General features: G+C 69.7%; 56 protein-coding genes and 1 pseudogene (2 of these 57 cut by a window edge). 27 read left to right on the top strand and 30 right to left on the bottom strand.

Annotation, left to right across the window (positions count from 1 at the left end):
• The 4 genes from ACWENQ_RS15825 to lxmK all read right to left on the bottom strand — a co-directional run.
• Positions 1-915, bottom strand: the 5' portion of a protein-coding gene (locus ACWENQ_RS15825; protein WP_449919249.1) for an LLM class flavin-dependent oxidoreductase. 51 nt of this gene lie to the left of the window's left edge; 915 of the gene's 966 nt are visible here — the first part of the coding sequence; it begins with the start codon at positions 913-915; its stop codon lies beyond the left edge, outside the window.
• Between the two features lie 87 nt (positions 916-1002).
• A complete protein-coding gene (locus tag ACWENQ_RS15830; RefSeq protein ID WP_449919246.1) occupies positions 1003-1143 on the bottom strand; it encodes a hypothetical protein in 141 nt (46 codons plus the stop codon).
• Between the two features lie 4 nt (positions 1144-1147).
• A complete protein-coding gene (locus ACWENQ_RS15835) occupies positions 1148-2113 on the bottom strand; it encodes a T3SS effector HopA1 family protein (protein ID WP_452414714.1) in 966 nt (321 codons plus the stop codon).
• Complete coding sequence (gene lxmK, locus ACWENQ_RS15840; RefSeq protein WP_449919240.1) at positions 2110-3180, bottom strand: class V lanthionine synthetase subunit LxmK; 1071 nt, start codon at positions 3178-3180, stop codon at positions 2110-2112. The genes ACWENQ_RS15835 and lxmK overlap by 4 nt, the downstream gene beginning before the upstream one ends.
• Positions 3181-3866: 686 nt before the next feature.
• On the opposite strand from lxmK, the gene ACWENQ_RS15845 reads away from it, so the two are divergent.
• Together ACWENQ_RS15845 and ACWENQ_RS15850 are read left to right on the top strand one after the other, a co-directional pair.
• Complete coding sequence (locus ACWENQ_RS15845; RefSeq protein WP_449919237.1) at positions 3867-5000, top strand: radical SAM protein; 1134 nt, start codon at positions 3867-3869, stop codon at positions 4998-5000.
• A gap of 82 nt (positions 5001-5082) precedes the next feature.
• Entirely contained in the window at positions 5083-6951 is a 1869-nt protein-coding gene (locus ACWENQ_RS15850; RefSeq protein ID WP_452414716.1) for an ABC transporter ATP-binding protein, read from the top strand.
• 82 nt (positions 6952-7033) lie between these two features.
• Here the strand turns inward: ACWENQ_RS15850 and ACWENQ_RS15855 are convergent.
• Positions 7034-7230 (bottom strand): annotated as a pseudogene (locus ACWENQ_RS15855) (transposase); the annotation flags it as partial.
• A 643-nt stretch (positions 7231-7873) separates the two neighbouring features.
• On the opposite strand from ACWENQ_RS15855, the gene ACWENQ_RS15860 reads away from it, so the two are divergent.
• From ACWENQ_RS15860 to ACWENQ_RS15890, 7 genes are all read left to right on the top strand, one after another.
• Positions 7874-8281: a hypothetical protein gene (locus ACWENQ_RS15860; RefSeq protein ID WP_449919231.1), complete on the top strand. Its 408-nt coding sequence runs from the start codon at positions 7874-7876 to the stop codon at positions 8279-8281.
• A gap of 56 nt (positions 8282-8337) precedes the next feature.
• Positions 8338-9438, top strand: coding sequence for a serine hydrolase domain-containing protein (locus ACWENQ_RS15865; RefSeq protein ID WP_452414717.1), 1101 nt, complete (start codon positions 8338-8340; stop codon positions 9436-9438).
• 299 nt (positions 9439-9737) lie between these two features.
• Positions 9738-10715, top strand: a complete 978-nt coding sequence (locus ACWENQ_RS15870; RefSeq protein WP_452414719.1) for a LysR substrate-binding domain-containing protein — start codon at positions 9738-9740, stop codon at positions 10713-10715.
• Positions 10716-10841: 126 nt separating this feature from the next.
• Positions 10842-12134: a D-arabinono-1,4-lactone oxidase gene (locus ACWENQ_RS15875; RefSeq protein WP_452414721.1), complete on the top strand. Its 1293-nt coding sequence runs from the start codon at positions 10842-10844 to the stop codon at positions 12132-12134.
• Entirely contained in the window at positions 12131-13102 is a 972-nt protein-coding gene (locus tag ACWENQ_RS15880; RefSeq protein ID WP_452414723.1) for a 1-aminocyclopropane-1-carboxylate deaminase/D-cysteine desulfhydrase, read from the top strand. Before ACWENQ_RS15875 ends, ACWENQ_RS15880 begins: the two co-directional genes overlap by 4 nt.
• Positions 13103-13578: 476 nt before the next feature.
• Positions 13579-14346 (top strand): serine hydrolase domain-containing protein, encoded by a 768-nt coding sequence (locus ACWENQ_RS15885; RefSeq protein ID WP_452414724.1) that lies wholly within the window; start codon positions 13579-13581, stop codon positions 14344-14346.
• Positions 14347-14368: 22 nt separating this feature from the next.
• Positions 14369-14746 carry a serine hydrolase domain-containing protein gene (locus ACWENQ_RS15890; protein ID WP_452415021.1) on the top strand — a complete coding sequence of 126 codons (378 nt, stop codon included), beginning with the start codon at positions 14369-14371 and terminating at the stop codon, positions 14744-14746.
• A gap of 15 nt (positions 14747-14761) precedes the next feature.
• Here ACWENQ_RS15890 and ACWENQ_RS15895 read toward each other — a convergent pair whose 3' ends face one another.
• Positions 14762-15406, bottom strand: a complete 645-nt coding sequence (locus ACWENQ_RS15895) for a response regulator (protein ID WP_452414726.1) — start codon at positions 15404-15406, stop codon at positions 14762-14764.
• Positions 15394-16605 (bottom strand): sensor histidine kinase, encoded by a 1212-nt coding sequence (locus ACWENQ_RS15900; protein WP_452414727.1) that lies wholly within the window; start codon positions 16603-16605, stop codon positions 15394-15396. Before ACWENQ_RS15900 ends, ACWENQ_RS15895 begins: the two co-directional genes overlap by 13 nt.
• On the opposite strand from ACWENQ_RS15900, the gene ACWENQ_RS15905 reads away from it, so the two are divergent.
• On the top strand, positions 16604-16900 hold the full coding sequence (locus tag ACWENQ_RS15905) for an ATP-binding cassette domain-containing protein (protein ID WP_452414728.1): 297 nt from the start codon (positions 16604-16606) through the stop codon (positions 16898-16900). The genes ACWENQ_RS15900 and ACWENQ_RS15905 overlap by 2 nt on opposite strands.
• 240 nt (positions 16901-17140) lie before the next feature.
• On the opposite strand, the gene rph is transcribed toward ACWENQ_RS15905, so the two are convergent.
• Positions 17141-19747, bottom strand: coding sequence for a rifamycin-inactivating phosphotransferase (gene rph, locus ACWENQ_RS15910; RefSeq protein ID WP_452414730.1), 2607 nt, complete (start codon positions 19745-19747; stop codon positions 17141-17143).
• Positions 19748-20147: 400 nt separating this feature from the next.
• Positions 20148-20684 carry a TetR family transcriptional regulator C-terminal domain-containing protein gene (locus ACWENQ_RS15915; protein ID WP_452414732.1) on the bottom strand — a complete coding sequence of 179 codons (537 nt, stop codon included), beginning with the start codon at positions 20682-20684 and terminating at the stop codon, positions 20148-20150.
• A gap of 91 nt (positions 20685-20775) precedes the next feature.
• Between ACWENQ_RS15915 and ACWENQ_RS15920 the strand changes: the two genes are divergently transcribed.
• Positions 20776-21762, top strand: coding sequence for a GNAT family N-acetyltransferase (locus tag ACWENQ_RS15920; protein WP_452414733.1), 987 nt, complete (start codon positions 20776-20778; stop codon positions 21760-21762).
• Between the two features lie 12 nt (positions 21763-21774).
• Positions 21775-22389, top strand: coding sequence for an ATP-binding cassette domain-containing protein (locus tag ACWENQ_RS15925; RefSeq protein WP_452414734.1), 615 nt, complete (start codon positions 21775-21777; stop codon positions 22387-22389).
• A gap of 56 nt (positions 22390-22445) precedes the next feature.
• Here ACWENQ_RS15925 and ACWENQ_RS15930 read toward each other — a convergent pair whose 3' ends face one another.
• The 5 genes from ACWENQ_RS15930 to ACWENQ_RS15950 all read right to left on the bottom strand — a co-directional run bounded on the left by ACWENQ_RS15930 (position 22446) and on the right by ACWENQ_RS15950 (position 27818).
• Complete coding sequence (locus ACWENQ_RS15930; RefSeq protein WP_452414736.1) at positions 22446-23975, bottom strand: carboxylesterase/lipase family protein; 1530 nt, start codon at positions 23973-23975, stop codon at positions 22446-22448.
• 288 nt (positions 23976-24263) lie between these two features.
• Complete coding sequence (locus tag ACWENQ_RS15935; RefSeq protein WP_449919205.1) at positions 24264-24560, bottom strand: hypothetical protein; 297 nt, start codon at positions 24558-24560, stop codon at positions 24264-24266.
• A 372-nt stretch (positions 24561-24932) separates the two neighbouring features.
• Positions 24933-26924: a hypothetical protein gene (locus ACWENQ_RS15940; protein WP_452414738.1), complete on the bottom strand. Its 1992-nt coding sequence runs from the start codon at positions 26922-26924 to the stop codon at positions 24933-24935.
• A 100-nt stretch (positions 26925-27024) separates the two neighbouring features.
• Positions 27025-27420: a hypothetical protein gene (locus tag ACWENQ_RS15945; RefSeq protein WP_452414740.1), complete on the bottom strand. Its 396-nt coding sequence runs from the start codon at positions 27418-27420 to the stop codon at positions 27025-27027.
• A complete protein-coding gene (locus ACWENQ_RS15950) occupies positions 27417-27818 on the bottom strand; it encodes a rhodanese-like domain-containing protein (RefSeq protein ID WP_452414741.1) in 402 nt (133 codons plus the stop codon). The genes ACWENQ_RS15945 and ACWENQ_RS15950 overlap by 4 nt, the downstream gene beginning before the upstream one ends.
• A 97-nt stretch (positions 27819-27915) precedes the next feature.
• Between ACWENQ_RS15950 and ACWENQ_RS15955 the strand changes: the two genes are divergently transcribed.
• On the top strand, positions 27916-30393 hold the full coding sequence (locus ACWENQ_RS15955) for an ATP-binding protein (protein ID WP_452414743.1): 2478 nt from the start codon (positions 27916-27918) through the stop codon (positions 30391-30393).
• A 17-nt stretch (positions 30394-30410) separates the two neighbouring features.
• On the opposite strand, the gene ACWENQ_RS15960 is transcribed toward ACWENQ_RS15955, so the two are convergent.
• The 4 genes from ACWENQ_RS15960 to ACWENQ_RS15975 all read right to left on the bottom strand — a co-directional run bounded on the left by ACWENQ_RS15960 (position 30411) and on the right by ACWENQ_RS15975 (position 32240).
• On the bottom strand, positions 30411-30920 hold the full coding sequence (locus ACWENQ_RS15960; protein WP_449919196.1) for a hypothetical protein: 510 nt from the start codon (positions 30918-30920) through the stop codon (positions 30411-30413).
• 5 nt (positions 30921-30925) lie between these two features.
• Positions 30926-31105 carry a hypothetical protein gene (locus ACWENQ_RS15965; RefSeq protein WP_452414745.1) on the bottom strand — a complete coding sequence of 60 codons (180 nt, stop codon included), beginning with the start codon at positions 31103-31105 and terminating at the stop codon, positions 30926-30928.
• A 158-nt stretch (positions 31106-31263) separates the two neighbouring features.
• The gene (locus ACWENQ_RS15970) at positions 31264-31527 is read right to left on the bottom strand and encodes a hypothetical protein (protein ID WP_452414746.1); all 264 of its coding nucleotides are present in this window, start codon (positions 31525-31527) and stop codon (positions 31264-31266) included.
• Positions 31524-32240 carry a hypothetical protein gene (locus ACWENQ_RS15975; RefSeq protein WP_452414748.1) on the bottom strand — a complete coding sequence of 239 codons (717 nt, stop codon included), beginning with the start codon at positions 32238-32240 and terminating at the stop codon, positions 31524-31526. Before ACWENQ_RS15975 ends, ACWENQ_RS15970 begins: the two co-directional genes overlap by 4 nt.
• Before the next feature lie 198 nt (positions 32241-32438).
• On the opposite strand from ACWENQ_RS15975, the gene ACWENQ_RS15980 reads away from it, so the two are divergent.
• From ACWENQ_RS15980 to ACWENQ_RS16000, 5 genes are all read left to right on the top strand, one after another.
• Positions 32439-33362, top strand: a complete 924-nt coding sequence (locus tag ACWENQ_RS15980; RefSeq protein WP_452414750.1) for a CHRD domain-containing protein — start codon at positions 32439-32441, stop codon at positions 33360-33362.
• Between the two features lie 110 nt (positions 33363-33472).
• Positions 33473-34507: a serine/threonine-protein kinase gene (locus ACWENQ_RS15985; RefSeq protein WP_452414751.1), complete on the top strand. Its 1035-nt coding sequence runs from the start codon at positions 33473-33475 to the stop codon at positions 34505-34507.
• The gene (locus ACWENQ_RS15990; RefSeq protein WP_452414753.1) at positions 34483-37173 is read left to right on the top strand and encodes a WD40 repeat domain-containing protein; all 2691 of its coding nucleotides are present in this window, start codon (positions 34483-34485) and stop codon (positions 37171-37173) included. The genes ACWENQ_RS15985 and ACWENQ_RS15990 overlap by 25 nt, the downstream gene beginning before the upstream one ends.
• 213 nt (positions 37174-37386) lie before the next feature.
• Positions 37387-38001: a hypothetical protein gene (locus ACWENQ_RS15995; protein ID WP_452414754.1), complete on the top strand. Its 615-nt coding sequence runs from the start codon at positions 37387-37389 to the stop codon at positions 37999-38001.
• Between the two features lie 38 nt (positions 38002-38039).
• The gene (locus ACWENQ_RS16000; protein ID WP_449919179.1) at positions 38040-38321 is read left to right on the top strand and encodes a histidine kinase; all 282 of its coding nucleotides are present in this window, start codon (positions 38040-38042) and stop codon (positions 38319-38321) included.
• Between the two features lie 38 nt (positions 38322-38359).
• Here ACWENQ_RS16000 and ACWENQ_RS16005 read toward each other — a convergent pair whose 3' ends face one another.
• On the bottom strand, positions 38360-39520 hold the full coding sequence (locus ACWENQ_RS16005; RefSeq protein ID WP_452414755.1) for an FAD-dependent monooxygenase: 1161 nt from the start codon (positions 39518-39520) through the stop codon (positions 38360-38362).
• A gap of 94 nt (positions 39521-39614) precedes the next feature.
• On the opposite strand from ACWENQ_RS16005, the gene ACWENQ_RS16010 reads away from it, so the two are divergent.
• From ACWENQ_RS16010 to ACWENQ_RS16025, 4 genes are all read left to right on the top strand, one after another.
• Positions 39615-40205 carry a TetR family transcriptional regulator gene (locus ACWENQ_RS16010; protein WP_449919174.1) on the top strand — a complete coding sequence of 197 codons (591 nt, stop codon included), beginning with the start codon at positions 39615-39617 and terminating at the stop codon, positions 40203-40205.
• Positions 40206-40337: 132 nt separating this feature from the next.
• Entirely contained in the window at positions 40338-41336 is a 999-nt protein-coding gene (locus ACWENQ_RS16015) for an alpha/beta hydrolase (RefSeq protein WP_452414756.1), read from the top strand.
• A 386-nt stretch (positions 41337-41722) separates the two neighbouring features.
• Positions 41723-41893: a hypothetical protein gene (locus ACWENQ_RS16020; protein WP_449919168.1), complete on the top strand. Its 171-nt coding sequence runs from the start codon at positions 41723-41725 to the stop codon at positions 41891-41893.
• A 501-nt stretch (positions 41894-42394) separates the two neighbouring features.
• Positions 42395-43597: a serine hydrolase domain-containing protein gene (locus ACWENQ_RS16025; RefSeq protein ID WP_452415023.1), complete on the top strand. Its 1203-nt coding sequence runs from the start codon at positions 42395-42397 to the stop codon at positions 43595-43597.
• A 770-nt stretch (positions 43598-44367) separates the two neighbouring features.
• On the opposite strand, the gene ACWENQ_RS16030 is transcribed toward ACWENQ_RS16025, so the two are convergent.
• Positions 44368-44748 carry a winged helix-turn-helix transcriptional regulator gene (locus ACWENQ_RS16030; RefSeq protein ID WP_452414757.1) on the bottom strand — a complete coding sequence of 127 codons (381 nt, stop codon included), beginning with the start codon at positions 44746-44748 and terminating at the stop codon, positions 44368-44370.
• Between the two features lie 96 nt (positions 44749-44844).
• Here ACWENQ_RS16030 and ACWENQ_RS16035 point away from each other — a divergent pair, with 96 nt between their 5' ends.
• Positions 44845-45234, top strand: coding sequence for a RidA family protein (locus ACWENQ_RS16035; protein ID WP_452414758.1), 390 nt, complete (start codon positions 44845-44847; stop codon positions 45232-45234).
• Positions 45235-45384: 150 nt separating this feature from the next.
• Here ACWENQ_RS16035 and ACWENQ_RS16040 read toward each other — a convergent pair whose 3' ends face one another.
• From ACWENQ_RS16040 to ACWENQ_RS16050, 3 genes are read right to left on the bottom strand one after another with little or no spacing between them, the layout of a single operon-like run.
• On the bottom strand, positions 45385-45990 hold the full coding sequence (locus ACWENQ_RS16040; RefSeq protein ID WP_452414760.1) for a VOC family protein: 606 nt from the start codon (positions 45988-45990) through the stop codon (positions 45385-45387).
• A gap of 23 nt (positions 45991-46013) precedes the next feature.
• A complete protein-coding gene (locus tag ACWENQ_RS16045; protein ID WP_452414761.1) occupies positions 46014-46235 on the bottom strand; it encodes a hypothetical protein in 222 nt (73 codons plus the stop codon).
• Between the two features lie 4 nt (positions 46236-46239).
• Complete coding sequence (locus ACWENQ_RS16050; RefSeq protein ID WP_449919157.1) at positions 46240-46428, bottom strand: hypothetical protein; 189 nt, start codon at positions 46426-46428, stop codon at positions 46240-46242.
• 475 nt (positions 46429-46903) lie between these two features.
• On the opposite strand from ACWENQ_RS16050, the gene ACWENQ_RS16055 reads away from it, so the two are divergent.
• On the top strand, positions 46904-47338 hold the full coding sequence (locus ACWENQ_RS16055; RefSeq protein ID WP_449919154.1) for a CBS domain-containing protein: 435 nt from the start codon (positions 46904-46906) through the stop codon (positions 47336-47338).
• A 449-nt stretch (positions 47339-47787) separates the two neighbouring features.
• On the opposite strand, the gene ACWENQ_RS16060 is transcribed toward ACWENQ_RS16055, so the two are convergent.
• Together ACWENQ_RS16060 and ACWENQ_RS16065 are read right to left on the bottom strand one after the other, a co-directional pair.
• Positions 47788-48123 carry a hypothetical protein gene (locus ACWENQ_RS16060; RefSeq protein WP_449919147.1) on the bottom strand — a complete coding sequence of 112 codons (336 nt, stop codon included), beginning with the start codon at positions 48121-48123 and terminating at the stop codon, positions 47788-47790.
• Positions 48124-48613: 490 nt separating this feature from the next.
• Positions 48614-49447, bottom strand: a complete 834-nt coding sequence (locus ACWENQ_RS16065; RefSeq protein WP_452414763.1) for a CPBP family intramembrane glutamic endopeptidase — start codon at positions 49445-49447, stop codon at positions 48614-48616.
• Between the two features lie 140 nt (positions 49448-49587).
• Here ACWENQ_RS16065 and ACWENQ_RS16070 point away from each other — a divergent pair, with 140 nt between their 5' ends.
• Positions 49588-51543: a sensor histidine kinase gene (locus ACWENQ_RS16070; protein WP_452414765.1), complete on the top strand. Its 1956-nt coding sequence runs from the start codon at positions 49588-49590 to the stop codon at positions 51541-51543.
• The gene (locus tag ACWENQ_RS16075; protein ID WP_452414767.1) at positions 51540-52223 is read left to right on the top strand and encodes a response regulator; all 684 of its coding nucleotides are present in this window, start codon (positions 51540-51542) and stop codon (positions 52221-52223) included. Before ACWENQ_RS16070 ends, ACWENQ_RS16075 begins: the two co-directional genes overlap by 4 nt.
• A gap of 108 nt (positions 52224-52331) precedes the next feature.
• Here ACWENQ_RS16075 and ACWENQ_RS16080 read toward each other — a convergent pair whose 3' ends face one another.
• Positions 52332-53192: a CPBP family intramembrane glutamic endopeptidase gene (locus ACWENQ_RS16080; protein WP_354908296.1), complete on the bottom strand. Its 861-nt coding sequence runs from the start codon at positions 53190-53192 to the stop codon at positions 52332-52334.
• Between the two features lie 88 nt (positions 53193-53280).
• The gene (locus ACWENQ_RS16085; RefSeq protein ID WP_452414769.1) at positions 53281-53643 is read right to left on the bottom strand and encodes a hypothetical protein; all 363 of its coding nucleotides are present in this window, start codon (positions 53641-53643) and stop codon (positions 53281-53283) included.
• A 29-nt stretch (positions 53644-53672) separates the two neighbouring features.
• On the opposite strand from ACWENQ_RS16085, the gene ACWENQ_RS16090 reads away from it, so the two are divergent.
• Complete coding sequence (locus tag ACWENQ_RS16090; RefSeq protein ID WP_452414771.1) at positions 53673-53948, top strand: hypothetical protein; 276 nt, start codon at positions 53673-53675, stop codon at positions 53946-53948.
• Here ACWENQ_RS16090 and ACWENQ_RS16095 read toward each other — a convergent pair.
• The 3 genes from ACWENQ_RS16095 to ACWENQ_RS16105 all read right to left on the bottom strand — a co-directional run.
• Positions 53936-54070: a hypothetical protein gene (locus tag ACWENQ_RS16095; RefSeq protein ID WP_452414773.1), complete on the bottom strand. Its 135-nt coding sequence runs from the start codon at positions 54068-54070 to the stop codon at positions 53936-53938. The two genes, ACWENQ_RS16090 and ACWENQ_RS16095, sit on opposite strands and share 13 nt — an antisense overlap.
• Before the next feature lie 131 nt (positions 54071-54201).
• A complete protein-coding gene (locus ACWENQ_RS16100) occupies positions 54202-55422 on the bottom strand; it encodes an alpha/beta fold hydrolase (RefSeq protein ID WP_452414774.1) in 1221 nt (406 codons plus the stop codon).
• 180 nt (positions 55423-55602) lie between these two features.
• On the bottom strand, positions 55603-55663 hold the end of the coding sequence (locus tag ACWENQ_RS16105) for a hypothetical protein (protein WP_354908293.1). 122 nt of this gene lie beyond the right edge of the window; 61 of the gene's 183 nt are visible here — the last part of the coding sequence; the start codon falls outside the window, past its right edge; the stop codon is at positions 55603-55605.

The raw sequence follows: 55663 nt of genomic DNA on the forward strand, positions 1-55663 counted from the left end.
CGCGGCTGTGAAACCCTCGGTCTGCGCCACCCCCGCCGGGTTGAGGATGATCTCGTCCACCCCCGCCTCACGGTACTCGCGCAACCGTCCGGCGACCTCGTCCGCCGTGCCGTACACGTAGACCCCCGCCTCGACCAGCGCCGCGGCGCCCGCCCGCGGGTCGGCCGGGTCCGCGGGCACTCCGGCCCGCCTGAGCATGTCGGTGTAGTGCGGTGCCGTCAGGTGGAGCGCGGCCGCGGCGTGCGCGAGCTTGCGCGGATCGCGGCCGGAGCCGGCCAACCCCACGTGTACGACGGTCGCGACGCGAGGTGGCGAGCAGCGGTCCGCGGCGCCTTCGGCCAGGGCGGGGATCAACACGTCCCGGACGTAATCGGGCGGCGTCATCCAGGTGATGGCCACGTCCGCGACCGCGCCCGCCGCGCGCGCCATACCGGGGCGCAGGACGCCCAGTCCCACCTCGACCGGCGCGTGCTTCATCGGGGGCAGCCCGGTCGTGGCGACGCACGCCTCACAGTCGTGACCGGAGATCCCGCCGTCGAGGATGCCGCGCATCGCGCGGGCGTAACCGGCCGCGGCCGTCGCCGGCTTTTCGTACGACGCGCCGCGCAGCGCCCTGACCACCTCGGGTGTGGCGGCACCGTACCCGGCGACCACCGGCTTGCCGGTGAGCACCGCCAGACTGCGCGCCTGCGCCGCGGCGTCCAGTGGGTGCCGCAGCGGCATCAACGTCACGCTCAGCCCGGACGGCACCCTGATCCCCCGGCCCGACAGGTAGGCGAACGTCTGGTGGGTCTCGGCCATCACGGACTGCCCCATCCAGAGCCGACCGGCCAGCCCCTTCATCACCAGTTCCCCGAAGGGCACGACCGCGTCGGGATGCGCAGGCTGGAATGGGAACAGCAGCGCGGTAGCCATCAAACCTCCAAAACCGTCATCTGTGAATGCCGCGTCCCGAGCGGTGGCGGTGCCACGGGTCCCCGCGACACCGCCACACGGGCTCCGTTAGAAGCACTCCATCGTCAGCGTGCAGATGCTGTAGATGGTCGTCGGCGGGGGGAGCTCACGGGTCTCCCGGAGGGACGCGGCGACCTCGGCGAGCGAGGTGTAGGCGTCGGCGCCTTCCATCAGGAACTCGGCGGACATGTGTTCACCTCCTTTCTCGGCTCTCGTAGGATCCGGGCCCGGGTTCGGGGCCGGAGGTCTCGAAGGGGAGCGGCGGCGAGTCGAGATTGCGGTGCACCGCGTCGGGGACCACCCCGGCGGCCCGCAGCGCCTCGGCGACCGCCTGGTCCTGGTCACCGCCGTGCTCGGCATGGGACAGCAGCCCGGCGGCGATCGCCTGGGAGCGGTGCTCGCCGAAGCTCAGGCCGCGCATCCCGGGCCTGGGGTCCTGCGGCTCCCAGGCCCAGCCGATGCCGCGATCGAGCTGGGCGACGTAGAGGGACACGTCCTGTCGGAGCCCGCCACCGGCGGCGGCCGCTCGGGCGATCTCCGGTACGACATGCCACGACCGCTGTCCCAGGTAGACGACGATGGTGTCGCGGCGCGGATAGTGGTCGCGGGCGGAGAGCACCTTGGCCCGGTAGGCGATCCGGAGCTCTTCCAGCCGTCCGAGTGTCGCGCCCCAGAGCCCGGGGGCCGCGTCGGCCGTGTCGGTTCCGAGGTACACCCGTACGCACGCGTCCCCGAGACCGTGACCCGTGGAGCTGTTGACGAGCAGGAATCCGGGCGACAGCGCCGGCATGACGGCCGGCAGGCTGACCCATCGCGACAGCCCGCCGGGCGTCTCGACCGCGGCGCCGAGTTCCGACTCGGGGATCCGCACGCGCACGCCGTTCAGGCGGACCACATCGGGCGATCCGGGTTCCACCGGGACCAGGGAACGGGAATGGCGGTGCGGGACCACCTCCTGCAGGGCCTGCTCGAACTCGGGGTCGCGCCGTAGTCTTCGCGGCTCCTCCCCGAGGTCCTGGCCGGTGTGGAAGGCCTTGTACAGCGCGTCCCCCAGCGCCTTGCGGAGCGCCTTGGGGTTGTCCGCGGTGATCTCGTGACCGTCCACCGTGGCGCACGTCAGGTCCGCGCCGATCCGCACACGGTCGAGTGACTGTTTCACCTTTCGCCTCCGAGGCCCAACGTGACCGTGAAGTCGGCGGGATTGAGGAGGATCTTGCGCCCGACGCCCGCGGCGGCGCGTTCCAGGGGGCTCAACCGCCCGCGCTGGAATCCCGCGACGATGAGCCGGTCCATCATGTGCCAGCCGGCGAAGGCCGCCGCCCTGGCCGCCAGCTCGCGGTCGGCGCGGGCCGCTGGTCTGGCGTCGAGATAGCCCGACCAGAACGCCTCGATGTACGGCCGGAGGGCTTCGAACCGCCGGGCGCCGCCGGCGATGACCTCGCGATCGCTCATCGAGTCCTCGCCGCCGACCATGCCGAGCACGCCGCGGTAGAGCCACTCGCCGGCGAAGGCGCCCACGTCCCGCGCGGCGTCCGCGAGTCTGGTCTCCTCCCAGTCGGTCAGGTACAACCTTCCGTCGTGGTGCAGGAACTGGTCGAGCCGGAGATCCCCGTGCACCAGGACGTGGGGACTGCGCTTCTCCCACCGGGACAGGTCCCTGACCGCCTCGGTGACCACGGGATCGTTGTGCAGGATCGCCCACGCTTCCAGCTCAGCCCCGCTCGCGGCCGCGTAGGCCCGCAACGGGAGAGCCGACAGGCGGTCGAGCGGCGGAAGCGGCGGCTCCGAGGTGTCGTCGGCCACCGGCCGCGGAGCCGAGAGGGTGTGGAGGGTTCCCGTCTGGATTCCGGCCGAACGGGCGAGATCCCAGGTGAAGCCGTCCCCGGAGGCGAGGTCCGCTCCGCTATGCGCGTCCTCCAGCAGAGTGAAGGCGACCAGGCCGGACTCTTCCTCACCGCCCAGGAAACGGGGAGCGTTGATCACCGTATGGGCGTTGAGCAACATGCCCATCGCCCGGGTCCGCTCCACCCTTTGGCGGACCATGTCCGGCTCCCCGAGGGTTCGCTTGACGAAGACCGGGATCCCGGCGTCCGTCACGCCCGCCCAACTGTCGTTTCGGCCGAAGAACGCGGTGACCTCGTCCTGCCGCAGGACTCCCAGACCGAGTTCTGTGAGGAGCTTCGCGACCTCGGGGACCTGATCAAGCGGCAGAGGGATCAACTTCATCCGCTCAGGCACCACTACCGTCAGCCCCCGAGCCCTGAGAGGCGCCGCACTCCGGTACGGATGACCAGGCCGGCGGATGTGAGCTCGCACCCTGGAGCCGTCGACGCCGGACCGGGCACGTGGCAGGAATGCTCCTTGGGCGCCACCCCCCGCGACACCGCGGGCCCGCGGTTCCTACGCATGGTTCCATCTCCCCGTGATCGGAACGGATATATGAACGCGGCCGCATTCGCCTGATGAGTGGCGGTGATTCGTAGCGGACCCATCCGGGTTCCGTGGTGGCCCGGAATGAGCGGGCCATCGTCATGATCGCCCCCGAGATCGTGATCTTTAGAGTGTGTCCCGGCACTTGTGGCGGACTTGAAAGTGGCTGCAAGGGACGTTCGCCGGCCGGGAGTGGCGGGTTCGCCCGCGGGATCGATGTGATGATTCACGAGGTCACAGCCGCTTCCCGTGGATTCGGCGACGATCGGCGAACGATCCGGCGTATGCGCGCGACGGCTATTGACAGGGGGCCGTGGGGTCGGCGGCGAGGCCCCGAACCGGGCCCAAGCGTGTCGCGGCCGCCCTGGGCGCCCGCCTCGTGGGAAGCCCGCGATACCGGCCGGCGACTGGATCGGGTCTGGTGCCTGGCGGGGGCCTCCCCCTCATTCGAGATGGAGCGGGTGCGGCCGAACTCGCCGCGTATGACCGCCGCAGTCACTTACAAGTACGCCACAAGTTCCGCGAAACAGGGTGAAGATCACGATCACCGGGGTTTCGAAGGGAATGTCATGAGCAGCGGCCTCAAAGGGCCCAGTAACGTCATCTGGGACGTCACCTACGCCTGCCCCCTGCGGTGTACGCACTGCTACTCGGAGTCGGGCAGGCGGCCCGCACGGCAGTTAAGCCATGATGAGATGCTCCGTGTCGCCGACGCGATCATCGCCCTGCGCCCCCAGTCGGTGGACCTCACCGGGGGTGAACCGCTGCTGATCAAGGGGATCTTCGGCGTGGCCGAGCGCATCAGGCGGGCCGGCATCGAGGTCTCCGTCTATACCGGCGGGTGGACGCTCACCGCCGAGATGGCTCAGGACGTGGCCCGGGTTTTCTCCCGGATCACAGTGAGCGTCGACGGCGCGGACGCCGACATCCACGATCGGATCCGCGGACGGGCAGGCTCGTTCGAGCGGGCGATGAAGGCGCTGGCCCTACTCGACGACATCTCCGCGCGCCGGACTGCGGCCGGCGGCGACCCCGTGGAGTTCGGTATCGACTACGTGGTCATGCGCGGCAACCTCCACCAGATGGAGGAGGTCTGTACCGCCGTCGTTCCCCGGTTCCCGCACCTGCGGTTCCTCTTCTTCGGCGCCGCGGTGCCGTCCGGGCTGGCGAGCCGGGCGGGGTTCGCCGACCACGAGCTCCTGACGGATGAGGAACTCCGCACGCTGGTCGGCACCGAGCGTGTCGATCGACTGAACTCCTTGGTGCCGCAGTCGGTGCGGGTGACGACGACGGACAACTCCCTCCTGCAGATGCACCCGGACACGATCAAGCGGTTCGGCTTCCCCCTGATGCAGGTGGAACCCGATGGGGAGGTGCGCGCGATGCCGATCTACGAAGGAACCGTGGGAAGCCTCCTGACGGAGGAGCCCGCCGTCTTGTGGGAACGTGCGGTCGCGCGGTGGAGCGACCCCTTCGTGGTCGAGGCCCTGTCCTCTGTGCGCTCATTCCGGGACTGGGCCGAAGCGACCCGGCGTATCGACTACCACTTCGGCTCCGACGAGGTCCGACGTCGCATCGACCGTCGTCCGTCCTATCCGGCCGCGGTGCTCTCCTGACCGGCGTGGACGGGCGGGAGACCCACTCAACGCGTCGGCGGTCTTGATGCGGTACACGGGCGAAGGGCCCACGGAGGAGATCATGCACAGTGGACGGCGAGAAGGGCGGCCGGGGGCCGGCCGTACGGATTCGGAGGGGAGGAGAAAAGCCGGGTCCGGGGCGTGGCGGCTGCTGCTGGGATACGTCCGGCCGTACCGGCGGCTGCTCGCGCTCGGCGGCCTGCTCAGCCTCGCCGGCTCGCTGGCCGGGCTGACGATGCCGTTGCTGACCAAGACGGTGATCGACGCGTTCAGCGAACAACGCCCCCTGACGGGGCCGGTGCTCAGCCTGACCGCGGCCGTATTCCTGACCGCCGTCGCCGCGGCCTTCGGCAGATACACCCTGGAGCGCATGGGTGAAGGCGTCGTTCTGTCCGCCCGGCAGGGTCTGGTGGAGCGAATGCTCCGGCTGCGCGTCTCCGAGGTGGACCGGCTCAAGCCCGGCGACCTGCTCTCCCGGGTCACCTCCGACACGACCCTGCTGCGCGCGACGTTCACCACCGGGATCGTGGAGTCGATCGGCGCGGCGCTCATGCTGGTCGGCGCTCTGGTGATGATGGCGATGACGGACACGGTCCTGCTGCTCACCACGTTGGGCGTGGTGGTCGTGGTCGGCGGGCTGGTGGCACTGGTCATGCCGCGCATCCAGCGGGCGTCGGTCGACGCGCAGACCGCCGTCGGGGAGATGAGCGCGGTGCTCGACCGGGTACTGCAGGCCTTTCGCACGGTCAAGGCCAGCGGTGCCGAGGAGCGCCAGATGTCCGCGGTGGGCGAGGCCGCCCGCAGGGCCCGCGATCGCGGTGTCGCGGTCGCCTGGTGGACCTCGATCGCGAGCACATCCTCCTGGCTCGCGGCACAGCTCACCTTCGTGGCCGTGTTCAGCGTCGGCGGGACGCGGGTCGCCTCCGGCGCCATGGACGTGTCGTCGTTGATCGCCTTCCTGCTCTACCTGTTCTACCTGGTCGCGCCGATCGGCCAGCTCGTGCAGGGCACCGCCCAGATCCAGAGCGGCCTGGCGGCGGTCCAGCGGATCCGCCAGGTCGAGGAGCTGCCGGTAGAGGAGCTGCCGGTAGAGGTGAGGATCCCGCCGTCGTCCGGCTTTCCCTACTGGCCGGGCCGTACGCGCGAGGCGCCCGCCGGGGTGGTGTTCGCGGATGTGTCCTTCCGCTACGGCGACCACCGGCCAGTGGTCCACCACGGCGTGTCCTTCGAGGTCCCGGCGGGCGGGCTGACCGCACTGGTCGGGCCCTCGGGAGCGGGCAAGTCCACGATCTTCGCCCTGATCGAACGGTTCTACGAGCCACAGGCCGGGACCATCGCGCTCGACGGGCGCGACATCCGCAGCTGGCCGCTGACCGCGCTGCGCGCCGCCCTCGGTTACGTCGAGCAGGACGCGCCCGTGCTTGACGGCACGCTCCGGCAGAATCTCGTTCTCGCCGCTCCGGACGCGGCGGAGGCCGAGATCCGTCGGGTGCTCGCGCTGACCCGGCTGGAGGACCTGGTCACCCGTCTCCCCCAGGGGCTGGACACCATGGTGGGCCACCGCGGCGTCATGCTCTCCGGGGGCGAACGCCAGCGTGTCGCCATCGCTAGGGCGTTGCTACGCCGCCCTCGGCTGCTCTTGCTCGACGAGGCCACCTCCCAGCTCGACGCGGTCAATGAGCTGCGGCTGCGCGAGGTGATAGCCGAGGTGGCGAGGGAGACGACCGTGCTGGTGATCGCTCACCGGCTCTCCACGGTGACCGGCGCGGACCGGATCGTTGTGATGGAGGGGGGCCGAGTCAGGGCCACCGGCACCCATGGCGAGCTGCTCGCCGGTGACGATCTTTACCGGAAGCTCGCCGCCACCCAGCTCCTCGTCTCCACCGGCCCGAGTTCCATCCGTTCGGAGTCCAGAGGGCGTGAGCAGTGAGATTTCCGAGTATGAGTGACCGTCCTGATCCAGCGTCCGGCCGTCGCGTCCAGGATGGTTCGGGCATCGTGACGGTCGGCCCCTTAGGTACGCGGGCCAAGACGTTGCGCACGAAGTGAACGCGACACCTCTGCCAGGCTGCGCCCGATGAAGACAGCCCGCAAGGCTGCGACCAGGCTGGCGTGCGCGTCGGAGATGACCAGCTGGACGCCACCCGGGCCGCGGGCCTTCAGAGCGCAGGAACGCGGTTGAAAACGCGCCGTCCTCGCTGTCGCCGACGCACCGTCACCACGCACCGCCTGCACCTGCAGGCCATGAGCCTGGCCCTGGCGGCGCAGCACAATCCTGCTACAGCACTGCCCGCGCCACCTCCGCCTGCTGCCCAGCCGCCTCGCACGCCGGAGAGCAGACAGGATCGAGCAGCAGGCGAACAAGCACAAGCAGCCGGCCCACGATGACCGCCGTGTCGCGAGCGGACAGTGTGGCCCCAGAGCAGCTGAATTGTCCAACCAGGGGTTCTTCGTGATGGGCGGTCGCTGGGGCGAAATGCCGGTGTGGCCGGGATCGGCCTCGCGGCCGGCCAAGGCCTGAGCCCAAGCCAAGACCGCGTGCCGGCCATCTGTCACCTCGCCGCGCTCAGGCGATGGCTTCCTGGCCGTCATGCACCACGAACTCGCCCCCGGGGTGCTCGGCGCCGCCGTCCTGGCTCTGCTCCTGCTGCGCGGACGCAAGACCGGCGCCCACGCCGCCGGCGAGCCCCGGACCCTCGTCACCGTCTAGAGGGCCCCGCCGTCGACCCCGCGAGGTCGTGTCAGCGGCCATGTCAGCCCGGCGACGACCCCGTATCAGGGCGGTTGGCAATGCTCTGACCACAAGCAACACCGACACCCCCCGACACAGACTCCCGAAGGAGCACACCACCATGTCCCTCACCCTGACCGACCAGGACAAGGCCACCCTGCGCACCGCCGCCTACGGCGCCGTCTCGCTGATGTCCGCCGCCGACGCCGCCGGCTCGCCGCACAAGACCGCCACTCAGGGCTCCATCGCTCTGTCCTCCGCGACCGGCCTGGTCGGGCACGTCCTCGCCGCGAAGAGCAAGGACATCGACCTGTACGGCAGGAGCGTGGCCGAACTCGCCGACCAGGTGCTGCCGGCCCTGACCGCGTCCATGAACCTGCTCAACCAGCAGGACCCGTCCGAAGCCGGCAACTTCCGCAACACCGTCATCGTCGCCATCGAAACAGCCGCCCGCACCCACCAGGGCGAGCCCAGCCCCACCATGGCCGACATGATCCGCAAGATCACCGCCGCCCTCGACGCCGCCTGACGGCACGCCGCCATCCGCCCGTTCAACCGAAGCACCGGATTCGAAGGAGCACCACCATGACCACCACCGACCAGGCCCGACCGGAGCTGCAGAAGGCCATCCAGGAGTTCGTCGATTCGGGCCTGGCCGCCGGGGTCCAGGTGCGCGTGCACGACGAGCAGGGCGAGTGGACCGGCAGCGCCGGGGTGCGCGAGCTGGGCCAGAGCGCCAGGCCGGCGACGAACGGCCACTTCCGGATCGGCAGCACCACCAAGACCTTCACCGCGACCCTGGTGCTGCAACTGGTGGCCGACGGCACGATCGAGCTGGACGCCCCGGTGGCCGACCACCTGCCCGAGTACGGGCTGGACCGGCGCATCACCGCGCGGATGCTGCTGCAGCACACCAGCGGACTGTTCAACTTCACCGGCGAGTACTACCCCGACGGCACGTTCGCGCCGGGGATCCCCGGACTGGGCAAGGAGTGGGCGACCGACAACCGGTTCCGCACCTACCAGCCGGAGGAACTGGTGCGGCTGGCGCTGTCCAAGCCGGCGCGGTTCGAGCCGGGGACCGGCTGGAGCTACTCCAACACCAACTACGTGCTGGCCAGAGTCCTGGTCGAGAAGGTCACCGGCCGCGCGTACGCCGAGCAGATGCAGGCGCGGATCCTGCGCCCGCTCGGCCTGTCGGGCACGGTGGTGCCGGACGCCTCGCCGGACGTCCCCGAGCCGCACGCCCACGGCTACTACCGCTACCAGGACGCCGAGGAGTGGAAGACGGTCGACACCACCCGCTTCAACCCCTCCTGGATCTCCGCCGCCGGTGACATGATCTCGACCACCGAGGATCTGCACACGTTCTTCTCCGCGCTGAACTCCGGCAGGCTCCTGCCCGCCCCGCTGCTGGCCGAGATGCGCAAGCCGGACCCCACGATCGGCTACGGCCTGGGGGTGTTCGTCGAGGACACCGAGGGTGGCGGCACCCTCCTGCACCACAACGGCGGCTTCTGGGGCTGGGCGGCGCTGATGTACAGCACGCCCGACGGCAGCAAGACCATGACCGCCTCGGTGACCACCGGGGAAGCCGAGCTCGACATGGTCGCCATGTCCGAGGCGTTCGAGAAGGTGAAGCAGAAGCTCGTCACGGCGGTGTTCCGCGACGAGCGGACCGGCTGACGAGGCCGAGCCGGCTCAGCAGACGACAAGGCTGAGCACCCCAGACCCGTGCGATCAACCCCGAGCTGGACGGGAGCGTCCCCCACCGCTTTCCGAGGGGGGACGTGACCTTCCTGTCCGCAGGCCGGCGGGACGGCCGGCAGCGCCTCACCGATCGGTGGGAGCCGACCGACCGGATGTGGGCGCGGATGATGGTGGTCGGCACGGACTTCCCGTAGTGCGTCGTTCCCTGACCGGCGGGATGTGCCGGATATCCGTCGATCGACCGACGCGGGTGGTAGAAAGCTACGATCGCATGGGTGGATGTGAACACCAGGCAATTGCGGTACTTCGTCGCTGTCGCCGAGGAGCTGAACTTCACTCGCGCCGCTGCGCGGCTGCACATCGCGCAGCAGGCGCTGAGCGCTCAGATCAGGCAGTTGGAGAAAGCTGTCGGCGTGACGCTGTTTCGGCGGACGACTCGGACGGTCGAGCTCACTGCCGCTGGCGCGGCGTTCCTCAGTGAGGCTCGTTCGGTGCCGGTTGCCCTCGACCGTTCCGTCCGCGCCGCGCGGCGGATCGAGGCCAACGAATCGGGTCTGCTGACGATCGGTACCGGCGAGGGCGGGGCGCTGACTCTCACAGAGGCGATTCTCTCCGAGTTCCGGGCGCGTCATCCGGGTGTGCGGGTCGATGTCAAGGTGTACAGCTACGCCGACCCGTCCACCGGGCTTGCTGATGGTTCGGTCGATGTCGCCTACCTGCGGTTGCCGATTGACGGTGGTGACTGGCTCCGCAGCGAAACGCTGTTCGTCGAGCCGCGCGTGGTGATGTTGCCGACCTCGCACCGGCTCGCTGCGTGCAGCGTGATAGCGGCGGCCGAGCTGGTCGACGAGCCGATCGTGGGACACTTCTGCGACGACCGGGCATGGATCGACTTCTGGTCGCTGGCCGAGCATCGAGACGGGAAGCCCGCCGACTTCGTGGGCAGGGCATCGTCGGTGCTTGAGGAATTGCAGTGCGTCGGAGCAGGCATGGGGTGTGTCGTCACCGTCGCGTCAGCACGGCTTGTGCCGTCGGTGGGTGTGACGCTGGTGCCGCTGGCCGGCGCTCGCGGAAGCGAGCTCGCGGTCGGCTGGCGCGCCGATCAAGAAACCGATCTGGTCAGCTCGTTCGCCGCTGTCGCCCGCTCTGTCCGCGACGCGAACCCCGAGGCCGTGTACGCGCTGGAGCATCCGGACATGAGCGACCGGATGATGCCGCCGATGTCCGGCGTGATTCACAACGCAAGTCGGTGAATCCCGCGCAGATTGAGTGTTTCCGCCAGCAGTGCCCGGGTTTTTACAGTTGGCCCATGCGCAAAATGATCGTCCACACCATGTCCGCCTACCCGATCGCGACTGACCGGACCGGAGCCTCGCACGGTGTGGCGTAACTGGGCAGGCAACCAGACGTGCCGACCAGCGGTCATGGCCAGCCCTTCGACGAGAACCGAAGTGGCGCAGGCTGTCGAGCGGGCGGCGGCGGCGAATCACGTGGTCCGTGTCGCGGGAGCATCGCATTCGTTCACCGATGCGGTCGCCACCGACGGCATGCTGCTCTCGCTGCGGCATTGCAACCGTGTGCTGGACATCGACCACGCCACACACCGGATCCGTGTCGAGGCCGGTATGACTCTGCGTGAACTGAATCGGGTGATGGCCGAGAACGGTTTGGCCTTCCCGAATCTCGGCGATATCGACGCGCAGTCGATCGCGGGCGCTACCGCCACAGGTACACACGGGACCGGCGCACGCCTGCAGAACCTCTCGGCCTGCCTGGTGTCGATGGAACTCGTCACGGCGAACGGCGCGACGATCGAGGTGAACGCCGAACAGGATCCCGACATCTGGCGTGCCGCGCGGGTAAGCATCGGCGCCCTCGGTATCGTCACCGCGGTCACGATCCAGGCGGTACCCGCGTTCACGCTCGAAGCAGTCGATCGCCCGATGGCGGTCGAGGACGTGCTCGTCGATCTCGACGAACTGCTCGCGGCCCATGAGCACTTCCAGCTGTTCACCTTCGCGCACAGCCCGCTGGCGATGACATCCGCGCGCAATCGGGTCGACCTCGCGCCACAGCCGATCTCGCGTGCCCGCGAGTGGGTGGAGGACGAGCTCGTGCAGAACCACCTGTTGCACGCGGCGTGCGAGCTCGCCAGTGTCGTTCCGCGGGTGAATTCGCCGCTGCAGCGCCTGGGCTCCCACCTCGCGGGTTACTCGCACCGAATCGACCGCTCCGACAGGATCTTCGCGACACCGTTGCGAGTGCGGTTCGTCGAGATGGAATACGCCATCCCGCGCGAGCACACCGCCGAAGCGGTCCGCGCGGTCCGTGAACTGGCGCGGCGTCCCGAATTCAATGTGACCTTCCCGATCGAGGTTCGGTGGGTCGCCGCCGACGACGCCTATCTGTCACCGGCCGCCGGGCGCGACACGTGCTATATCGCGCTGCACCAGTACCACAAGCTCGCATCCGAGCTGTATTTCCGGGCAGCCGAAGCGATCTTCGACTCCTTCGGCGGCCGGCCGCATTGGGGCAAGCAACACTTCCAGACCCCGGAAACGCTGCGTCCGCGCTACCCCGAATGGGACAGCTTTGCGATCGTGCGCAACCAGCTCGACCCCGACCGGCGGTTCGCCAACTCCTATGTCAATCGGGTTCTGGGCACGGTATGAGCACTGCACTGTTGCACACGCGATTTCCCGCGCTCGAGCGAACGCTGCCGTTCGCCCGGCTCGGCGACGGCCCGACACCGGTGCGAGAGCTCACTGGGCTCACGCGGAACAACCTGTGGTGCAAGGACGAAAGCGGATACGGCAACGGCGGCTGGGGTGGCAACAAGGTACGCAAGCTGGAATGGCTGCTGCCCGAGGTGCGCCGGCGCGGGGCAGGCACGATCTTCACCGTCGGCGCGACCGGGACAAACTGGGGCCTGGCGGTGGCGGTGTATGCGCGCGGCCTCGGCATCGACACCGTCCTGGCACTGATCGATCAGCCCGAGGACGACCATGTCCGCGAGCAGCAGCGCAGATTGCGGCAATCCGGCGCGACACTGCACTTCACCCACAGCAAACCGCTCACGATCGCGGCCGCACCGTGGTTGCTGCTGCGTCACACGCGTGGATCGAAGGTGCCGTACTACCTGCCCGCGGGCGGCTCAGCGCCGATCGGTGTGCTCGGCTACGTCGAGACGGGACTGGAGCTCGCCGCGCAGGTGGCGGCGGGTGAACTGCCGCAGCCCCGGCACATCGTCACGGCCGTCGGCTCCGGCGGGACCGTAGCGGGACTCGCGCTGGGTTGCGCGCTGGCCGGACTGCAATCGCAGGTGCTAGGAGTGGTGGTCAACGACACGCTGCCGCTCGGTGTGCGCGATCTCGTCCGGCTCGCCGACCGGACCGCGACCGTCCTGCGGAAACGCGGAGCGGAATTCGACGTGCCGCCTCTACGGCTCACGACCACCCGTGAATACCTGGGCCGCGGTTACGGCCACCCCACGCCCGAAGCCGCCGCCGCGGCACGGGTTGCCGCGTCCGCCGGACTGCGACTGGAACCCGTCTACACCGCCAAGGCGTTCGCGGCAGTGCTGGCGGCCGACCTGGACGGCCCGGTGCTGTTCCTGAACACCTACGGCCCGAGAACGTAGTCATGCGCTTTCACGAGCCACTCGTTGTAGCCGTTGGCCTTCCATCTGCGGATCGTCTCTCTGCGCGACTTGCCTTCGACGAGCTTGCACGGGGTGCCGTCGCTGCCGGTCGGCTGGACACCTTGATCTGATCGGGCCTGCGGCTTCCATCGCCCACAGCTGCGGATTCGCTCGAGCCTTGGCGCAGTCTTCGAGCGTTTTCACTCTGTCGTAGTCGACTGGAGGAAGATCGGCAGTACTGGCCTGCTGGAGCCCGTGACTCGGTGGTGAGCCGCTTCTCCGGCGCCGCGAAGGTGGTGATCGGCGTGTTGCCGCCGGTGGAGCGGCTGGCCGGATAGCGGCTGCGGCCCAGGGGCTCCCGGGCCGGTGGTAGCGCTGGCTGTAGTGCGGAAACACCCACGCGCGGGATCGATCGCGAGCTGGTCGCGCCGAGATGCTTGATCACATCGCAACCACGTCATCAAGGGAGTTTTCCGATGTCCCAGCATCCTGCTGTCCCCTTCCGCCCGGCCCGGGCAGGCGCCGCGGCGGTTCTGGCCCTCGCGCTGGGGACGCTCAGCCCGGCGGCCGCCGACGTCGCCCCGCGGGACCGGCCGGGCGACGCCGTGCAGACGGCGCTGAACGATCTGGTCGGCGGCGGCGAGTTCCCCGGTGCGCTGGCCGCGGTCAGGATGCGCGACGGGCGCAGCCGGGACTACACCGCGGGGGTGGGCGACCTGGCCACGCGGGCGAAGGTCCCGGTCAACGGGCAGGTGCGCATCGCCAGTAACACCAAGACCTTCACCGCCGCGGTCGTGCTGCAGCTGGCCGGCGAGGGCAAGGTCGAGCTGGACGCGCCGGTCGAGAAGTACCTGCCGGGGCTGGTACGGGGCAGCGGGAACGACGGCCGCCTGATCACTGTCCGCCAGCTGCTCCAGCACACCTCCGGCATGCCGGAGCACGGCAAGGCCATCGGGGGGACGTTCTTCGAAAGCCGGCACCGCTACTTCGAGCCCCGGGAACTGGTCGATCTGGCCTTGACGCAGAAGCCGCTGTTCGCTCCCGGCAAGAGCTGGGGTTACAGCAACACCGGGTACGTCCTGCTCGGGCTGCTGGTGCAGAAGGTCACGGGCCGGCCGGTGGGTGCGGATATCACCGATCGGATCATCACGCCGCTGGGGCTCGGTGACACCTACTGGCCCAGTGCCGGCGAGCAGAAGATCCGGGGTGCCCACCCCAGCGCCTACAAGTCCCAAGACCGGTAAACCGGGCGGCGAACCGGTGGACGTGTCAGAGATGGACCCGTCCAGGGGGTGGGCGGCCGGGCAGCTGGTCAGCACGCCGCGGGACGTCAACCGGTTCCTGAGCGCGCTGCTGGGTGGCAAGCTCCTCAAGCCGGCCATGCTGGAGCAGATGAAACGGACGGTCTCGGTGGCCGGGGCCCCGCAGGGGTGGGGGTACGGGCTCGGGCTGACGAAGATCCCGCTGAGCTGCGGCGGCCTCGCGTGGGGGCACAGCGGCGACGTCGGCGGCTACTCGACCCGCAACGGCATCACCGAGGGCGGCCGGTCGGCCACGGTCACCGCCACCGCGGAGTCCCTCACGGCAGACGGCGACAAGCGGCTCAACGCCGCCCTCGACACGGCGCTCTGCGCCGTCAGGTGAAGGGCCTCTTGCCGGTCAGGCCTTGAGGTAGGCGAGCACGGCCAGGACCCTGCGGTGGCCGCTGTCGGAGGGCTGCAGGCCGAGCTTGGCGAAGATGTTCCTGATGTGCTTGTTGACCGCCCCCTCAGTGATGACCAGCCGCTCGCTGAGATCGGTGTTGGACAACCCCTCCGCCATCAACGCGAGCACTTCCCGCTCCCGGACGGTCAACGCGTGGAGCGGGTCACCGGCCCGGCGGCGGACCAGGAGCTGGGCGATCACCTCGGAGTCGATGGCACTCCCGCCCTCGGCCACCCGGTGCAGCGCGTCGAGGAAGGACTGCACCTTGCCGACCCGCTCCTTCAACAGATAACCAACCCCCACGCCACCATCGCTGAGCAGGGCGGAGGCGTAGGCGTCCTCGACGTAGGACGACAACACCAGCACGGGCAGGCCAGGCCGCATCCGTCTCGCCTCGATGGCCGCGCGCAGGCCCTCGTCGCTGAAGCCCGGCGGCAGCCGTACGTCGACGATGAGCGCGTCGGGCGTCTTGGCCGAGACGGCGGCGAGCAGGTCGGCGGCGTTGTCGACGGCGGCGAGCACCTCGATGCCCTCGGCAGCAAGCAGCAGGGCCAGCCCCTCGCGCAGCAGCGCGTCGTCTTCGGCGATCACAACCCGCATGGCAACTCCACTTTCAGCACGGTCGGCCCGCCGGGCGGGCTGGTCAGGATGGTCCGGCCACCGAAGGCGGCGGCTCGGTGGTCGATTCCGGTCAGGCCGCTGCCGGAGCCGCTCCGGGCGCCGCCCACGCCGTCGTCTTCGACCTCGGTGATCAGCATGCTGCCGTCCAGGTGCACGCGCACGACCGCCTTGCCGGCGTGGCTGTGCTTGGCGACGTTGGTGAGCGCTTCGGCGGCGGTGAAGTAGGCCGCCGCCTCAACGGCCGCGGGCAGGCGGGGAAAAGCGGCGATCTCGACGGTGCAGGGGACGGGGCTGCGCGCGGCCAGCGCGGCGAGCGCGCCGTCGAGCCCGTGCTCGGTGAGGACGGGCGGGTGGATGGCCCGGATGGCGTCGCGCAGGTTGACCAGCGCGTCGGAGGCCGCCTCCTGCGCCCGCCCGGCCAGTCGACGGGTGCTCTCCGGGGCATCGGCCAGGGCCCGTTCGAGCATGCCCAGGTGCATGACGACCGCGACCAGCCGGTTCTGCGTGCCGTCGTGGAGGGTGCGCTCGATGCGCCTGAGCTCCTGGGCGTGGGCTTCGAGCGCCGAGGCCCTGGCCACGGTCAGAATCGCCACCTGCTGCGCCAGCCGTACCCGGCCGAAGGGTTTGAGCAGGCCGCGGCTGAACCGTTCGGACAGGTTGGCGGCGGAGGGCAGCACCAGGCAGGCCACACCCACGTAGCCCGCGGCGACGAACGGCCCGGTCAGAGCCAGCAGCCAGGAGTCGACGGCATACCAGAGCACCGACGGCGGGCCGCCCGGCGTCAGCCACCACCACAGCGGCAGAGTCACCGCGTTGAGCGCGGCCAGGGGCAGGCCGAGCGCCAGGAATCCGAGCACGATCCCGGTGACGCCATGCGCGAGCAGCCAGAGCACCTCCTGCGGGGTGGCGGGGTCGCCCACGGCCGCGCGCACACGCGCCGGCAGCGGGCCCTCAAGCGGCAGATACGGCGGAGCCGGCATCCCCAGGCGGCGGCGCTGCCACCCGGAAAGCCGCCTGACCAGGCCGGTCGCCGGCGCGACCAGGGGCAGGCCGACCCCCGCCAGGCTCAGCAGCGCGGTGCAGACGACCACCCAGAACAGCGGCAGCGCGAGCAGCGCGGTGCCCAACCCGGTGATCAGGAAGAGCGCCGCGTTCCGCGTGGCCGCCAGGACGTTCATGGGCGACATTCTGCATGGTGGTGCCCGCACCACCTTCAAGACGCCCACCGGCGGGACCTCCTCCATCCATGGGGCTGTGTCGGCGGTTCGGGTGGAAGAGCTCCACAAGACGTACGGGAAGGTGACCGCGCTCGCCGGGGTCACGCTGGAGATCGCCGACGGCGAGTTCGTCGCGATGATGGGCCCGTCGGGCTCGGGCAAGAGCACGCTGCTGGGTCGGCCCGCCCCGGCGGGGCGCGGGATTGATACCGGCGGTGTGCAGGATTTCCCACACTGTGAGGCGGCGATCGGGTAGCCCAGGCGGGCCCGCCAATTCGCCCCGGATCCGCCGATGCCCCCAGGTCGGATTCTCCCGCGCCATCCGCACAATCAGCGCCTTGACCGGCCGGCGGGTGCAAGGCCGACCCGGACGCCGTCTGCCGGTGAAGGTCCACTTCCGCGCCACGAGCGCGATGCCAGCGCAAGGTCATCGCACCAATCCGTCACCGATCGCGTTCCGCGCCCTGGCCGGCGGTCCCGGGTCCGATGCGACGGTTCAGTCGAGGATCTCGACGTACCCGTCGGTGCCGTGAACGCGGATACGCTGCCCGTCCCGGATCAACCGGGTGGCCTGCTCCACGCCCACGACGGCCGGCAGGCCGTACTCCCGCGCGATCACCGCCCCGTGCGTCATCAGGCCGCCTACCTCCGTCACCAGTCCGGCGACGGTGACGAACAGGGGGGTCCAGCTGGGGTCGGTGTAGGCGGTGACCAGAATGTCGCCCGCCTCAAGGTCGGCCCGCGCCATATCCATGACGACACGGGCCCGGCCCTCGACCGTCCCGGCCGAGACCGGGAGCCCGGCCAGCGCGCCGGGCGGGGCGTCGTCACGCCGATACTGGCCAGTGATGACCTCGCCGTCCGAGGTGAGGACCCGGGGCGGGGTGAGCGCCTCGTACGACCGGAACGCCTCCCGCCTTTCCAGAATGAGTTCGGCGTCCACGTCGTTGGTGCGCACGACTTCTTGCAACTCCTGGAACCGGAGGAAGAAGATGTCTTCTTTCTCGCGCAGGATGCCGGACCGGACGAGGCGATCGGCTTCCCGCAGCAGCGCCTGCTTGTAGGCGAAGTATCGGCTGACCATGCCGTACTTGGGGTACTCCCGGTATCCGGCGAAGGTACGGACGCGGTCGATCATCCGCTTGGTCTCCCCGGCCTTCCGCTCCCCATCGGGTAGGGCGCGCAATCGCGTCAGCAGCTCCTGTTCTTTCCGTCGTGACTCCTGGCGTCCTTGTTCGAAGCGTCGCTTGCCGGCGCCCGGTTCGACGTTCTTGATGTTGCCGAGAATGGTGGGCACGAGCGTGGCGGGATTCTCGCTCCAGCGCGTCCTGGTGATGTCGATCTCGCCCGCGCAGCGCATGCCGTACTCGTCGAGGTAACCCCGGATGGTGTCATGTGCTTCCCGTCCGCCGGCCAGCCCGGCCAGCTCGTTCAAGAAGCCGTCGCCCTGCCGGCCTTCGTCCACGACGTGGTGCAAGAACGCCACGACGTCCCCGTGCGGCCGGATCGTGTCCGCGACGTCGAGGAGCGCCAGCCCCATCTCCGACGTGACGTTGTGAGGGACGGATCGCGTGAGCGCGTCGGCCGCGTTCTTCTCGCCCAGCCACGCCTCCAGGTGGTCATTGAGCCACCAGGTCCCCTCCATCCCCGCCATGATCACCTGGAAGCTCCGCGGTTCGAACAGGAGGCGCCTCAGCTCCGCGATGTCGGCCTCTATGAAGTCGAGCAGCGCAGGCCCGGACAGACCCTGGATCGTGCGCCGCAGGGTGGCGACGGACGCCTGATTGTGTCGGACCAGCTGGGTGACGACGGCCGGATCGGTCTCGATCGGGGCGGGTGAGCCACCGGCGGCCGCGGCGCCAGAACCTTCGTCCGGAAGCGAGCGGAGGAAGTCGCCGCGGTCGAGGACGGTCTGTAGCGCGTCCCGCATCAACGGGTCGGACCTCCCCACCATCTCGAGGAGGCTCGCGCGACCCGCGGGCGTCGCCAGGGTGGCGGCTACGTCGACGAACAACCGTCCGCCCGCCTCGTGCATCGGCCGTGGCGTCGTCAGCTGCCAGAAGGAGAGTCCCAGCGGCTTCATCGCATCGGTCATCATCTGCTGGTGACCGACGGAGAGGTAGACGTGATTCTCCTGGTCATCGGTCGTGGGGATGGGGAACAGGGTGGTGATCGGCCGGCTCTGGACGATGTGGAAGTCGTCGCCGACCAGGCACCATTCGATGTCCTGGGGCCGGCCGAAGTGCGCTTCGATTCGCCGACCCAGCCGCACCAGGCGCACGACCTGTGCATCCGTCAAGGCCGGCTGCGTCTGCCGCTGCGGCTCGATCGGCGCCTCCTGGGTACCGCCTCCCGGCGACGCCTGGACGGACCGCGGCTTGGTGGCGACCGATGCGGTGACGACCCGGTCGCCGCGCACCGTGTAGACGTCCCCGGCGAGCAGACCGGAGACAAGCGCCTCGCCGAGCCCCCAACCGGCTTCCACGGTGGCGACCTTCCGGTTCGAGGTCACGGGGTCCGCGGTGAAGAGGATCCCGGCCGCGTCCGGGAACACCATCCGCTGGACGACCACGGCCATCCGTACCTTCCGGTGGTCGAAGCCGTTGTGGCGCCGGTAGGTCACTGCCCGCTCGGTGAACAGCGAGGCCCAGCACCGCCGGACGTGCCGAAGGATCGCCGCCAGGCCGACGATGTTCAGGTACGAGTCCTGCTGGCCGGCGAAGGATGCGGTCGGCAGGTCCTCGGCCGTCGCGCTGGAACGCACCGCGTAGGAGGCTTGATCCCCGAGCCGGGCGAGCGATCCGCTGATCGCCGCCACAAGATCGTCGGGCATCGCGACGCCCTCGATGACGCGGCGTATATCGGCGCTCAGGGTGCGGATCGCCGCGCGGTCGTCCGCTTTCACGCGCGACAGCAGGTCAAGCTGAGCATCGATCGACGGCGCCTCGGCCACGACCCGCTGGAAGGCGTCCGTCGTGACGCAGAAGCCGTCCGGCACACGGATGCCATCGATTCGCGAGAGCTCGCCCAGGTGCGCCCCCTTTCCGCCGACGTCTGCGACATTCGTCGAGTCGAATTGCTCGAAACTCAGCACGTAGCCCAATTCCGTTGCTCCCTCGTTCGTCGAGTTGGTTGGCAACGGCGGCAAGTATGGACCATTTTCCGGCGCCTCATGAGGCGCGCGGATCCGATATAAAATGAAAGTGGCGGGAAACCTGACCTTTCCCCAGGCACCGTGACCGAACTCGCGGCGTTGACCGGTCCGAGCTCGTCACTCGTCGAGTGAGCTTTGCGCCTGCCCAAAACTTTGTCCAGGCAGGTCAAGTGGCATGCGGGTATTCGGGAGGACTCCGCCAAGCCGGTCTCGTCGGCGCATGACTCAGCCGCGTCCGTAATCCGGCAACGAGCCCGTGACCAGCCCTTCTCCTGCAGCGCAAGCGATCAAAAGGACATCAACTCGCGGACCGCCCTTGGAGGCCGAAGTGATCCGTGACACGTGTGGCTTACAGATCCCCGGCTGTGGTGGCGAGCGTGGCCAGGTAGGCGTCGAGGAGGCGGATCTGCCGCTGGGGCGGGAATTCCTCCGTGTCGAACAGCGCCTGCACGATGAGGCCGAGCGCGAAGGACTGGATCGCCGCCGCGATCTCGTCTGGATCAGACGGCGGCAGCTCCCCCAGGCGCTGCGCCGCCTGCACATGGTGGCGGATTCGCTCGCGTGATCGCGCGTAGCAGGCCGCGTGCCCGGCCGCGAGGTCCGAGTCGGCCAGCGCGGCGTCCCACGAGCTGACCCAGATCCGGTTGTCCGCTGCGGCCTGCGGTGTGGTCGGCAGGGTGTCCAGCAGCACCGCGCGCAGGGCGGCGAGCCCTTCGGACGCGGTGCGTCTCGGCTGTGCCGCACGGTGTTCGTCCAGCAACGTCAACGCATGTGCGACCAGGTCCTTCTTGTTCGGAAAGTAGTGCGTGAGCAGGCCGGTCGTCGCGCCCATCTCGGTGGCGACCGCGCGCAGGATCAGGCCGCCGAACCCGTACGTGGCCAGCACAAACGGCCGCTGACACGTCGCGGCGGCGGGCGTCGTGATCTCCCTTGTGGCGCGGCATGCCGACAGGATACGTTCGCAAAACATCTGTTATGTGAATAGGAGTTCCATGTTCGCCACCCCGCTGCGTGGCAATGCCGAGCTGCGTGCGCTCGAGCCGCATCATGCCGAAGAGTTCTTCGCCCACCTGGACCGTGCCCGCGCGCACATCGCCCCCTGGGTGGGCGCGAGCTTCGTCGCGGGCGATCTCGACGCCGCGAGGGTGGTACTCCAGCGCTACGCCGACGGCCAGGCCGCCGACCGGCAGCGCCTGTACGGCATCTGGCTCGACGGCGCCCTCGTCGGCGGCACCATGTTCGTCGGCTTCGACCCCGCCCTCGGGGTATGCGAGATCGGCTGCTGGCTCGAGCCCGCCGCGGAGGGACATGGGCTGATCACCCAGGTGGTCCGTACGATGATCGACTGGGCCTTCCGGGTGCGCGGGTTGAGCCGCGCCGAGTGGCGCACCCTGTCCGGCAACGTGCGCAGCATCAACGTGGCCAAGAGACTGGGTATGACCCTCGACGGCACGTTGCGGCGATCCGTCCCTGGCGCCGACGGGCTCCGGCACGACAAGCAGGTCTGGTCCGTGCTCGCCACCGAATGGCCGCAACCCGTCCAACCGGACACAAAGGGCGCCGACGTCAAGCCCGAGCTCGACCAGCTGATGCGCGCCTTCCTCGGCGCGTTCACCAACACCGGCCGGCGTCGGCCGAACCTCGACGTCATCCGTGAGGTGTTCATTCCAGAAGGAACGATCATCAAGAACGTCGCGGCCGAGCCCGTGATCTACGACCTCGAGGCGTTCATCGAGCCACGGGAGAAGATCCTGACCGACGGGACGTTGACCGAGTTCACCGAATGGGAGGTGGCCGAGCGGACCGAGATCTTCGGGTCGATCGCGCACCGCTTCAGCGAGTACCGCAAGTCCGGTTTCCTCAACGGAGAGTGGTTCGAGGGCTCCGGCCGCAAGACCACCCAGTTCGTACGGACGCCCGCCGGCTGGAGGATGAGCTCGATGGCCTGGGATGACGTGCGATGACCTGCCGCGCTTATGAGCGTCGTTGGGCCAGCCGCCAGCGGGTCCGAGGCGGGCGGGCAATCCGTGGTCAGAGAACGATCTGTCACGCCAGAAGGCAAGGGATCTGCCCAGGGGACTGGACTACCGGGAGAACCTGTAGTTGGCTCGCCGAGCGGGTCGGGCAAGTCCACGCTGATGCACTGCCTGGCCGGACTCGACCAACCCAGCGGCGGCACCGTCACCGTGGCCGGCACCGACCTCGGATCACTCGACGACGCCGCGCTCACGATCTTCCGCCGCGAGCACATCGGCTTCGCTAGGCCACCGGCCCGCAGAGCTGTCCGGCGGCCAGCAGCAGCAAGTCCCCTGGCTGTCACTCGGCGTCGGCGTCCTCATCGCCGCCCTTGCCGGACTCCTCGCCGCTGTTCTCCCGGCACGCCGGGCCGCCCGGGTGACTCCGGCCGCAGGGCTATCCCTCGACTGATACGGACCTGGGGTTTCTCGGGTTTGCCTGACCTTGTGGCGAGCAGAAGACCGCCCGTGGTTGCTCGCTGGTCGCTCTTCGGACGCGGAACGGACACACGGTGGATCATCACGCGAGGGCTACCAGCGCGGCAGCTTCAAGCACTGGATCGACGCCCATCGTGACGGTTGCCCCCACCGAGGAAACCGTCACGCCTCTACAGATCGGCGATGGCCGGCGCTCACCGCGCGAGCAGCGGGAGCGCCGGGAAGGTGTGGTCCCGCCACAGCAGCCGCGAGGTCTCTTCCGGATAGGCGGTCACCCTCGACGGCGCGTCGAAGAGCTGTGCGAGGCGCTGGTCGGCGTCGTACGGAGGCCAGCCAGGGTCGCCGTGAGCGGCGAACGCCGTCCACGCGCTGCGAATCTGCGCGGACAGCTCCTCCGCCACCGGGGAGGGCGGGTCGCCGATCAGCATGGCGGGCTGTCCGCTGCTCAGGTTGCCGAAGACGAGCGGCACGTCCAGGCCGTGGCAGGCGCCGAGGGCACCGCCCAATCCCGGGGCGGACCAGGTCAGTTCGTACAGGTGGGCCTGACCGCCGCCGGCGATCTGCGCGTCGGCAAGGTGAAGGCTCGGCATGCGGAACAGCCAGTCCGCGTTGACCAGTTCGTACAGCTCCTCATCGGCCGCGGCCGGGAACGCCTCCCGGTACCGGCGGGCACCGTCAGGGCCGGGGGCGAGCATGTGCAGGGCGGTCTCGGTCTGCTCGTGCGTGACCTGGCCGAGCACGCCGTCGATCAGGCTGAACAACCGGTGCTCGTCACGAGTGTGCCCGACGAGAAGTCCGACGTCCCGGGCGGCGCCGTCAGCCAGCGCCTGCCAAGGGGTTGCCGGCAGGACGTCACCGTCGACAACGGGTGCGAACGGGATCGGCCGGTGTGTGATCTGCCCCCAGCGCTCCCGCCACTGGACCGTCTTGGCGCAGATCGCGTCGCCCACGGCGGGCAGCCGGGCCGGGGCCACCGCCGACAGGTCGGACACCGTGGGCCGTAACCCCAGCTCGGCGGCGCAGGCGACGGCGATGTCGGCGGCCAGCTCGGGGGAGAAGAACGTCCCCGGCACGCTCTGCGCGACCGCCCGGCGGAAGAGCCCGGCGGCGCGCGGCATGGCCAGCAGTGCGGCGACCGATCCGCCGCCCGCCGATTGCCCGAAGACCGTGACCCGGTCCGGGTCGCCACCGAACGTCCGGATGTTGTCCCGCACCCACTGCAAGGCCGCGACCTGGTCGAGCAGCCCCCGGTTGTCCGGGGCTCCGCCGATCCGCGCGAAACCCTCGATACCGAGACGGTAGTTGAGGGTCACGACCACGGCTCCGTTCCCGGCCAGGTGCCCGGCGTCGTATTCCGGGAGGCTGGAGTTGCCCATGGCGTAACCGCCGCCGGGGATCCACACCATCACCGGGAGCCCCGCCGCCGGATCCGGTTCCGGTGTCCAGACGTTGAGCGTCAACCAGTCGTCGCCGGCAGGGTCCTGGGACGCCCCGAGTACGCCGGACTGCGGGGGTGGCGGGCCGTACGCGACCGCCGGGCGCACACCGTCCCAGCTGCGCACCGGCTGCGGCGCGGCGAAACGGAGGGCGCCGACCGGCGGCTCGGCGAACGGGATGCCGCGGAAGACCGTCAGGCCCGCCTCCCGGCCGCCGCGGAGGACGCCGGCCCCCGTGCGGACTTCCGGCTCGGACTCGGACGGGCTGCTGAATGCGGTGACGGCCATGTGCGGCTTCCTCTCCGTGCTGGCTCGATCGAGCATCCCAGTGCGCGCCGCCTGCGGGCAAAGCATTTCAGGGGCGGAACCTGTCAATGTGATCGAGGCGGCTGAGCTGGGGCTCATTCTGTGTCGTTTTCTCTGTCGTGTTCTGCTGCCGGGTCGTCGTGACTGTGCGCCTGCCGAAACTCGTTCAAGCGGCCCGCCGTCGCGCGCCCGTGCGTGGCGTGGGCTTGGGATCTACCGGTCCCGGCAAGAGCGCCCCCGTCGTCGGGCGGGGGCGCCTTCGCGTTGTGATCAGCGGCTACACGAGATGGTGACCGTGGCCACGTAGATGGTCGCGTCGAAGAAGAGGGTCGAGCTGACCTTCCGGCACTGGGTGCTGGTGAACCCCTCGGCGGCGGCCTGCGCGTCGGCGTCGGCCCGGGCCATCGTGACCGCTGCGGGCGGCCTGAGACCGATCCCGTCCCCCTGGAACTCCTGGATCTCTAAGGCGCCGGCGACGGACCGGACGGCGGCCGAGGCCGGGGCGGCGGCACCGGCCAGTGCCATGATGGCCAGGACCGCCCCGATCATGATTCTCCTGAATGACATGTGCTGTCCCTTTCTCTGAAGTGCCTCTCAACAAGGGCGTTCCATGGAGTTCCACGGGGAGGGACGGGCTCTTCGTCGTGTCCGGCGTCCTTGTCTCGATCTCCCACCGGCAGCCACCGCAGCGCGGCGAAGGAGCACGGCCGATCATCCTGCCGCGGCGGATGCGGAGATCTGCGCCCTGCACAACGGGATCTTCGACGGTGGCACGTTCGACTCGAGCGGCGCATGCTGATCCAGCGTGTAGCCGATGATCGACAGCGCACCGGCCGGGGAGTCAGGACGTGGAGGCGGAGGGCTTGCGGCGTGTGTGTGAGGCGGCGGAGCGGGGTGGCGCGTTCGTCGTCGGGGCAGGTCCGCGCTTCTCCAGCAGGCTTACCTGATGGGTGAGGCGCCATGGGCGGTCGATGTGAGCTTCCTGGAAGCGACCTCCCCCGGCCGGTACACGCACCGCATCCCCGTGTGCACGCTTTCCCGCAGGTGTGCCTCAATCACATGATCTTTCGCGGCGATCTGCTCCAGAGCCCGGCGGATCGCCTTGCCGACGGCGATCCGGGCCCGCTCAGCGCCGTCCTGGAACGTGCGGGTGCGGCCGGCCAGGCCTGTGGCGCTGCTCAGCTCCGTCATCAGCCACTCGCGCTCGGCGCGTGCTTCCGCGGCGCGATCTTGCCGTCCGGAAGCGCTCAGCTCATCGATGACGTCGCCGAGCTGGGCGAGCCTCGCACGGTACTGCTCGATCGCTGACCGGTCCAGCAGCGCCTGAGCACCACCGGATCGCAGCGCCTGAGCATCATCGGATCGCAGCGCCTGGCCCAGCCCGGACACGCCGGCGACGAGGTCGGCCGAATGTATCTCCTGGCCGGGATTGGCGATCAACACGGCAAGGTGCAGCAGGCCCACACCACCAGCCAGCACGATGCTGCGCGTCCCGTAGCTCAATCGCCATTTGCCGCCCTGGCGGTGGCAGGTCAGGGTGTCGGACGCCGCCGGACTGGTGTGACCGGGAGGCACCGGGATACCGACCGCCGCCGCGTCGTCGGCCGCATGCGCGAGCTCGGACCGGGCAAGCTCGGCGTCACCGGGGCCGTCGCGGCGCGCCAATGCCTGCGCGTACCGCGTCCTGGAGCTGACGACGGCCGGCCAGTGAGCCAGGCCGAGGTTCCGCTGAACCGCGGCACGCAGATGCGCGACAGCAGCATCGAGATCGCCGGTGGTCAGGCACGCGACGCCGAGCGCTTGTTCGGTCGACCCGAAGCAGACCGTCCCGAGGCCGCCCAGCATCGGCAGCGCCGCGAACGGCTTGAGCAGTTCGTACACGCGTGCCGCGGTCTCGGTGTCGCTGAGCAGGTAGGCGGCCTCGACCAGCCCGTTCATCGTCACCAGCCAGCTGCTGGACCGAGGAAGGTCGGCGAGGTCACGGCCACGCAGAGAAGCGACCAGGCTGGCCGCCGTTCGCATATCGCCAGATTGTGCGCAGGCCACGGCGAGCGCGGCGTAGCAGGAGTTGTCCACCGCGCTCAGAGCCGGTGAGTGGACCAGCTCGTTGAGCATGGGCAACAGCTCGGGGAGCCTGCCTTCGTACCACCTGATCGCAACCATCTGGCCACCGAGCCAGCCGGTGGCATCGATGTCGCCGGCAGCCGTTCCCCGTGCCGCACACACCCTGGCAAGATCTTCAGCTGCCCTGAGCTTCCCCGCCCGGATCGCGAGCATCACCTCGATGGCGCTCGCGACGAAGCCGACAGCAAGGTGGTTCCGGTCCCGCAAGGATTGCTGTAGCTCGCCGAACCTGCGCAGCGCATGGGGATCGCCGTCCAGGAACATGTTCACGGTCTGCCACAAGGTCGCCATCAGCATGTCGATGCGCCGCGGGCTGCGCGAAGCGGCCTCCAGCATGTCAGCGGCCAGTTCGCGGCGTAGTCCTCCATGATCCGGACCCAGGACGCAGTGGTGCGCCAGGCTTCGGACCTCCGCCCCCGCGATCGGATCCGCCACCGACCTGACCTGGTCGACGAACGAGAGGACCTTCGCGTGCTCGCCGGTTCGGTAGTCGGCCTCGGCGGCCAGTCGGGCGCACACCCGCAGGCCCGTCGCCGAACCTCGCTCCACCATCGGCAGTACCTGCTCCAGCCGAGCTCGCAGCGTCGCCGATGCCGCGAGCGTGCGCCGTTCGTGCACCCAGATCCCACCCATACCCAGGGCTGCCTGTGCCATCGCCTCCGCGTTCGCGCAACGCTCCGCGGCCTGGAACGCGGAATCGAACCGCTGCCGTGCGGACGCGAGGTCCCCGTCGCCGTCCAGCGCTCGGACGGCGAGGCCGAGCAGGCCCTCGACCTCGCCTGACTCCTCGTCAGCGAGTGCGCGCATGAACATCATCAGACGACTCCCGTAGTACGCGCCGAGCCCGACCCGGCATCACCGGCCGACGCCGACAGCGGTCGAGCACGACGCCTCAAACCGTTGGAGGTCATGCCGGGTCGGGTTCCTGGTCCGGGATGGGCTGGAAACCAGAGCACAGGATGCGCAGCCACATGATTCGTTCGCCGGCGACGGCGTAGTAGACCTGCTGTTCGACCAGGTAGCGAGTGGATCCGGTACGAACCTGCAGGCGGTAGGCGAGATGTTCGCGGTCGCCTACGCGGCCGGTGGCGACGTGCAGGAGACGTTCGATGTCGTCGTCGGGTTCGAACCAGTGACCGAGAATGATCTGGTCGACGACCTCGCCAGGGCTGTCGGCGTCCCAGTGGGCTCCAGGGGTGAGGGCCTTGAAGTCGAGCGGGTCGCCGAGCAGGGTGCGCAGCGTGTCGCGGTCCTTGGCGGCGAGAGCCTGCGCGAACCTCTCGCCGAGCGCGTGTCCCGTCACCGACGCTCCTCCTCTGCCTGGAGGGTCACGGGGCGGCCGTGCTCCTTCCACGCCTTGAGGCCTCCGTCGAGGTGGGCGACGCCGGCGTAGCCGAGTTCCTGCAGCACCAGGGCGGCGAGCGCGGAACGGCCGCCTGACGCGCAGTACAGGATGGTCGTGGCGGCGGGGTCGAACTCGGGCCGATGGTAGGGGCTGGCCGGATCGGCCCAGAACTCAAGCATGCCGCGCGGAGCGAGGACAGAGCCCGGAACGCCCCCGTCGCGGGCGACCTCGCTGGGTTCACGCAGATCGATCAGGGTCACCGTGCCGGACTCCAGGGCCTCGGCCACCTCGGCGACCGACAGGTTCCGAACCTGTGCGCGAGCGCGGGTGATCATGTCGGTGACGGAGCTTGCCATAACGTGGTCCTTTCGGGAGGCTCCCGATATCACACGGCATTCTCGAAGCAGGCACATCCGTGCTCAGTACGGAACTTTTCTGGGGGATGATCGCGTCATGGAGGACGCCGCGATACCAGAGGCGTTGCGGAAGGCCGGGGTCACCAGGCGGGAGGCGGAGGTCTTCTGGCTGGTCGGTGAACGGCTGGCGAACCGTGAGATCGCCGATCGGCTCGGGCTGTCCGAGCGGACCGTGGAGAGCCATGTGTCGTCCCTGCTGCGCAAGCTCGACCACGCGGCCAGGAGGGATCTGGTCGAAGGCGCGGCGCGGCTCCGGAAGCGAGCTCACGCCCTGCCCAGGCATCTGTCGTCGTTCGTCGGCAGGGAGCGTGAGCTCCGCGAACTCGCCGAGCTGGTCACCGATGACCGCATGGTCACGGTGACGGGGCCCGCGGGCATCGGGAAGACGCGCGTCGCCCTGTACGTGGCTCACGAGACCGTCGGGCTGCCTCCCGCGCTCCTGGTCGATCTGGCCTCGGTCCCGCCCGGCGGACCGGTCGACCGGGCGTTCGCCGACGCCCTCGGCGTGGGCGGCGACGGCAGGGACCTCGGCCCGCAGATCATCGCCGCGATCCGAGCACGCCCGTGCTGGCTGTTGGTCGACAACTGCGAGCACGTCGTCGACGCCGTCGCGGCCCTGCTGGCCGGTCTGCTGGCGGTGGCCGACGGTCTACGCGTGCTGGCGACCAGCTACGGGCCCCTGGGTGTGAGCGGCGAGGCCGTCTACCAGCTTCCGCCGCTACCGATTCCCGACGAGGCCGCCGATTCCGGTGAGATCCTGGACTGCGCCGCCGTCCGGCTGTTCACCGACCGCGCGACCGCCGTCGCGCCCGGCCTCACCATCACGCCGGCCGACGCGGCTGTGCTCGCGACGATCTGCCGCCGCCTGGACGGGTTGCCGCTGGCCATCGAACTGGCCGCCGCCCGTACCAGGTTCGCCTCGCCCGCCGAGCTGCTGCGCCTGCTCGACGACCGGTTCGCGCTGCTGACCGATGCGCCGCGTCCCAACCGCCACCGCACCCTTGAGGCGGCCCTGCGGTGGAGCTACGACCTTCTGGACGACGACGAGCGCCTCCTGCTGGACCGCTGCTCGGTGTTCCCCGGCGAGTTCGACTACGACACCGCGATGCAGGTGTTGGCCGCGCCACCGCTCACCGACACCGACCTCACCCGGGTCTTCCCACGCCTGCTGGACCGCTCCATGATCTCCGCCCGCCGCCAGGGCGGGGACACGCGGTACCGCCTGCTCGACAGCGTCCGCCAGTTCGCCCACCACAGGCTGGCCGAACGGCAAGAGCACGAGGAGATCCACGACCGGCACGCCCGCCACCATCTGACGCACGCCGTGTCGATCGTTCCCGCGCTGAGAGGAGGGGACCAGACGGCAGCCCTGCGCTGGTTCACCGACCGCTGGACCGATCTGAGGACGGCCGTGCGACGCGCCCTCGACTCCGGTGACACCGCCGCGGCTTGGGGCTTTCTCGCCGGCGTCGGCACCGGATGGGAGACCCTCGGGGCCCGCGGCGAACTGTTCACCTGGGTGAACGCGCTGCTCGACCGGCCCCTCCCTGAAGGCTCCTTGGGTGTCCGCGCCGCGATCACTTCCTGCCTTCTGCTCTGCTACCAGGACACTGACAAGGCACTCGAGCTGGCCGGCTGGGCGGCGGACCACGCGGCGACCGAGGAGGAGCAGGCGTTGGCCGTCCTGGCGACCGGCTGCGTGGCCGTTCACCGGCCCGCTCCCGCCGAAGCGGCCCGGGCACTCGACGGCGCGGCCGCGGTCTTCGAGCGGCTGGGTGATGACTGGCATCACGCGCTGGCGCTGTCCACGCTCGCGAACGTGGCGGCCGACACCGCGACGGCGGTGGATCGGCTCAGCGCCGCGGCGGCCCTGTTCGGACGGCTGGGCGACCGCGTGAAACGCGCCAACTGTCTCAACTACATCGCGAGCCGGCTGATCCGCGACGAGGTTCGCCTGACAGAGGCCGAGACCTGCCTGAACGAGGCGCTCGATCTCGCCCTGCGCACCGGAAGCGACCACGAACGCCTCCACGCCCAACTCCACCGAGCCCGCCTCAGCCAGCACCGAAACGACCAAGAGTCGGCGACGGCGCTCTTCACCGATCTCCTCCCTGAGTTCCACCGCATCGGAGACCTCCGCTGCGTGACCTACTGCCTGCTAGGTCTCGGCCGCGCAGCCGCCTCGCACGGCCACCACCGACGCGCGCGACGCCATCTCCGCAAAGGGGTCGACACCGCGATCGCCATCAACGACCACAATCTGATCGCCACCGGCCTGCGGCTGCTCGCCGAGACCGAACACGCCGCCGGCTTCGCCGCCCGATCCGCCCAGTTGCTGGGCGCCACGACACCCGCCGGCCACGGCGGTGTGGGCGACAGCCACCTGCGGCTCACGCTCCGCGCCGAGCTCGGCGAGGCGGCCTTCGCTTCCGCACTCACGGCCGGCCGCGCAACGACGCCCGCCGAACTGCTCAACACCCTGACGGCTGCGGACGGAGCCGACGCCGATGAGTGAAGGTCCTCCACTGCCCCCTACCGACCCGGATGACCGTGCCAGGGCGAGGCCTCGACGAGGATGTGAGCGAAGGCCGGATCGAAGCCGCGAGCGGTGGAGTGGCTCTTGAGTAGCGGTTTGCCGGTGCCGGAGACCGGTATCCCCAGGGTGTGGGCGAGCATGCGCAGCGTGCGCCGGCCGGCGTCGGTGACGGCGGTTTCGCAGCCGAGCAGGCGCACCGCGACGATCTGTAGCCGCGGTAGCAGCCGGTCCTGGGCCAGCGTCCGGAAGAAGCGTGCCACGACCGGATCGAGCATGTCGATCGGTGTGTCGCCCAGGCGGAGCAGGCGATGGCCACGGGTCGAGTGGCCGATCAGGTCGAGTGTCGCCGGCGAGACGGCCTGGTCGAGGCGGCGTTCGAGGACGTCACGCAGTTCGCTGAGCGAGCCCGCGTGCTGCAGGTTCACGCAGCGCGCGATCCGTCCGGCGAAGAAGGCCTCGGCGCAGTCGGGCGAAGCGATGTTGAGTGAGGCCGGCGGGGCGGGCATGGCCGCTAGTCACCCGCGAAAGGCGGGAGCTTGGGTTCGCTCACGACGAGCAGCGCGGTGGTGACCACGAACGCGCCGCTGTCGAACAGCGCGGCCAGGTGCGGGCGGCGGGGTCGGTGCGCGAGGTCGGGAACTGCCGGAGGATCGGCTACCGGTGGCGCCGAGGGGACAGAGTCGGGATGCACGGTTACTCCTTGGCGTGTGGTCGGGATGGTGCGGTGGACGGGGGTGGCGGGCCGGTGCGAGGTACGGAATCACGCGCCAGGCCGGGAACCCTTGGCAGGGCGCCGATCACCACGTGGGACATGTGCCTGTGGGACTCGGTATCCGTCTGGTCACCCCACTAGTCACCGGCGCAGTCCGGCCATTTCACCGCGTTGAGCGCGCCGGCCATCAGCGTGGAAACGCACTCCTCACCGGCCACGACGGCGGCGGGGCGCGGGGCGCCGGAAAGCTCGGGCCCGGGCAGGACCGTGGCCGGCGGGGTGACGTTGAGTGCGACGGCGGCGGTCACCGGCAGGGCGGCGGTCAGCAGCGCCCCGGACCACGACCGGCGGGGTCGATCGGCGGTTGTGTGAGATGCGGAAGGGTTGGGTTCGTTGTTCATCGCGAATCCTCTGGGTCCGGGCAATCGTGGGGTAGCCGGCCGCTGATCAAGAACAGCGCGCCGTGTTTGGGTGCGTCGTCGACGCCGATCGTGGTCAGGCTGGCTGGTCCGGCGTCACACTGCTCCGCGGAGCGGAGATCCAGCCACATCGTGATCGGGCGGACGCCCGGATGCTGCGACGTGCCCGGCGGGTAAACCGCCACGCGCGCCAATGAGCCTTGCTCCTGAAGGATTTCGGCGTGGTGACCGGTGTAGCGATTGCCGGCCCGCGGGTCGTCCAGGTGCGGCCAGTAGACGGCGGTCATGTACTCATGCCGGTGCCCGCTCACCCCCACCGGAGGGCACGCTGGACGCAGGGCGTGGGGAAGTGACTCCACGAAACCGTGCTCGAGATAGACCGCACCGGCGATGTGCACCTCCGGCCAACGCGGGCCGAGTGTCGTGCCGCTCGTCATGCCGTTTGGCCCGGTGAAGCAGTCATCGACCTGCACGTCATCCCAGGCGATCTGTTTCGCGGCGGCGGCCGAGGGAGTTCGGCCGAGATCGATCTCGATGAGCCGGTTCGGGGCGAAGCCGTGATCGACTGGCTCCTCCGCCCAGAAAGCACAACGTGTCTCGCCGTCGATCCGCCCCAGGAAACCCCCGGTCCCATAAAAGACACATCGCATCGCAGCCGCCTCTCCGCCTGTGCGTGGATCTCGTTCCACGCCCACCTGCCTCACTCCCTGAGGCGTTCCGTCCCGTTCCTGCGAACGGAGCGAGACGGCACCGCCGACCGGCATGGGTGTCCCGCGCCGGCACATTGACGGAACACGGCTTCCGCGTGCTGCGGATCTGTCCTGGAACGAGATGGAACGCCGATGTCCACGAAGGCGGCGTCAGGTGCGTCGCCACATCGAAAAGGATTTGAGATGCACGTCCTTCAACGGATGCGGCCGGCAGCGGTAGGTGCCGCGCTGGCACTGGCGGCCGGCGTGATCACGAGCACGGGCACGTCCGCCATCGCGGCGTCCTCCACGGCCGACGAGGGGACGGTTCATCTCGTGGCGAGCCTGCTGGGCCGCAACGAGATACCGGGCGCCGACGGTGCCGTCGGCGACCTGGACGGCCGGGCCGTCGAGGTCATCACGATCAAGGGCTCGACCCTCACCTACACCGTGCGGTGGCAGGGCATCGACGTGCCGACCGCGGCGCACATCCACGCGGGGGTGGCGGGTGCGAACGGCGACGTCAAGGTTCCGCTTTTCGCGTCCGACCAGTTCGGCTACGTGGCGAGAGGCTCGGTGACGGTCGACGACGATGACCTGCTGGCCGCCCTGACCGCCGACCCGACCTCCTTCTCCACCGACCTGCACACGAACGGGTTCCCCGGCGGGGCCGTACGAGGTCAGCTGCACAAGGTGAGCCAGCCGGTCGGCGAGGACGGGCCGAAGGTCGACGTCGCCCCCGTGATCAGGGGCAAGCAGATCTACGCGTGCACGAGCCAGGACAACGGCGCGTTCGCCTTCACGCAGCACGACGTGTCCGCCCTGCTCAAGGGTGACATCAAGCACTCGTTCGTCGAGCCGAAGGCGGGGCCGCCGCAGTGGGTCGCGCCGGACGGCAGCGCCGTCACCGGCACTCTCCTGCTCAGGACGCCCAACGGGACCGGCAACATCCCGGAGCTCGAACTGCGGGCCACCCAGACCGGAGGCGACCAGGGCCGACTGGCGCAGGCCGTCGAGGTGATGCGGCTCAACACCGTCGGCGGGGTCGCGCCCGGCGGTCCCTGTGACCCGAAGGCCACGCCGATCGCCAAGGTCCCCTACCAGGCCGACTACCTGTTCATCAGGTAGCCGAGCGCCGGGCCGTACTCCCCGTCAATCGCAGGACTGTCCGCGCTGTGTCGTGCGGTTCGTCGGCGATGACCGGATCGGCCTCGGCGACGCGGGCCAGGACTCGCCGGATGGCCTTGCCTACGGCGATCCCGGCCCGCCCCTGCCACTGGCGTCAGGCGGGTTGCGGCCACACGTCCGTTGATGGACTCTCTAAGATCATGAACGATCCTCAGCTCGTCGGACCCTACGTCATCGCGCGCCGCCTGGGCAGTGGCGGACAGGCCGTGGTGTACGAGGGGTACGGTGCGACCGGCGAGCGGGTAGCGATCAAGGTATTGCACTCCGAGGCGGGCCTGGGCAGGCCCGTCGCCAAGGAGATCGCGGCCGCGCGCCGGGTGGCGCCGTTCTGTACGGCCCGCGTTCTCGACGCCGATCTGGAAGGGGCGCGGCCGTATATCGTCAGCGAGTACGTCGACGGTCCAAGCCTTCGTGAGGCCGTCACCCGCGACGGCCCCTATTCCGGCGATGCTCTGCGCCGCCTGGCGATCGGGATCGCCACGGCGATGGCCGCCATCCATGACGCGGGAGTGGCCCACTGCGATCTCAAGCCGGACAATGTGCTGCTGGGCCCGGACGGGCCACGTGTGATCGATTTCGGTATCGCCCGCATCGTCGACAACTCGCTGACCGCCTCGCGCGGCATCATGGGCACGCCCGGATACATGGCTCCCGAGCTGTTCTCGGGCGGTCTGCCCACCGCCGCCGCTGACGTGTTCGCCTGGGGCGCGGTCATCGTCTATGCCGCCACGGGCACGGCGGCGTTCTCCGGACAGCATGTCGCCGCGGCCATCAACGGCGTGCTCCGCAAGGAAGTCGACCTGAGCGCGGTGGCCGAGCCGTTGAAGAGTCTGGTGTCCGCCACCCTTGCCAAGGACCCCGCAGCCCGGCCCACCGCACGCGAGTTACTGCTCGGCCTGGTCGGGGCGGCCGAGAACGGTGGCCTGCTCCAGGCCGGCAGCCGGGCGGCGGCCGAGGTTCGAGGGAGGACGGCCGACCCGCACCTCGGTGAGCAGGCCCAGCACGCCTTCGAGCGGCTGTCCCCGGACAAGCAGAGCGTGGCCGACCAGCCCTGCTGCGCATGGTCAACGGAGACGGCTCCCTGAGCAGTGTCGATCCCGATGAGCTGGGCCGAGCGACGATCGAGCCGGTCGTGTCCGCGCTGACCGCCGGTGGCGTGGTCCATGTGCGCGACGGCGACATATGCCTGGCCCATCCCGCGCTCGTCCAGGCCTGGCCCCGGCTACGCACACTGATCGCCGAGGAGGGCCCTGGGCTACCCGTCTACCAGCGGCTGCGTGAGGCCGCGCGGAACTGGAACGGGCACGGCCGCCGAGAGAGCGACCTGTACCAGGGAGTGGCGCTCGACCAGGCGACCGCCTGGGCCGCCGCCGGCCGCCGCCGCCTGCAGCTGGCCTCGGTGGAGCGGGCGTTCCTTTCCGGCAGCGCGGGACTGACCCAGCGACGGTTACGGCGCCGCCGCCTGATCTCGATGACGCTGGCCGTCCTGCTCGTCGCCACGGCGACGTTCGCCGGGCTGATGGAGCTCAGCCGTCGCGAGGTCCAGCGTCAACGCGATGACGCTGTGGCCAGGCAGCTGGCGGCCAGAGCGGAGACCCTGCGGGAGTCGGACCCCGCGGCCGCGCTGCTGCTGAGCGCCGCGGCCGCCACAACTGCCGATCTTCCCGATACGAGGAGGGCGCTGCTCGGGTCCCTGGCACAGCCGAGCCTGACCCGTGGGACCACGCGGGCCATAGGACTCGGCCAGGACGGCAGGTCGCTCGTCGAGATCAAGGACGGCGCCGCGGTGATCTCCGACGCCGTCACCGGGCGGACCCTCGCCCGGGTCCCTGGGGTCGAGCACAAGGTCAAGGTGCGGGTCGCCTTCCTGTCCACCGACCGGCGCTACCTGGCCACAGCCGAATGCAAGGACGCGTACTGCAACTACGGACCCGTGGTGACCATTCGGCGCACCGCGGACGGCGAACAGGTGGGCAGCCCCGTCGCGTGGGACGACGGCGTGCTGGATCGCAACGACCTGAGATTCGACGGCAGGGGCCGGCTGCTGCGCAAAGCCACATGCGGCAAGTCCGCCGTGTTCGCGGGGCCACGCCACCCGGGCACGATGGTCGGTTGTACAGCGGGGTCGTCCATCGGCATCTCGGACGCGGGTACCGGGCGGATCGTCTCCCTGGAGAAGATCGGGGGATCCGAGGACCGCTTCCGCTTCGCGCAGCTGAGCCCGGACGGGCGGCTGCTGGCCGTACAGCGGGACTCCATGAGCGTCGACGCGGACCCCCGGACCTACTTCGTCGACGTGTGGACGGTGCGCAAGGGAGTGCTCGGCCGGCATGTGGGCAGGGCCGCCTTCCCGCTGCATGAGACGCCGGTGATGAACTCCGGCGCGAACGAGTGCTGGCCGGAGCGGCTGGCCTTCGACGCCTCGGCGAAAGTGCTCGCAGGTGAGCTGTGCGGCCAGGTCGTCATCTGGGGACGGTCCACCAGCCTCGAACTGTCTCCCACGATGCCCGTCGCGGGACCCGAAGACCCTTGGCGGCCGATGGACGTCCTGCAGACGTTCGAGCATCCGGTCGGCTCCGCGATCGCCTTCAGCCCCGACGGCGACCTGTTCACCATGATGAGCGACGGCGAGGTGCGCATCGTGGACGCCCGCCCGCTCACGCGCCCCGGTTCACGCGTGGGTTCGGTCAAGTCGGCCGCTCTCAGCAACGACGGACGGCTGCTCGCCGTCATGGACGACTCCAAGCTACGGATCATGGAAGCGGACACCGGACGCGTTGTCCACGCGTTCCGCGAGCCATGGGTGAGTCCGGACTTCTCCGCCGTCATCCAGGGCATTTACCGGCCCCCGCTACGCTTCTCCCCCAATGGACGCCTGCTGGCGGTCCACGGTGACGGAGCCGAAGTCGTGCTGATCGACACAGCCGCCGGGAAGGTGCGCGCCAAGTACACGCTCGACCACGAACGTCCGATCTCCTCCTCCGGCAGCGGCGAGATCCTGGCTCTGGATTTCTCTCGGGACGGCTCATCGCTGGCCGCGGCCGTCGTCGTCGCCGACGAAGACTCGGCGGACAACGGCTTCAGCATTCGCGTATGGGACACCCGCACCGGCCGCCAGAGCGCGAAGGTGGATCAGGTGTTCGCCGAGACCCTGGCCTTCTCGCCGGACGGCGCGAGCGTCGTCGTCGGCCACCCGGACAACGGGGTCTGCGTGATGGACCTGGCGACGGAACCGACCTGCCAGCGCACGGAAGCCTCGGGCTTCCGCATGCCAGGCTATTCGACGGAGAACCTCGGATTCACTCCCGACGGCCGGCACGCCCTGCTCCGGGTGGCCGACGGTTCTGTGACGCTGTGGGATCCTGCACTACGGCAACCGTCCGGGCCGGTGATGCGGGGCCACACCGAGGCCTGGATCGCCACGGCGGCCTTCAGCCCCGACGGTAAGACCCTGGCCACAGGCGGCTACGATAACACGGTCCGGCTGTGGGACGTCGGCACCGGAACTCCGATCGGGCCTGCTTTCCAGCATGACGGCGACGTGCTGGCCGTCGCGTTCGGCGACGGCGGCCGGGCGCTGCGCAGTGTCGACGCCTCCGGCGGTGTTCACACCTACCCGCTCAGCCTCAAGCAGGCGTTGACCGCGGTGTGCGCCAAGGCGGGGCGAACGCCGTACCCGGCCGAACGTGGCCTCTACGGCCTGCCCTCCGGGAGCGGGTGCGACGAGCCGGCTGCGGGTGCGGAGCAGTAGCCAGTGTGCGCCGTGGTCGCGCAGGGGTGAAACGGCTCGCGCTGGGTGAGCGCATGTACGTTGAGTTACCTCATCGCCTGCCGCTCTCGGGAGCCCGTCCGGCGCGGCGGATCCCTCTTGAGAGGGATGGGGCAGTTCACTCGCCTCGGCGATGTCCGTAAGGCCGCGCGAAACCAGGATGGGGGAGGTCATCGCAGCTAAGGAGTCAACGAGATGAACCCCCGCATCGCCTTCGTCGCCGCCCCCGTCCTCACCTTCACCTACGGCGTGATCCGCATCCTGGACGGCCTGGACGGCAGCCGTGGTCCCGGGCTCGCCTGGACAACCGGGCACCTGGCCTTCATCGGTGCTCTGGTGTTCTTCGCCATGACCTTCCATGAGATGCGGAGGCTGGCCGGTCGTGGACGGCTGGCCAGCGGGCTGGCCTTCGCCGGATATGTCGGTATCGCCACGCTGATCGCCCAGTTCGCCATCGACATCGTCATCGGGTTCCGGTCAGCCGACCACGCCGCGATGGGCGTGCTGTTCGACCAGGTGCAGGCGGTTCCCGGGGTCCAGCAGGTGATCTACGACTTCGGGCCGCCGCTCTTCTTCGTCGCCCAGATCGGCCTGGTACTCCGGCTTGCGGTCCAGCGCCGCGTCAAGGCCTGGACGCCCGTCCTGGTGATCGTTGATGTCCTGGTGCCGTTCGTGGAGAAGGACCTCATGCCGCTGGGCGCCGCCTTCCTGTTGATCTCCTACCTGGCGCTGGCCCGGGTGTCCCGCGCGTCGCGTCTGGCTGAGGCCCGGCACCGCGTGGTCGAGCCTGCCGTACCGGCTTCTGTGTGATGAATGGAGAATGCCGGGTCGCGTCCCTCCTCAAGCGGGTGCGTGCCGTCCCGGCACGCCGGCTCGAACGGGCCGCGGAACGCGAGCGGGCGCGCATCGCCAGGGACATGCACGACGTCCTCGCCCACGCGGTCAGCCTCATGGTCGTCCAGGCCGAAGCCGGGCCGGTCGTGGTGCGCGGCGATCCCGACCGGGCCGAGGCCACGTTCGACGCGGTCGCCGCCTCGGCGCCGCTCGGGGTCGCTCGGGGTCGCGGCATGAGGAGTTCGCGCGTCGTCATCGCCGACGACCGGGAACTCGTCCGGGCCGGGTTCGCATGATCCTCGACGCCCAGCAGAACCCCGGGTCGGCCGGCCTCTCACTTGTGGTGAATGCGGAGCCGGTTTCCCAGCCAGCGGGTGACCGGCGGCAGGGTGCTCAGGCGCAGGGGTACGTCTCGTTTCAGCAGGTCGAGCCAGCTGGCGGGGGCGTGGGTTCCGCTGTTGCGGCGGCCCATCGCCTGGCGTTCCTCCACCTCCGGACGCAGCCGGGCCTCCCAGTCGCGCAGGGCGGTGGGCAGGTCGCCGGGCTGCCGCTGGAGGGCCGTCCCGAGTTCGTAGGCTCCCGCGACAGCCAGCGAGGAGCCGTAGCCCGCGAAGAGGGTGACACACCAGGCGGCGTCCCCGAGAAGCACCACCCGCCCGTCGCTCCACCGGCCGGCGACGATCTGGCTGACGCTGTCGAAGTAGAGCCGGTCGGCGGTCAGTTTCCGGATCACGTCCGGCGCGGTCCAGGGGATGTCATGGAAGACCTCCGCCAGGGCCCGCAGCGGATCCTTGGCCAGTTCGGCGGCCGGGTCGGGGGTGCCGTAGGTGAAGAAGGCCGCGGTCCTGCCGGGGCCGAGGTTGGCGATCGTGAACAGGTGGCCGATCCGGGTGACGGTGGTGAAAGCGCGTTCGGGCGCGCCGTCAGGAAGGTGATCCAGCGTCGTGGCGGCGATGACGTGCCCGAGGTCGCGGCGGAACCGGTTCTCCGGGCCGAAGACCAGCTCGCGCACCTTCGAGTGCAGCCCGTCGGCGCCCACCAGCAGGTCGGCCTCGACCGTGGTGCCGTCGTCGAGTTCGACGCGGACGCCGCCGGCGTGCTGCTCCACCGCGGTAAGCGTGGTCCCGAACCTGATCGGCACGTTCTCCTCGACCTGCTCGTACAGTGCCGCCTCGATGTCGCCGCGCATCAGCGTGAGGCCGCGCTCCCCGAGCAGGGTCCGCACCGTATGGTTCGGGACGGTGAAGCGGTGCCGGCCATCAGGCTTGAGGTAGGCCATGGCGACCGCGCCAGAACAGCGCTCGCGCAGCGCGGGCAGGACGCCCATGCGCTCGGCGGCGTCGTAGCCACGCCCGAAGAACGCCACCACGTACCCGCCTGTTCTGCGGGCCGGAGCCCGCTCGACCACCAGCGGTTCCCAGCCGATCTGGCGCAGCCGCAGCGCGGCGGCGAGCCCGGCGATTCCTGCTCCGACGATGACGGCCTTTCCTGCCATGTTCCTCAGCCTCCTCGTAAGAATGAGCATGTGCTCATATAGCATGAGCACATGCTCATTCTTTGTAAAGACGGTTCCGGTAGATTGGCTGGTCATGTCACCGCGTGGTGTTGCGATCCCTGACGTACGACAGCAGCTCTTCAACGCGGCCGAGCGCGTGCTGCTGCGCGAGGGCCCGTCCGGCCTGACTGGACGCGCCATCACCAAGGAGGCCGGGTGCGCCACCGGCCTGCTCTACAACCACTTCGCCGACCTGGACAGCTTCCTGGCCGCGCTGCTCCTCGATCGCGCGGCCCGGACGGGCGAGAGCCTGGCCGGCCTGCCTGGGCTGGCGGGCACGGGCCGCGTGGTGGACAACCTCCTGGACGCCGTCGAGACGTTGTTCGCGAGCAACCTGCTCGCCCTCGCCGGGCTCGTCATGGCCAGGCCGTCCCTCATTCCCCGGCTGGGCGACGCACTCGCCGACGGCACCTTGCACATGGATTCCGGCGAGCGCGCCTTCGCCGCCTACCTCCGCGCCGAACGCGAACACGGCCGCGTCCAGGCCGAAGCCGACGTGGACTCGCTCGCACTCGCCCTGGTGGGGACCGCGCACCATCTCGTGCTGAGCCACACTCCCGACCTGCGCCGGCGCATGCACAGGGTGACCACGGCCCTGATCGCGGGCGTCCAACCGACGATCTAGCGAGGCGCGGACCTGGCGCAGGCGTGGAGGCCCGGCGCAGCCGCAGAGCCAGGTTCGCTCCCTGGCATCGCGGCCCCGTGAGGAGCAGGCTCCAACGCGGCGATCGAACGGATTTGAGAGGGCTTTAACCACGTGAGTGGTTGGATCCGCCACATCGCCGAAAGGATTCGAGACATGAGCAAGCACGTACTCGAACCGGAAGCGCAGGAGATCGCGGATGCCACCGCGAACCCGCCCTTCCTCTATGAACTCGGACCTGAGGGTGCCCGCAAGGTACTCGACGATATTCAGTCCGCTCCGATCGACAAGCAGCCCGTCGCCGGCGACAAGTGGATCACCGTTCCGGCGGAGGTCGGAGATGTCCAGGTGCGCATCATCAAGCCTGAAGGGACGACCGGCCTCCTGCCGGTGATCCTCTACATCCATGGCGGCGGGTGGATCCTCGGCAACTCGGCCACGCACGACCGGCTTGTCCGCGAACTTGCCAACGGCGCGCGGGCGGCCCTGGTCTTCGTCGAGTACGACCGCTCCCCGGAGGCGCGCTATCCCGTCGCCATCGAGCAGGCGTACGCGACCGCGCAGTGGATCATCAAGAACGGCGCCGGCGAAGGGCTCGACGCCAGCCGCATGGCAGTCGCCGGCGACTCGGTCGGCGGCAACATGACCGCCGCGGTGGCGATCATGGCCAAGCAGCGCGGTGACGTGCGGTTCGTGCACCAGTCGCTCTATTACCCCGTCACCGACGCGGCGCAGGACACCGACAGCTACCGCGAGTTCGCCGACGGGCCGTTCCTCACCGCGAGGGCGATGGCCTGGTTCTGGGACGCGTACATCCCGGGCGATGGAGCGCAGCGCAAAGAGATCACCGCGTCACCGTTGCGCGCCTCCCTGGAGGAACTCGCGGGCCTCCCGCCGGCGCTGGTCATCGTCGACCAGAACGACGTCCTCAGGGACGAGGGCGAGGCTTACGCCGCCAAACTCACTCAGGCCGGTGTTCCCACAGCGTGCGTCCGGTACAACGGCATCATCCACGACTTCATGATGCTGAACCCGGTGCGTTCCACCCAGGCCACCACAGCGGCCATCGACCAGGCTGTCCACGTGCTGCGCAAGGCACTCGGCACGCTTTGACACTCCCGTGACGTGTCGGGGGAAGACCGTCCTTCTGCGATGAGTTTCGGCCCGGGCGTTCGGGGATGAGCCAGGCTGCTTGGAACTGATAACGCGAGCGGAGCGTGTTTGCCGAGGTCGCGGTGCGCTCTTTCATCTGCGGCACGGTCTGGACGCCCTGAGCCGGCTGCCGTCCACCGAGGATTCGTGACTCACCGACACGCTGCCGGTGGCGGGGACGGCCGCATCGCCCACTGCGACAAGTCCGGTTCGGCCGGCCTCCATTGCATGATGCTGCCTTCGATCCCGCAGCATCCTGCCACCCGTCGATCTTCAAACTGCCCGTCACCCCCGCCATCCTTGAACGAAACATCCAGCGCGAATGAATCCTTCTGGGGGAAGCGGAAATGAAGAAGATGATCAGCAGGGTCTTGGCGGTAGTCGCGCTGGCTGGCGCGACGTTCATGGGTGCGAGCAGTGCGCACGCCGCGGCGGACTTCTCCGATGTCATCGTGTGCGTGCGGTCGACGGCGGAGTTCGCGGACGGTTCGGTGCTCTCCTGCACAAACGTCTGGTAGACGGTCTCGTTCCATCGGATTGGGGTGTGGGCGCGGTTCGCCTCACCCCAATTCCGTTGCTCTGACGAAATGCGGCCAGGCTGAACCAGGGGTGAACGCACCGCGAAAGCCGGAGTGGAAATCCAGATCTACCTCCCATTCCGAAATCGGGCTTCACATGACCACCTGACCCGAGGTGGGGCACCCCGCACGATGACCAGCGGGCATCTCCCCGAGGGGAACGCCGTCTTTGCCGGTGCGCCGGACGATGATGTCCATCACCCCGCCAGCTGCGCGGGTCCAGCCCGTCGACATCCTGCCCCGAAGCAGGGCGATACCGGTCGCGCCGCCGACAGCGTGCGGTTTGTGAGGGGCGCGTTGGAGGGTGAGGCGGTCCGCGTCACCTATCCCTTATCACCTATCACCCGGAGGAACGGGTCAATGTCCCAACCTGTCTTTTCGTCGGATCGTGCGCGGCCACGCCGGCTGCGTACGGTCACAGCTTCGGCGCTGGCCGTGAGTATGACCGTGGCCGCGGCGTTCCCCGCTGCCGCCGCGGCCACGCCGTACGCGGACTGGAGCGGCACCACGGCGCAGCGCGCTCAGCTACAGCAGTTGGCACGGAACCTGGTGGACGCCGGGGCGCCCGGTGTGGTCGTGCGGGTCGACGACGGCCGCGGCCGGCCGATCGAGATCGCCGAGCAGGCCACCTGGACCAGACGGGATCACCTGCTCAAGGTGGGAGACGAGTTCCGGATGGGGTCCCACACCCAGACCGTGATGGCCACGCTCGTGCTGCGGCTGGTCGCCGAGGGCAAGCTCGCTCTGACCGACCCGGTGGAGAAGTGGCTGCCTGGCAAGGTGCCAGGCGGCAAGGCGATCACGTTGCGCATGCTGCTGAACCACACCAGCGGCCTGTTCGACTACACCGATGACGCCGCGCTCCTGCCGTCGATCCTCGGCAAGGATCGGCGGCGGTGGACCTCGGCGAAGCTGCTCGCCGTGGGGGTGAAGCACGATCCGCTGTTCGCGCCGGGCACGAAGTGGTCGTACAGCAACACCAACTACGCCGCGGTCGGCGCCGTCCTGGAGCGGGTCACCGGGGCGAGCCTGGCCGATCTGGTCCGGGATCGGATCGCCCGACCGCTCGACCTCAAGCACACCTACTTCGCCACGGACTCCACCTGGCGCGGCTCCCATGCGCACGGCTACGAACCGGATGCCGCCCACATGCCGCAGACCGTGCCGGCCAAATTCCGGCACTTCGCCGGGGCGCGCCACCACGGTCACGTGGACGTCTCCGACAATGACCCCGGGTGGAGCGGGGCGGCCGGGGCGCTGGTGTCCACCACACGGGACTGGTCCCGGTTCTACACCGCGTTGATGTCCGGCAAGCTGCTGCCCGCCGCCCAGCTGGCACAGCTGCGCGCCACTGTGCCGAGGGACCCGCAGCAGCCGGACGGGCCCGGCTACGGACTCGGCATCCAGACCGGTACGAGCCCGTGCGGCACGTTCTGGGGTCACGAAGGCGGCATCCCCGGCTACCTCAGCATCAGTATCACCGACCGCACCGGCACCCGCTCGGCGACCGTCCTCATGTCGACGGAGGTCCAGGCCGAGTTCGGGGCCGACCCGAAGATCGCCGAGGCCGCCCCGGCGCTCCAGACGGCCGTGGCCTGCGCGATGTTCGGCCAGCCCGTGCCGACCACGGCTTCCGCCAACTGACCGGTGCGGTGGTGATCGGCCTGCATGACCCGCGCCGCCGACCGGTGGACGCCGCACTCCCCCGCCACGGCGTCGGACTCTCCCGGTCACTGGCGAGCGCTCCACGCGCCCAGCTCACCATCGCAAGGCACCAAGCCGCGCCGCAGCCCCTGACCGGCTGCAGACAGCGACAGACCGACATGTCCACCATGCCGCGAAGACGAAGATCGGAGCTTGAACGACAAGCCAAGAGTCGCATGTTTGCGGCGTCCGGCGGCGGGCAGGCGGCGGCTGTCTGCCCCGGGCGGGGTTCTCCCCGAGGCTTCGTCCGGAGCAGGCCGGGCAGGGGCACCTGCCGGGAGAAGCGTCTCCCGACGGCCACGGCGCGGGAGACGACGGGACTCGCAGTCGAGCACTACGGATCGACACCAGACGCCACGCGCGCCCGCGGCGTAGGGATACCAGAAACCACCCCGCGGTTTCGAACGGCTGGCCCCGACCCCTTACACCGACCGGCACACCAGCACCCTGTTCCTGGGCACCTGCAACGCCGACGACGTGGCCGCCCGCCTGTCGATCAGCGTCCAGCACATGCGCCGGCTGGCGACAGGCACGTCCTTCAACAGGATCCGTGAGGAACTGCGGCGCGACATCGCCGTGGACCGCGGTGGCGAGTCCATCGACGAGCTCTCCCATCGGCTCGGGTTCTCCGAGCCGAGCGCACCTTCACGCGCTGGGTCGGGCGTTCGCCGGGCGCGTACCGCCACAGCCTCCCGTGACCGCGGCGGCCGTCAGGCGTCGAAGCGCCCGCGGGCAGCCTCGATGTGCGCCAGGTACCGCTGGGTCCAGTCGCACATCCCGTCAGCCACCGATCGCAGAGCCCTGCCCGGCTCGGTGAGGGTGTACTCCACCCGCGGCGGCACGGTGGGATGCACCTCGCGCTCGACCAGGCCGTTGCGCTCCAGCATGCGAAGGTTCTGGGTGAGCATCTTGTGGCTGATGCCCTCGATCTCCTGCCGCAGCTCGCTGAAGCGCAGGGTGCGCTCGCCGAGGGCCTCGATGATGAGGAGCGCCCACTTGTTGGCGACATCCGAGAAGATCTCCCGCGCCAGGGAGTCCGCGCGTCTGAGGTCCGCGGCCTCGGGTGAGCTTCCGTACTGCTTGGTCACCATCGGGTTCCCCAGTCACTGAAAGGTGCGTTCTTCCATGTCAGAGAACACTCTCTTACGGTTCCTGAGTAACCACAAGTGACTACGAAAGCAGGCGTCATGGCCATCACTCTGGTGAACCCCGACGGATTGCCCACGATCGACGTTTACCGGCAGGTGGCGATCGCGTCCGGGACGAAGCTGGTCTTCATCGCCGGGCAGGTCGCCTGGGACGCGGAACCGGAGCTCGCAGCGCAGGTCGAGCAGTGCTACCTCAACATCGGCACTGCCCTGGCCGAGGTCGGCGGTTCCTTCTCCGATGTGGCGAGACTGACCGTGTACGTCGTCGACTGGACTCCTGACAAGATGCCGGCTCTGCTGGAGGGGATCTCCCGGGCGGCCGGAAGGCTCGGGATCACTCCCGTTCCCCCGGCCACTCTTGTGGGTGTCGCGGCGCTGGACATCCCCGACCATCTGGTCGAGATAGAAGCCACCGCGATCCTCGACTGAACTGGCGTAGCTACGCAGGCACCCGCCGGGCCGGCCAACCAGCCTTCCCACCGGCATCGAACTCTTCGTCGACGGCGGCCTGGCGCAGGTGTGAGCCCGATCGGCCGGAGCCGGCTCGGCTGAGCACAGGGCGGCATGTCCACACGGTTTCTAGGTGGGCAACTCCGTCCCGGCCTGCTCGGCGATCATGTACGCGGCATACCAGCTGGGCCAGTCCGCGTCCGGTTCGCCGGTGCGCTTCTCGTGCTCACCGTGGGCGGCCTCGGCCCGCCGCAGTGCCTCGGCCAGTTCGCCCGCGGAGGTGTAGGAGGCGGGAGCCGGGTCCACGCGCCCGGGCAGGCGGGTCGTGACCTCCTGCATGACCCAGGTGTTGCCGTCGGGGTCGCTGAAAGTGGCGAGGGAGTTGTAGGTGCGGCGCTCCGGATCCAGGCCGTCGGCCTGCCCGTCCGGGGTGCGGTGGAAGATCTCGCCGACGTCGACGCCGGCCGCGACCAGCGCCCGCCTGGCGGTCTCGATGTCGGAGACGATCACGTACGCCCTGGCCGAGCCGGGCGCGGCCGAGGTGATGTTCTCCCCGAAGTGCACCGAGCCCGGCGAACCCGGCGGCGTGAACTGCTCGACCCCGGGCGGCGTGACGTCCTGCCTCCAGCCGATCCTGCGGTAGAACTCCGTCGCCCGCTCGACGTCAGAGACGGGCAGGACGATCACCTCGATCTTCATGTCGAAGCTGCCGACGCCGACATCTGTCGTGCTCATCGCTATCTCCTTGGTGGCGATCTTTACCAGGACCAGGGGGCCTTGGGGTCGAACGGGATGCCGCCGGGCTTGGCTCGTTCGAGCTGGGCCTTCATGGAAGCCGCGCCGATCTCGAGGCGGGCGTCGCCGAAGGCGGAGTGGTGCACGAACGCGTTCCGGAAACTGACATCTCCGCTGGAAGTACCCGGGTAGCCGTTCCAGCCGATCAGGCGCGGGTAAAACCATCCGCCGGTGTGGTTCTCCACCGCGTCATCGGCTGCGTTGGCGAAGCGGAGAGGCGGAGCACCTCCTGCCGACCCGGTCCGGGCCGGGGCCGATGCCGCGTTCCAGGTAGGCACCGGCGACGTGGGCGTTGTCGATCCCGGCGCGCTTGAGCACGGCGTCGACGCCTTCCCGTGCCCGGTCGAGGGCGTCCGGATCCGTGGCGTCCACACGCATCGCGGTGACCGCCGGGACGGGCCGGGCCCGCGCAGGGTCCCGAGGAGCTTGCCTGGTACCAGAACGTGGCTGCACTCCCCACCAGGGGCGAACGTCACACCGGCGCCAGGACCATGGCCGCGCCCAGGAGGACCGCGACGCAACCTCGGCGGGACCGTAGTCGAAGGACCGGCTTCGTCGCGGTGGCGTCGGCTGAACAGCATGCGACGCTCCGCGGCACCAGGACGTGGGCCGAACGACTCGGATGTGAGGGACCAATTGCTCTTCGAACGGTCCCCGCTGACCGTCACTGTGGAGAGGCGGGGAGTGTGCACCCGGGGCGAGGAGGGTTGGCGCTGTCCAGGCCGCTGCCCGATCTGCGTCTCGACGGGTCGTGCTGGAGGCCGCGGCTTCCTGGGTGTGCTCGGTGGGGCCGCCATGGGCGTCACCTGGGCGACGCTCACCGCCCTGGCGATGGTCCGGCTAGGGGGAGGACATGAAGATCAAGAACGTGATGTCCACGCCGGTGGTCGTGGTGCCGCCGTACACGGCGGTGTGTGATGTCGCCCGGCAGATGGACCATTCCGGAGTCGGCAGCGTCGTCGTCAGCGACGGACAGGAGGTCATCGGCATCGTGACCGACCGCGACCTGGTGCTGCGGGTGCTCGGGCAGGGAGGGGACGGCCAGGCGCAGGTGCGGGAGGTCATGACCAGGGATCCGGCCACCGTGCGACCTGACGACGACCTGGACGTGGCGGTCGAGATGTTCCGACGGAGCGCGTTCCGCCGGCTGCCCGTGGTGGAGGCAGGCACGGTGATCGGACTCCTGAGCGTGGACGACCTGCTGCTGCGGGTCAACCAGCTCACAGCCGACCTGCTCCGGCCGCTGGCCAGGCAGATCAGCACGCCCGGGCACTTCCAGGAAGGCTAGCGCGGTTACCACGAACGTTCACCGGCTTGAGTGATCAGGCCGCTCGGGCGAGCGGCCGTGTACCGCGTCAAAACCCACCGCATAGAGCTGACCTGGTGGTTCACCCGCGTTGACCATCCGGCTCGGCCACCCCAGGGTCATGGATGCGTGGTGCGCACCGGCGGGTCGGCCGTGCGTGGAGGCCGGCAGACCGCACTCCAGCTCGAAGGCTTCACCGTTGCGCGCGGCCTGACGAAGCCCGGACCGGAAGCTCTCGGCCAGGCCCTTGGTCTTGAAGGTGGACGACTTCTCGCGGTTATCGACCCGCCCAGCGCACGGTGTGGGAGACGATGCGCGGTTTCTTGCCCTGACCGAGGCGGGCCTGCCCGACGTTCGGACAGGTCCGCCCGGTTCTGGCTCGGGAACCCTTACGGGATCACGAACCCCTGTACGGCTGCGATGGGAAGTGGCTAACACGAAGCCTTGCCCAGCTTGAACCCGGCGTTGTAGCCGTGATCGTATGCCGCGTCTTGCAGCTCAGGGGCGAGCCCCTGTCGGGGCTGTTGGCCCTTGCATGAGGCTTGCCCTTCGGTGTATCCCTCGTTGAAGCCGCGCGAGCACAACGTCCTGAGCTCGCCGTTGAAGTTGCGGGTGCACGTGGGCGGCGCGACCTTCAAGGTCGCCGTGATGTGACTGTCGCCGGCGCTCACGGACGTCGGAACGACCGAGGCTTGCGAGACAGCGACCGTCCCGAACACGAGGGCGGGGATCAGCGGACTGGCGATGAGCAGACATTTTCCGCGCATCTTCGTCTCCTTCCTGATGAAGCCATCTCGAAGACCGCGACTTCATCCGGGGAAATGGCGCTGGGATGGCTCGGGAGAGCCGATCCTCGTGAAGGCGAACCTTCCTTGGGAATTTCTGCTTCCTTAGCCTCTCAGCGGAGGACATCTGGCTGTGGCCCCTGATTTTCGTCGCCGCCCATTGGCGATGTTTTCCGACATCGCATGCCGGCTGGGGCGACGCACTACCTCCAGCATGGGATTCGGCTTTTCTGCGTGTCCAGGCACTTGACCTCAATCTGAGCACGGTTTTTCCTGTTGCCCGCAGATTTCCGAGATCTTAACTGAACACGAAGGGACCTGCCTGTTTGCGCCAGGCTTCAGGGGGACAGCAGAGCCGCCGGGGACAGTCAAAACATGGCTTGAGTTTTGTCGTTTTGTAGGGCGGCACACGGGACGAAAGCCGATCTGGCACCAGCGGCTGAATCGCCCCGCTCTCCACATCGAGGAACCGCTATCTCCTCCACAGGTGCCAGGTGGCGAGCACGACCAGCGCCGTGAAGCCCGACGTGAGCGCGCCGCCCTCCCCGATGAACCAGCCGGAGTGCTCCGTGGCGGCGGTCATGGCTCCGGCGACGAAGTAGATCGATGCGTTGAGGGTGGCGTGCAGGACCAGGACCGGCCAGATGCTCCCGGTGCGCAGCCGCAGCCACACCAGCGGATAGGCGAGAGCCACTGCCTCCACCATGAACCACAGCAGCGCGTACGGCGTGGAGACGCCCTTCTCGATCCCGCCCGGCACGAAGAGCATCAGAGGGAAGTGGGACACCCCCCAGGCCAGACCGACGATGAGGGCCGTGGCGTCGATGCTCCTGGTCGCCGACAGCCGGACGGCCAGCAGGCAACTCCAGCCGACCTGTTCACCGAAGGACAACAGCATGTACGGCACGACGCCGGGAACCAGCCCGAGCAGAACGCCCAGGGCTGGGTGAAGCCCGACGGTCTCGGCCAGGTTGCCTGGGTCGAAGCGCGCGGCGCCGGTCAGCCATGCCACGCCGTACCCCAGCCCGACACCCAGCACGGGTATCGCCCAGGCCAGGCCGATCGTCCTCCAGGGTGCCCGGCGCAAGCCCCAGTCGAAGCCGCGCAGGCCGTGCCCGCCCGCCAGCCAGGCCACGAGCCCGGCGATGCCCGGCATGAACCCGCCGCTGAAGACCGCGATCCGCGCGGCGATCGGCGCCTGGCCGAGCCGGTTCAGGTCGAGTCCTTGGGACACGGCGAAGGCCAATGAGGGAAGCACGAGCGCGGGCAGCACGAGCGCGAAGACCGTGAGCTGCCGCCGTATCACAGCGCGTTCTGATGGGGAGGATGTCGTTGTACGCACGGCGGCAGTACATCCGCCCGGCGGTCCCGATCTCCCAGACCTGTGGTCCTGTCATGGTCCCGCATTCGTTGTCCGGATGGTGCGGGATATTTGACCATGTGGGAATGCGTATTCATCGGTGGCCGTGGCTGATTCCGGTCGCTTCGTCGGCGGCCATCCTCGCCGGCGCTGTCCTGACCACCGCGGTTCCCGCCCCGGATGTCACATACCTGGTGCTCGACGCCGTGGTCGGCCTGACCTTCCCCCTCGTCGGGGTGCTGATCGTCACGCGCAGACCGCGCAACCCGCTCGGTTGGCTGTTCTGCCTCAGCGGTGCGGGGCTGGCCATGCAGGCGCTGGCGGGCGGCTACGCCGTGTACGGCGAGGCGCACGGGTGGCCCGCGACCGGCTTCGCGGCCTGGGTGATGAACTGGGTGTTCTTCACCGGTTTCGGACCGCTCTTCCTGGTGCCGACCTTGCTGCCCGATGGCCGGCCGCCGTCCCCGCGGTGGCGGTGGCCGATCGGCGCGCTGGTCCTGGCGATCGCCGTGCTCCAGGTCATGCTGATGTTCAGGGACCGGATCTGGGTCTGGGGCAGCGAGGAGCCCAACCCGTTCGGTTTCGTGCCGACGGACGTCGCCGCGGCCTTCTTCGAAGCCGTGATCATCGCGATGTCCGTTGCCGGCGTGGTCGCGCTGGCCATCCGGGTCCGCTCCGCCGATGACCGGCGCCAGCTCCTCCCCGTACTCGCCGCGGCCGTCGCCGTCGCCGTCGCCGTGATCGTCGACACGGTGCCTCCGGACGGCCTGCCGCTGCTCGGGGCGTGGCTTCACGTTCTGACCCTGCCGCTGCTCCCCGCCGCCACAGCGGTCGCGATCTTCCGCTATCGGCTCTTCGACATCGAGGTGCTGATCCGCCGTACCGTCGTCTACGTCGCGGTCACGTGCCTGCTGCTCGGCGCCTACCTGGCGACGGTCACCACGTTCGACACGTTGCTGCGGCGGGACGCGGGAGTGCTGGAACCGCTGCTGGGCACGGCGGTGGTGGCGGTGGCGTTCGCCCCGGTCCGCGACGCGGTGCAGCGGGCCGTGGCCCGCCTGCTCTTCGGCAGTCGTGGCGAGCCCGCGGCGGCGCTGTCCCGTCTCGGCCAGCGGCTGGAGGTGTCGGCCGATCCGACACGGCTGCTCGACGGCGCCGCGGAGACCGTGGCGCACACGCTCCGGCTTCCTTCGGTCGCCGTGCTCGCCGCCGACGGCACGCCCGTCTCCGTCGTCGGGGGCGTCCCGGAACACGGGGTACGGCTGCCGCTGCTGAGCGGCGGTCACCGGGAAGGGGAGCTGCGAGCTGCCCCGCGCTCGCCCGGTGAGGCCCTGTCCAGGCTCGACCTGGCCGTTCTCGACGATCTCGCCCCGCACCTGGCGGTGGCCCTCGCCGCGGTACGCCTGGCCGGGGAGGTGCAGTCCTCGCGCGAGCACCTGGTCATCGCGCGTGAGGAGGAACGCCGCCGTCTGCGCCGCGACCTGCACGACGGCCTCGGTCCCGGCCTGGCCGCCATCTGCGTGCGGCTGGATCTGATCCGGTTCACCGCGCCCCCTGACCTGCATGAGCAGCTGGGGGAGGTACGGCAGCTCACCCACGACCTCGTCGTCGACATCCGCCGGATCGTGGACGATCTGCGGCCCCCTGCGCTGGACGAACTCGGCCTTGGCGGCGCGTTGGAGGATCTCGTGCTCGACATGGCACCGGACCTCGACGGCGCTCCGGCGGTCGCGGTCAGGCTTCCGATGCCGCTCCCGGTCCTCCCTGCGGCGGTGGAGGCGGCCGCGTACCGGATCAGCCAGGAGGCGCTGGCCAACGCGCTACGGCACGCGGACGCGTCGAACGTGGAGATCATGGTGCGGGCCGAACCTGGGCGGCTGTTCCTCGAGATCCGCGACGACGGCCGCGGCCTGCCCGCTCCGGTCGTCGAGGGAGTGGGATCGGGCAGTATACGGGAGCGTGCCGCCGAGCTCGGTGGCCTGTTGCGAAGGACGTCCAGCCCGGGAAAGGGCACGATCGTAGAGGCGGTGCTTCCCCTATGAGCTCCATGCCCACCGGTGAACCTGCGAGCTCCGCGCCGGCCGGTGAACCGATCCGCGTGCTGCTCGTGGACGACCACCCGCTGTTCCGGCACGGCCTGAGGGCGCTGCTGGAGCAGGTCGGCGGTGCCGAGGTGGTGGGCGAGGCCGGGGACGGTGAGGAGGCGATCACGCTCGCCCTGTCACTGAGCCCGGACGTCGTCGTCATGGACCTGGTGATGCCGGGGGTCACCGGGATCGAGGCGACCCGGCGGCTGATCGACCAGCGGCCCGATCTTGGCGTGCTCGTGTTGACGATGAGCGAGGACGACGCGTCGGTCTTCGCCGCGTTGCGCGCCGGAGCCCGTGGTTACGTCCTCAAGGGCACGGACGGGCACGACTTCATCGCCGCCGTCCGGGCCGTCGCCAGAGGAGAGGCCGTGTACGGCCCTGCGGTGGCCCGTCGTATCCGGCGGTTCCTCACCACGGGCCCGGAGAGCGGTCCCTTCCCGGAGCTGACCCACAGGGAGCGGGAGATCCTCGACCTGCTCGCCTCGGGGAAGACCAACGCCGAGATCGCCCGGCAGCTCTTCCTCAGCCAGAAGACCGTCAAGAACCACCTCACCTCCGTTTTCGCGAAGCTGCAGGTGGCCGACCGCGCGCAGGCGGTGGTTCGCGCCCGTCGCGCCGGACTGGGCGAGTGACCGTCGCGCCGGCCTACGCGAGTAACCGTCGCCCGTCGCGCCCGCTGGGTGAGTAGGACGCCATGCGCGACCACGGCCGGGTGGACAGCCGCCCGTCGCGCGGCCGTATCAGCTCTCCTCGGTCTTCCGCCACAGGCGGCTGGTCGCGGCCACGGTGATCACCAGTCCGCCGACGGTCAGCACGCCCGACTCGCCGACCAGCCACGGAGACGCGCCTTGCGAGGCGGTCATCGCCTGGGCGACGAAGTACGTGGCGGCGTTGAGCGAGGAGTGGAAGACCAGCAAGGGCCAGATACTGCGGGTCCGCAGCCGCCACCACACCATGGGGAACGCGAGTGCGATCGTCGACGCCGTGAACACGGCAAGGGCGAAGGGCGTCGGTACTCCGTCCGGGACGGCTCCCGGAACGAAGAGCATCAGGGGGAAGTGGAACAGCGACCAGGCGATGCCGACGATGACGGCCGTGAGATCGCGGCTCCTGGTAGTGGCGAGGCGAACCGTCAGCAGGCTGCTCCAGCCGATCTGCTCACCGAGCGCCAGCACCATGAACGGCACGACCCCGGGGAGCAGCCCGAGCAGCACGCCCGCCGCCGGCGGAAGTCCGGTCGCCTCGGTCAGGTTGGCGGGGTCGAAGCGGGCGGCTCCAGTCAGCCAGCTCGCGCCGTACGAGAAGAGGACCCCCGCCACGGGTATCGCCCACGCCAGGAGAAGCACGCTCCAGGAGACGCGGCGGAAGCCCCAGTCGAGGGTGCGCACGCCTCCGCTGAGCGCTGAGGCCACCAACGCCGCCAGGGCCGGCATGAACGCCTGCCCGTAGATGGCGATCTGGGCCGCGATCGGCGCCTGGCCGACCTGGTTGATGTCGAGCCCCTGGGACACGGCGAAAGCGACGAGAGGCAGGTCGATGGCCGTCAGCGTGATCCCGAAGAGCAGGATCGGCCGGAGGCCGGTTCGGGTGGTCGTGTTCATGGCCGACAGTCCACCTGCCGGGCGGTCCCACCCGCCTGAGAGCACGGTCCCCTCCGAGTCCCTGTGCGGTCCCGGAACCGGCTACAGGTCAGCGATCAGCCGGCGGCGCGTCCGGCGGAGGCCGGTCCGCCGGGGTGGCAAGCCCTTCGACGTCCATCCGCGCCAGGACCCGCCGAACGTCTTCCACGTCCACGCCCGCGATGGCCGCCAGTTCCTCCACCGGGTACGGCCCGGCGCCGTGGCGGTCGACGAACGAACGGATCGCCCGGAAGGTCACCAGATCGGCCGTTCCCGCGGCCAACGACTCCAGCTCCTTGAGCGCCAGATCCAGCCACACGACATCCTCGCCGGCCTGCACGCGTCGCTCACGCTCGCGGCGCATGGTCGCCAGCAGCCCGGCGGTGTCGTAGGCGATCTCGGTGAGGATCCGGTCGCGCTCGACCTCGTCCACACCCTCATGCTGCGCCTGCTCAGCATGAGGTGTCCACCGCCAAGCCGGACAAGATCATCATCCGCGCCCACCACGCCGCCCTGGACGCCCACCCCACCCCCGGCGGCGGCCTGACCATCGCCATCATGTTCGCCGGGAGCCGGTCACCATCGCCCGCCGGGGCGTGCCAGCGGGGCGTGGGCACGGGAGCGCAGCGGGCCTTCGCGGACGAGGGTCCCGCGTGGAGTCGGTGGCCGACGTGCGTCGTGACGGGCGGCGGCCTTCTTGCAGGTGCCGACCTGTTCACGAAGGATCAGGGCACGTAGGTCACCTCGGGGAAGCGCGGCGCGGGCCCGTGCAGCAGGCGGCCGTCCAGCCCACGCAGGTGCCGGTCGAAGAAGGCGGCGGGATAGGCACGCTGCACGGCCAGGCCGCGCTCGGTAACCACGGCTGGCCAGCTCCTCGACCACGACCGTGGAGTCAGCCCGGAAGGGCAGGCCCGCGCCCGGGCCGTCACATCGGCCGCTGCCGTCGGTGCGCGGACGGAGACCTCCTCGGGGACGGCCGCGCCTGACCATGTCAGTGCTCGCGGAGGAAGCCGCGCAGGAGGCGAAGGTAGGTTGCGGTTTGCTCGTGGGCGATCCCGTGGCCGGCGTTCGCGACCTCGGCGAGGCGGGCGCCGGGGATCGTGTCGCGGTACTCGGCGGCGACGTGGGGTTTGATGTAGTCGCAGGTGCCGCGCATGATGAGCGCGGGTACGTGGAGCCGGCGCAGTCGGGGGCGGGGGTCGGGGACGCGCATGGCGTCGGCGACGGTGAACTGGTTGGCGTAGAAGCCGGGGCGGTTGCCGTGCGTCGGGGCGGGCGGGCCGTCCGGGCAGGTGGTGGCGTCCTTGCCGATGAGCAGCAGTTCGCGCATCCGCCAGTCGGCCTCGCGGTCGGGGACGAGAGCGTGCGCGGCGGCCGGGCCGTTCTCCAGCAGGAGGGACAGAGCGATCATGCGCGGGCTCCCGAGGAGGTCGTCGCGGCGGCGGGCCTGGTCGGGTGTGAGGCGGTTCCACGGCTCGCCGATGTCGCCGGCGCCGGGTGCCCAGAGCGCGCCGGGGGAGACGAAGACCGCCTTGGCCACCCGGCCCGGGTGGGCGGCCAGATACTGGGCGGTCAGCGTGGCCCCCCACGACCTGCCGACGAGGATCATCTTGGGCGCGCCGATGACCTGCCTGATCGCCTCGAGATCGGCCACCTGGCGGGCGACGGTGTAGCCGGTGACGTCGGCGAGGCGGCTGGAGCGGCCCGCGCCGACCTGGTCGTAGGCGTAGACGTCGAAGCCGTCCGCGGCCAGTTCCTCCGCCCCTTCCGGCAGGCCCTCGCCCGCGGTGCCCGGTCCGCCGTGCAGGAAGATCACGGGGTACGGCTCGGCGCCGCCCTTCCGGTGCGTGTAGGCGATGCGGGAGCCGGTGGGCAGCTCCCAGTACCTGACGTACGCGGGAGCGGCCGGGGCGAGCGGCGTCGGTAACGGCCGGAAGACGAGCAGCCAGGCGCTCACCGCGGCCAGTGCGGTGACCGTGACCGCGAACCAGACGGCGGCGCGCCCGGCCGAGCGCGTCAGCAGTCGCATCGACGGCCGGCCCAGCAGAAAGGCGACCAGCAGGCAGACCAGGACTGCCGCCGCGCACAGCATGGGGATGACGGCGGTGACGGAGGCGAGCGCGAGAAAGGAGAACGCGGCGGCGGCCACGGCCAGGAGGGCGGCGATCAGGCCGGCCAGCAGGCCCGCCGTGCGGCGAACAAAGGTGAGCATGCCGCCAAAGATCCTCTTGTGAGGTGTGTGCGGCATCGGGAGCGACCCCGGCCCTCGCCCCGGATTCCGGGCGGATGCTCCTCCTGCGGACCCACTACTTTCGTCCTGGAAACGTGGCGAACCGGGTGCGTGTCGCGGGCGCCCTGGTGGTGCACGAGGACAAGCGGCTCGGCCGCGGCATCATGATGGGTAGAAGTGCATGACGACGGCGAGCCCCACGAAGTGGATGATCACCACGAAG

It is taken from the genome of Nonomuraea sp. NPDC004354, assembly GCF_053602555.1.

Excerpts from the sequence above, each read along its gene's own strand:
- ACWENQ_RS15990 (WP_452414753.1), top strand. The coding sequence starts at position 34,483 with ATGGTCAACGGAGACGGCTCCCTGAGCAGTGTCGATCCCGATGAGCTG.
- ACWENQ_RS15865 (WP_452414717.1), top strand. The coding sequence starts at position 8,338 with ATGACCACCACCGACCAGGCCCGACCGGAGCTGCAGAAGGCCATCCAG.
- ACWENQ_RS16050 (WP_449919157.1), bottom strand. The coding sequence starts at position 46,428 with ATGCGTGTGGACGCCACGGATCCGGACGCCCTCGACCGGGCACGGGAA.
- ACWENQ_RS15860 (WP_449919231.1), top strand. The coding sequence starts at position 7,874 with ATGTCCCTCACCCTGACCGACCAGGACAAGGCCACCCTGCGCACCGCC.
- ACWENQ_RS16055 (WP_449919154.1), top strand. The coding sequence starts at position 46,904 with ATGAAGATCAAGAACGTGATGTCCACGCCGGTGGTCGTGGTGCCGCCG.
- ACWENQ_RS16100 (WP_452414774.1), bottom strand. The coding sequence starts at position 55,422 with ATGCTCACCTTTGTTCGCCGCACGGCGGGCCTGCTGGCCGGCCTGATC.
- ACWENQ_RS16060 (WP_449919147.1), bottom strand. The coding sequence starts at position 48,123 with ATGCGCGGAAAATGTCTGCTCATCGCCAGTCCGCTGATCCCCGCCCTC.
- ACWENQ_RS15985 (WP_452414751.1), top strand. The coding sequence starts at position 33,473 with ATGGCCTTGCCTACGGCGATCCCGGCCCGCCCCTGCCACTGGCGTCAG.
- ACWENQ_RS15940 (WP_452414738.1), bottom strand. The coding sequence starts at position 26,924 with ATGCGCGCACTCGCTGACGAGGAGTCAGGCGAGGTCGAGGGCCTGCTC.
- ACWENQ_RS15930 (WP_452414736.1), bottom strand. The coding sequence starts at position 23,975 with ATGGCCGTCACCGCATTCAGCAGCCCGTCCGAGTCCGAGCCGGAAGTC.
- ACWENQ_RS15980 (WP_452414750.1), top strand. The coding sequence starts at position 32,439 with ATGCACGTCCTTCAACGGATGCGGCCGGCAGCGGTAGGTGCCGCGCTG.
- ACWENQ_RS15955 (WP_452414743.1), top strand. The coding sequence starts at position 27,916 with ATGGAGGACGCCGCGATACCAGAGGCGTTGCGGAAGGCCGGGGTCACC.
- ACWENQ_RS16020 (WP_449919168.1), top strand. The coding sequence starts at position 41,723 with ATGAAGAAGATGATCAGCAGGGTCTTGGCGGTAGTCGCGCTGGCTGGC.
- ACWENQ_RS16030 (WP_452414757.1), bottom strand. The coding sequence starts at position 44,748 with ATGGTGACCAAGCAGTACGGAAGCTCACCCGAGGCCGCGGACCTCAGA.
- ACWENQ_RS16040 (WP_452414760.1), bottom strand. The coding sequence starts at position 45,990 with ATGAGCACGACAGATGTCGGCGTCGGCAGCTTCGACATGAAGATCGAG.
- ACWENQ_RS15845 (WP_449919237.1), top strand. The coding sequence starts at position 3,867 with ATGACCGCCGCAGTCACTTACAAGTACGCCACAAGTTCCGCGAAACAG.
- ACWENQ_RS16035 (WP_452414758.1), top strand. The coding sequence starts at position 44,845 with ATGGCCATCACTCTGGTGAACCCCGACGGATTGCCCACGATCGACGTT.
- ACWENQ_RS15850 (WP_452414716.1), top strand. The coding sequence starts at position 5,083 with ATGCACAGTGGACGGCGAGAAGGGCGGCCGGGGGCCGGCCGTACGGAT.
- ACWENQ_RS16010 (WP_449919174.1), top strand. The coding sequence starts at position 39,615 with ATGTCACCGCGTGGTGTTGCGATCCCTGACGTACGACAGCAGCTCTTC.
- ACWENQ_RS16075 (WP_452414767.1), top strand. The coding sequence starts at position 51,540 with ATGAGCTCCATGCCCACCGGTGAACCTGCGAGCTCCGCGCCGGCCGGT.
- ACWENQ_RS16025 (WP_452415023.1), top strand. The coding sequence starts at position 42,395 with ATGACCGTGGCCGCGGCGTTCCCCGCTGCCGCCGCGGCCACGCCGTAC.
- ACWENQ_RS15900 (WP_452414727.1), bottom strand. The coding sequence starts at position 16,605 with ATGAACGTCCTGGCGGCCACGCGGAACGCGGCGCTCTTCCTGATCACC.
- ACWENQ_RS15895 (WP_452414726.1), bottom strand. The coding sequence starts at position 15,406 with ATGCGGGTTGTGATCGCCGAAGACGACGCGCTGCTGCGCGAGGGGCTG.
- ACWENQ_RS15880 (WP_452414723.1), top strand. The coding sequence starts at position 12,131 with ATGAGCACTGCACTGTTGCACACGCGATTTCCCGCGCTCGAGCGAACG.
- ACWENQ_RS15925 (WP_452414734.1), top strand. The coding sequence starts at position 21,775 with ATGAGCGTCGTTGGGCCAGCCGCCAGCGGGTCCGAGGCGGGCGGGCAA.
- ACWENQ_RS15995 (WP_452414754.1), top strand. The coding sequence starts at position 37,387 with ATGAACCCCCGCATCGCCTTCGTCGCCGCCCCCGTCCTCACCTTCACC.
- ACWENQ_RS15935 (WP_449919205.1), bottom strand. The coding sequence starts at position 24,560 with ATGTCATTCAGGAGAATCATGATCGGGGCGGTCCTGGCCATCATGGCA.
- ACWENQ_RS15950 (WP_452414741.1), bottom strand. The coding sequence starts at position 27,818 with ATGGCAAGCTCCGTCACCGACATGATCACCCGCGCTCGCGCACAGGTT.
- ACWENQ_RS15970 (WP_452414746.1), bottom strand. The coding sequence starts at position 31,527 with ATGAACAACGAACCCAACCCTTCCGCATCTCACACAACCGCCGATCGA.
- lxmK (WP_449919240.1), bottom strand. The coding sequence starts at position 3,180 with ATGAAGTTGATCCCTCTGCCGCTTGATCAGGTCCCCGAGGTCGCGAAG.
- ACWENQ_RS16080 (WP_354908296.1), bottom strand. The coding sequence starts at position 53,192 with ATGAACACGACCACCCGAACCGGCCTCCGGCCGATCCTGCTCTTCGGG.
- ACWENQ_RS15905 (WP_452414728.1), top strand. The coding sequence starts at position 16,604 with ATGGGCGACATTCTGCATGGTGGTGCCCGCACCACCTTCAAGACGCCC.
- ACWENQ_RS15830 (WP_449919246.1), bottom strand. The coding sequence starts at position 1,143 with ATGTCCGCCGAGTTCCTGATGGAAGGCGCCGACGCCTACACCTCGCTC.
- ACWENQ_RS16005 (WP_452414755.1), bottom strand. The coding sequence starts at position 39,520 with ATGGCAGGAAAGGCCGTCATCGTCGGAGCAGGAATCGCCGGGCTCGCC.
- ACWENQ_RS15885 (WP_452414724.1), top strand. The coding sequence starts at position 13,579 with ATGTCCCAGCATCCTGCTGTCCCCTTCCGCCCGGCCCGGGCAGGCGCC.
- ACWENQ_RS15960 (WP_449919196.1), bottom strand. The coding sequence starts at position 30,920 with ATGCCCGCCCCGCCGGCCTCACTCAACATCGCTTCGCCCGACTGCGCC.
- ACWENQ_RS16070 (WP_452414765.1), top strand. The coding sequence starts at position 49,588 with ATGCGTATTCATCGGTGGCCGTGGCTGATTCCGGTCGCTTCGTCGGCG.